The organism is Streptomyces tanashiensis, from assembly GCF_014648895.1.
GTDB classification, from domain to species: Bacteria; Actinomycetota; Actinomycetes; order Streptomycetales; family Streptomycetaceae; genus Streptomyces; species Streptomyces tanashiensis.
In genome coordinates, this window is record NZ_BMRZ01000024.1 from 1 (window position 1) to 54426 (window position 54426).

The following is a 54426-nucleotide window of genomic DNA, read 5'->3' on the forward strand; positions in this document are numbered from 1 at the left end:
CCCCCGGGGGATGCAGTATCACGATGCCGGCTGCGGCGCTGGTCGCCGCGCTGAGCTACCACGTGGTGCAGCTGATCTTCGGCTGAGTGCTTCCGTACGGAAATGGGCCCGGCTCCCCTGTGGGGGAGCCGGGCCCTTCGTCGTGCGGTGGCACCGCCATGCAGCACCGCAGGACGCCACGCGGCGGAGCCGCATGGTCTGAGGGGCTATCCGAAGCGGCCGGAGATGTAGTCCTCGGTCGCCTGGACGCTCGGGTTGGAGAAGATGCGCTCGGTGTCGTCCAGCTCGATCAGCTTGCCGGGCTGGCCGACGGCCGCCAGGTTGAAGAAGGCCGTACGGTCCGAGACGCGGGCGGCCTGCTGCATGTTGTGCGTCACGATGACGATCGTGAAGCGCTCCTTCAGCTCGCCGATGAGGTCCTCGATGGCGAGGGTGGAGATCGGGTCGAGGGCCGAGCAGGGCTCGTCCATCAGCAGGACATCGGGCTCGACCGCGATGGCGCGGGCGATGCAGAGACGCTGCTGCTGACCGCCGGAGAGGCCGGAGCCCGGCTTGTTGAGGCGGTCCTTGACCTCGTTCCAGAGGTTGGCGCCCTTGAGGGACCGCTCGACGATGTCGCTGAGCTGGGACTTCTTGTAGCTGCCGTTGAGGCGCAGGCCCGCCGCCACGTTGTCGAAGATCGACATGGTGGGGAAGGGGTTCGGGCGCTGGAAGACCATGCCGACCGTGCGGCGCACGGCGACCGGGTCGACGTTCGTGCCGTACAGGTTCTCGTCGTCGAGCATCACCTTGCCCTCGACGCGGCCGCCGGGGGTGACCTCGTGCATCCGGTTCAGGGTGCGCAGGAAGGTGGACTTGCCGCAGCCGGAGGGGCCGATGAAAGCCGTCACGGAGCGGGGCTCGACGGTCATCGAGATGTCGTCGATCGCCTTGTGGGCGCCGTAGTAGGCCGAGAGGCCGCTGACGTCGATTCGCTTGGCCATGTGAATCACTTCCAATTTACCGCCGCTCGGCGGAGCCGAAAATTCGATGCCTTAGCGGCTGGTCTTGGGGGCCTTCCAGCGGGCGATGCCGCGGGCCACCAGGTTGAGGATCATGACGAAGGCGATCAGGACGAGCGCGGCGGCCCAGGCGCGGGCCACGGCGGCGTCGGTGCCGACCGCGTACTGCTCGTACACGTAGAGCGGCAGGGAGGACTGGGCGCCTTCGAAGGGGTTCGGGTTGATGAGCTTCGTACCGAACACGAGGAGCAGGACCGGGGCCGTCTCACCGGTGATGCGGGCGACCGCGAGCATGACGCCCGTGGTGATGCCGCCGATCGCGGTGGGCAGGACCACCTTCAGGATGGTGCGCCACTTGGGGATGCCGAGGGCGAGGGAGGCCTCGCGGAGCTCGTTCGGGACGAGCTTGAGCATCTCCTCGGTGGAGCGGACCACGACCGGCATCATCAGGATGGCGAGGGCCATCGCGCCGGCGAAACCGGAGGGGCCGAAGCCCAGCATCAGGTTCCAGGTGGCGAGGATGAAGAGGCCGGCGACGATCGACGGGATGCCCGTCATGACGTCGACGAAGAAGGTGACGGCCTGGGCGAGCTTCCCGCCGCCGTACTCGACGAGGTAGACGGCGGTGAGGAGGCCGATCGGCGCGGCGATCAGGGTCGCGATGCCGACCTGCTCGATGGTGCCGAGCAGCGCGTGGTAGACGCCGCCGCCGGCCTCGGCGTCGAGGACGCCGTTCATCGAGTGGGTCAGGAAGTAGCCGTCGAGGACGTCCATGCCCTTGCTGATCGTGACCCAGGCGAGGGAGAGCAGCGGGACGACGGCGAGGACGAAGGAGACCCAGATGAGGCTGGTGGCGACGCGGTCCTTGGCCTGGCGGCTGCCCTCGACCTTGGTGGTCACGGCGAAGGTGACGAGGACGAAGAGCAGGGCGGCGATCAGGCCCCACTGGACCTTGCTGTGCCAGCCGGCGGCGAGGCCGATGCCGATGCCTCCGGCGACGGAGCCGGCGGCGATGGCGGCCGGGGTCCAGCGGGGGAGCCGGGCGTGGGAGAGGGACCCGCGGCGCGGGGCCACCGAGACCGGACGATCCTGTATGGCGTGGCTCATGCCGCGGCCCCCGAGTACTCCTTGCGGCGGCCGATGATCCAGCGGGCGGCGCCGTTGACCAGCAGGGTGATGACGAAGAGGACGAGGCCCGAGGCGATCAGGGCGTCGCGGCCGAACTCGTTGGCCTCGTTGAACTTCGCGGCGATGTTCTGCGCGAAGGTGCCGCCGCCCGGGTCGAGCAGGTGGCCCGAGAGGACGAAGCTGGGGGAGAGGACGACGGCGACGGCCATCGTCTCGCCGAGTGCGCGGCCGAGGCCCAGCATGGAGGCGGAGATGATGCCGGAGCGGCCGAAGGGCAGCACCGACATGCGGATGACCTCCCAGCGCGTGGCGCCGAGGGCGAGGGCGGCTTCCTCGTGCATCTTCGGGACCTGGAGGAAGACCTCGCGGGTCACGTTGGTGATGATCGGAAGGATCATGATCGCCAGGAGGATGCCCACGGTGAAGAGGTTGCGGGCGACGCCGTCCTGGGCCTTGTCGAAGATGTACGTCCAGCCGAAGTACTCGTCGAGCCACTGGTTGAGGCCGTCCAGGTACGGGACGAGGAAGATCGCGCCCCAGAGGCCGTAGATGATGCTGGGCACGGCGGCGAGCAGGTCGACGACGTACGCGAGCGGCTTGGCCAGCCTGCGCGGGGCGTAGTGCGAGATGAAGAGGGCGATCCCGATCGCGACGGGCACGGCGATGAGCATCGCGATGACCGAGGAGACGACCGTGCCGAAGGCGAGGACGGCGATGCCGAAGACCGGCGGGTTGGCGGCCGGGTTCCACTCGAAGGTGGTGAAGAAGTTGGTGCTGTCCTTCGAGATGGCGAGGACGGCACGGTAGGTCAGGAAGACCGCGATCGCGGCCATGATCACGAGGAGGGTGATGCCGGAGCCTCGGGACAGACCGCTGAAGATGCGGTCCCCGGGGCGGGACGCGCTCTTGGCGCGCCGGCTCCTCTGTATGTCTGGTGTGGTGGTAGCCATCTGCTTCTCCGGTCTGCGGGGCCCGTACGGCGTGTGCGGGCTCCTGGCGGCGGTGCACCGGATGCCGGGTCCGGCCCCTTCACGGGAGGAGAGGGGGCCGGACCCGGCCGGGGGTCAGGACAGGGTGGGGACGATCGCGCGGACCTTGGCCGCGATCTCGGCCGGGAGCGGGGCGTAGCCGGCGTCGGAGAGGACCTTCTGGCCCTCCTCGCTGGCGGTGTAGGTGAGGAACGCCTTCAGGGTCGGCAGGGTCTCCGCCTTGTTGCCCTTGTCGCAGGCGATCTCGTACGTGACCAGGGTGATCGGGTAGGCGCCCTCGGCCTTGGTCGTGTAGTCGAGGGAGAGGGCCAGGTCGTTGCCCGTGCCCTTGACCTTGGCGGCCGCGATGGCCTTCGAGGCGTTCTCCGTGCTGGCGGCGACCGGGGCGGCGGCACCGGTGTTGATGCTGACCGTGGAGATCTTGTTGGCCGTGGCGTAGGAGAGCTCGAAGTAGCCGATGGAGCCCTCGGCGTCCTTGACCGCGGTGGCGACACCGGAGGAGCCGTTTGCGGCCTGGCCGCCCGGGGCGGGCCACGACTTCGTCTTCGGGTCGTACTTCCAGTCGGCCTTCGCGGTGGCCGAGAGGTACTTGCCCAGGTTCTGCGTGGTGCCCGACTCGTCCGAGCGGTGGAAGGCCTGGATGGTGGTGTCGGGGAGCTTCGCGCCCGGGTTCAGCTTGGCGATCGCCGGGTCGTTCCACTTGGTGATCTTCGTGTCGAAGATCTTGGCGAGGGTGGGGGCGTCCAGGACCAGGTTGTCCACGCCGTCCAGCTTGTAGCCGATGGCGATGGGGCCGCCGACCATCGGCAGGTTGACGCCCTTGCCGCCCTTGCAGATCTTCTGCGACTCGGTGACCTCTTCGTCCTTGAGGGCGGAGTCGGAGCCGGCGAAGGTCACCTGGCCCTGGTTGAACTTGGTGATGCCGCCGCCGGAGCCGATGGCCTGGTAGTTGACCTCGACGCCGGAGCACGCGGCCTGGAAGTTCTTGACCCACAGGTCCATCGCGTTCTTCTGCGCGCTGGAGCCGGCGGCGAGGAGCTGGCCCTTGGCACCGTCACACGCGATGTTCGACGCGGCGGCGGACGTCTTGGTGCCGCCGTCCTTGGTCGGGGTCTCCGTGTTGTTGTCCGAGCCACACGCCGAGAGGACGAGCGCACCGGAGACGACGAGGGCACCGATCGCGGAGGCGCGAAGCCCGTTCTTGCGCGAAAGCTTCACTTTCGGGTGTTCCTTCCAGAAGCCGCCTTGTCGCGGACCGTGTGTCCTGAACGTTCTACGGCGGCGTGTGTCGGTTGGTGGGTGCATTGCTGTGCTCCGTGCACCGTGTAAGGCCGAAATTAGGCAGATCAGGTGAAGCGGTCGGCGGGGGAGGGTGAACGGGAAGTGAACCGTGCCGGAAGCCCGGGGGTGGGGCGGCGTTGTGGGCTGCGCCCGCCCGTTGTGGGCAACTGTTCCGCTGGGGCGATGGGGGTCCCCCTGCTCGAGCGAAGCCGAGAGCTTGGGGGAGGGTGGGCACAACGGACGGCGCCCCTTGCCGGGCCTAGGCTCCCGCGCCCTGACCCGCACCCCTGTGCACGGCGCCCGTGGTGCGGGTTCAGGCGCGGAACGCGGAGGCGCCGCTAGGGGCGCCGTCCCGTGTGCCCACCCGTCCCGCCCTGCGGGACGATTGCCCACACGCGGCGGGCTCAGTGGGTCGTCGTCGTGAGGGCCGCGGTCAGGAGTTCGCGGTCTCTCGGTTGGGTCAGGCGGGCGTGGGCCGACGGGGGCGGGAGCCAGAGGAGGGCGTCGACCTCTCGCGTGGGGACGAAGCCGCCGTCCAGGGCCCGGGCCGACCAGTACACGACCTCCTTGGGGCGGCCGTCGACCCAGTAGTGGACCGTGGGCAGGCGGGCGCCGAGCTCGCAGCGCCGGCCCGTCTCCTCCAGGACCTCGCGGAGCGCGCACGCCTCCGCCGTCTCGCCGCGCTTCCGCTTGCCCTTCGGGTGCGACCAGTCGTCCCACTTCGGCCGGTGGACGAGGGCGATCTCGATGCCGTGGCCGGAAATCGCCGGGCGCCACAGGACGCAGCCTGCCGCCAGGATCGGGGTGGTCATGGGACCGGGGCCGTCGTTCTGCGCCAGGCGCGCTGGAAGGCGAAGCGCGCGGCCTCGACCTCGTGGCGCTGGTCGGCGTGGAGGACACCGAGGGCGTAGGCCGTGGCCGGGGCGATCCGCGGGGTGCGGGCCGCCGTGGCCGCCGCGGTCGCGGCCTCGGCGGCGTCGCGGTGCCGGTCCAGGGCCCTGGCCGCCTCGTACAGGACGGAGTCGGGTTCGCCGCCGGTGTGCAGGGCCTCGGTGGCGTACCGGTGCAGGCGCAGCAGGGCCCGGGTGTGGTGCCAGGGCGCGTCCTGGGTCTCGCCCGTGGCGAGTTCGAGGGCGTCCGCGTTGTACGGGTGGGCCGCCCGCGTGAGGGGGAGCGCCGCCACCGCGTCGAGGAGGCGCCGTTCGGCGAGCTCGGCGGGGGCGTCGATGACCTCGACGGCCGGGGCGGCGCCCGCGGGGCCGAGCGGGACCTCGGAGGCGAGGAGGGCGACGGCGTCGGCGATCGCGTGGAAGCGGGCGGAGCCCAGTGCCTGGAGGGAGGCCGAGTGGGCGCGCGTACGGGCCAGGGTCAGCTGGCGTTCGAGGAGCGCGCCCGCCCGGGCGGCTCCGACCGTGAGCCCCGTGCTGTCCGTGCCCCGGGCGGCCGGCACCGGCCCGCTGCCGTTCGACAGGCGGGACAGTGCGTCCACCAGGCGGACGAGCCGCGAGGTGCAGGCCTGCTCCAGGGCCAGGGTGCCGGAGAGCCAGGCGAGCTCGGTGCGCAGCTGGTCGGCCCAGGCCGCGTCGAGCAGCGGCCGGAAGGTGTGGAGGGTGCCGCTGATCCGGCGGGCCGCGCCCCGCAGCGTACGGGCGGCCTCCTCCGCCCCGGCCGTGTCGGAGCCGCTCTCGCCGTGCAGGCGCAGGCCGCGGAGGAAGTCCGCGGCCCGCGCGTGCAGGTAGGGGGCCAGGACCTCGCCCGCCGTGACGTCCTGCGAGTGGTCAGGGTTGTGCACGCCGGCGCCTCCGCGCGTCGATGAGCATCTCCTGGACGTGCCGCAGCGGCCGTCCTTCGGGGTCGGTCGCGTGCCGCGTCCAGTTCCCGTCGGGGCCGAGGTGCCAGGAGGAGGTGGTGTCGGACATCCCGGTCTCCAGGAGCCGGGTGAGTGCCGCCCGGTGCGCCGGGTCGGAGACCCGTACGAGGGCCTCGATCCGGCGGTCCAGGTTGCGGTGCATCATGTCGGCGCTGCCGAGCCAGACCTCGGGTTCGCCGCCGTTGCCGAAGGCGAAGACCCGGGAGTGCTCCAGGAAGCGGCCGAGGATCGAGCGGACCCGGATGTTCTCCGAGAGGCCGGTGACCCCGGGGCGTACGGCGCAGATGCCGCGGACCCAGATGTCGACGGGGACGCCGGCCCGCGAGGCCTGGTAGCAGGCGTCGATGATCGCTTCGTCGACCATCGAGTTGACCTTGATCCGTACGTACGCGGGCCGCCCGGCGCGGTGGTGCGCGATCTCCTTGGTGATCCGGGAGACCAGTCCGTCGCGCAGCGACTTGGGGGCGGTGAGCAGGCGCCGGTAGGTCTCGCGGCGGGAGTAGCCGGAGAGCCGGTTGAACAGGTCGGAGAGGTCAGCGCCGACCTGCGGGTCTGCGGTGAGCAGGCCGAGGTCCTCGTAGAGCCGGGCCGTCTTCGGGTGGTAGTTGCCGGTGCCGACGTGCGAGTAGCGGCGGAGGAGCTCGCCCTCCTGCCGTACGACGAGCGACAGCTTGCAGTGGGTCTTCAGGCCGACGAGGCCGTAGACGACGTGGCAGCCGGCCTCTTCCAGCTTCCGCGCCCACTTGATGTTGGCCTGCTCGTCGAAGCGGGCCTTGATCTCGACGAGGACGAGGACCTGCTTGCCGGACTCGGCGGCGTCGATGAGGGCGTCGACTATCGGGGAGTCGCCGGAGGTCCGGTAGAGCGTCTGCTTGATCGCGAGGACGTCCGGGTCGGCCGCCGCCTGCTCCAGGAAGGCCTGCACGGAGGTGGAGAAGGAGTCGTACGGGTGGTGCAGGAGCACGTCCCGCTCGCGCAGCGCGGCGAAGATGTCCGGCGCGGACGCCGACTCGACCTCGGCGAGGTCCCGGTGGGTGCCGGCGACGAACTTCGGGTACTTCAGCTCGGGCCGGTCCTGCCCGGCGATGCCGAAGAGGCCGGTGAGGTCGAGCGGGCCGGGCAGCGGGTACACCTCGGCGTCGGAGATCTTCAGCTCGCGCACGAGCAGGTCGAGGACGTACGGGTCGATGGACTCCTCGACCTCCAGGCGCACCGGGGGCCCGAAGCGGCGCCGCATGAGCTCCTTCTCCAGGGCCTGGAGCAGGTTCTCCGCGTCGTCCTCCTCGACCTCCAGGTCCTCGTTCCTGGTCACCCGGAACATGTGGTGCGCCAGCACCTCCATGCCGGGGAACAGCTCCTCCAGGTGTGCCGCGATCACGTCCTCCAGGGGCACGTACCGCTGCGGGGAGGCCTCCAGGAAGCGGGAGAGCAGCGGCGGCACCTTCACGCGCGCGAAGTGGCGGTGGCCGCTGACCGGGTTGCGTACGACCACGGCGAGGTTGAGCGAGAGTCCCGAGATGTACGGGAAGGGGTGCGCCGGGTCCACGGCCAGCGGGGTGAGGACCGGGAAGATCTGCTGCCGGAAGAGGGTGAAGAGCCGGGCCTGCTCCTTCTCCGTGAGCTCGGGCCAGCGGATCAGGTGGATGCCCTCGTCGGCGAGCGCGGGGGCGACGTCCTGCTGGTAGCAGGCGGCGTGCCGGGCCATGAGTTCGCGCGAGCGGGTCCAGATCAGGTCGAGGACCTCGCGCGGCTGGAGGCCGGAGGCGGACCGGGTGGCGACACCGGTGGCGATGCGGCGCTTCAGGCCGGCGACCCGGACCATGAAGAACTCGTCCAGGTTCGAGGCGAAGATCGCGAGGAAGTTCGCCCGCTCGAGGAGGGGGGTCGTGGGGTCCTCGGCGAGTTCGAGGACGCGCTCGTTGAACGCGAGCCAGCTGCGCTCCCGGTCGAGGAAGCGCCCCTGCGGCAGATCGTCGCCGAGCTCGCCGTCGTCCTTGTACGTGTCGGGATCCGCGTCCAGCTCGGCATCGAGACCGGTCACGACGGCCCCGTTCGCCACGTGCGCGCGGCGTGCGGTGGCGGAACCGAAGGACGATGATCCCGTGGACGGGACGGACGGCGTGGCGGAGGACTGGACCGGGACCTCGGCGGGCTGCTGGCTCATGGCCCCATTCTTCCGCGCGAAGGGGTGGTCGGGCGCGTCGGAGCGGGCCGTGGGGGAGGGAAGTCTCCCCTTGGGGAGGGCGGACACGGAGCGCTTCATTGCGTGAGCGTCGCAAGCGCGTCTGAATGGCCGGTAACGACGACATGTCGTACGGGAATCGGGGGCGGGGCCCTTGTCAGGGCCCCGTCCCCCTGGGTTTCCCCTTGGTTCCTACGGGTGACGGGCGCGCAGGACGCGGAAGGCGGCGAAGGCGGCGAGGGCGGCGAGGGCGAGGAGGATGCCGCTCTCGATGAGCTGGGTGGGCCAGAAATGGGACTCGGGGTGGTAGTCGACGTACTGGGTGGTCACACCGTGCCGTGCCTGGCACTGCGCCTCCACCTTGCCCCACAGGCCCTCGGTGGCGTCCGTGCCCGGGGTCCGGGCCGCCTCCTCCCAGCAGATGAGCCGGTCGAAGTGGGCGCCGGAGGAGGTGAGCAGCCCCGTTTCCATCGTCAGGCCGTTCTCCGGGGTCCAGAGCGTGGGGCCGGCCGGGGCGGTGGCCGTCTTCACCGCCAGGAAGGACCAGCGGAAGGTGCCGAGGACCAGCACGACGACGCCCATGACGAGGCCCGTGGCGGCCATGGCGACGAGGGTGCGGCGGATCAGCTGGCCGACGAGGGCGCCGACGGCGACGGCCGCGAGGACGTACGCGAAGAGGACGATGCCGGTGGCCTCGTACGATCCGCGGTCGGCCCAGCCGAGGCCGTAGGTGCCGGAGACGCGGCTCCAGCCGATGCGGAAGACGCCGATGAGGGCGAGGGTGGTGAGGAGGGCGACGGCGGTCGCGGTGAGGAGCTTCGAGCGGAGCCAGTCCGCCGGGCTCACCGACTGGGTGAGGGAGAGCTTGTACGTCCCCGACTCGAATTCGCGGGCGACGAGCGGGCCCGCGACGAAGGCGCCGACGAGCAGCGGCAGGAACAGAAGCCAGGCGCTGCCGTATTCGAGGGCAAGGCGCAGGGTCTCGTAGGCGCGGGTGTCGTCGGTGGGGATCCGGTAGCCGTCCTCCAGTTGGATTTCGGGGGTCTGGGCGTCCCAGATCCGCAGTCCGCCGATCACCGCGAGGGAGACGGCCACGGCCGCGACGGCGAGCCACAGCGTCCGCCGGTACTGGCGGACCGTCACCCAGTAGGGGCCCTTCAAGGCGAGGGTGCTCATGCCGGGGCTCCTTCGGTGGTGCGGAGGTGGGCGAGGAGGAGGTCCTCCAGGGAGGGTTCCGCGGTGTCCCAGGGGCCTTCGACGGGACCCTCGTGCCGCACCAGGGCGGTGAGCTGACGGCCCGTCGTGCGGGATTCGACGACCGTGTGCGGGGCGAGGTCGGCGATCGGGCCGGTGAGCAGGGTGTGGGCGGCGAGGAGTTCCTCGACGGAGCCGTCGAGGCGGACCTTGCCGTCGTGGAGCAGGAGGAGGTGGTCGCAGGCGCCCTCCAGCTCGGTGAGGATGTGCGAGGACATGACGACGGTGGTGCCGTGTTCGGCGGCGTCGGCCATGAGCAGGCCCATCAGCTGGTGGCGGGCGAGCGGGTCGAGGTCGGCCATCGGCTCGTCCAGGAGCAGCAGTTCGGGCCGCTTGCCGAGGGCGAGCGCGAGGGCGACGCGGGTGCGCTGGCCGCCGGAGAGTTCGCGCACGAGGGTGTCGGAGGAGAAGCCGCCGCCTTCGGTGATCCGCCGGGCGACGGTGTCGTCCCAGCGGCCCGGGTTGAGCTCGCGTCCCATGCGCAGGGTGTCGGCGACGCTGAGCCGGGGGTGGAGCGGCTTGTCCTGGGCGACGTAGGCCAGGTGTTCGCGGGCCGGGGCGTGGATCGTGCCCTCGGTGGGGCGGAGCAGGCCGGCGGCGAGGGCGAGGAGCGTGGACTTGCCGGCGCCGTTGGGGCCGACGAGGGCGCAGATCCGGCCGGCGGGGAGCGCGAAGTCGCACTCCCGCAGGGCCCAGCCCCGTGTCCTTCCTCCGTATCGCTTGCCCAGGAGGCGGGCCTCCAGGGCGGTGTCCTTCGTCATCGGTCGTCTTCCCCCTCGAAGTGTTCCTTCAGTACGGATGTGAAGAGCGCGGCCACGTCCTCCCGGTCGAGGCCGGCGGCGCGTGCCCGGCGGGCCCAGTCGGCGAGTTCGCCGCGCAGCGGCGAGTCGGCGGGGCCGGTGCCGAGGGTGGCGCGGACGAAGGTGCCGAGGCCGCGGCGGGCTTCGACGAGACCTTCGCGTTCGAGCTCCCGGTAGGCCTTGAGGACCGTGTTGGGGTTGATGGCCGTCGCTTCGACGACCTCGCGTGCGGTGGGCAGTCGGTCGCCCGGTTCCAGGAGGCCCATCCGGAGGGCCTGTTTCGTCTGCTGGACGATCTGGAGATAGGTGGCGACGCCACTGCGCCGGTCGATGCGGTACTCGACCACGATCCCTTCCACCACCCTTTCACTAATCAAGTAGTGAAAGGGTGGTGCAAAGAAGGGGGCGGTGTCAACCGCCCCCTGTCACTTGCGTGTTCGCCCCGAAGGGACCTACGACTCCGTGCGGTACATCAGGTCCACCTCGTGCGTCGTGAACCCGATCCGCTCGTACACCGTCACCGCCGCCGTGTTGTCCGCGTCCACGTAGAGCATCGCCGTCGGCAGCCCCTGCGCCGCCAGGTGCCGCAGGCCGATCGCGGTCAGCGCCTTGCCGAGGCCGCCGCCCTGGGCGTCCGGCAGGATGCCCACCACGTACACCTCCCCGAGCTGCTCCTCGGCGTGCGTCTTCGTCCAGTGGAAGCCGATCAGGCGCCCGTCCTTCTCCGCGAGGAAGAAGCCCTTCGGGTCGAACCACGGCTCGGCCATCCGGTCGTCCAGGTCCCGCTGCGTCAGCGAGCCCTGCTCCGGGTGGTGCGCGAAGGCGGCGGCATTGACGGCGAGCCAGGCCGCGTCGTCCGCGCCGGGCGTGAAGGTCCGCACGGTGACGCCCTCGGGCAGCGCCGGCTCCGGGATGTCGAGCGGCACCAGCGAGCGGCGCAGCTGGCGCAGCTCGCGGAAGAGCGTCAGGCCGAGGACCTGCGCGAGGTGCCGGGCCGCCGACTTGCCGCCGTGCGCCCAGACGCGCAGCCGCTTGCCGGAGGCGTTGAGCAGGGCGGTGCCGAGCGCCCGGCCGTGGCCGCGGCCCCGGTGGGAGGGGTGGACGACCAGCTCGGCGGCCGGGGCCTCGATGGGGTCGGTGTCCTCCAGCTGGGCGTAGCCGTAGAGGTGGGAGCCGACGGTGAGGAGGAAGTGACGCACGCCCTCGCGCCTGCCGTGCCGCAGGTAGAGCCGCCCCTGTTCGGACACGGCGTGCAGGCCGTCGGCGTGGTCGGCGGCCTCGAGCAGCTCCAGTACGTCCTGGATCTGCTCGGGCGTGAGCTCGTCATACGTGTGGATCTGCCGTCCCGGTTCGAGGGCCGGTGCCGTGTCGGAAGTCATGGTGACGAGCCTACGGCGACACTTCGTCAGCCATCGGCAACTGTCTTGTAACCAGCCACCCCCTGTTGCGCTACGCGCGTTGACTCTAGGCTGCACGCGCAACGGGGGAGTAGATCAAGGCCGCGAAACGGGGCAAGGGGACTAGGGGAGAGATGGCAGCGACAGCGAGGAAGAACAAGACGGCACGGCGAATTCTCGCCGCCGGTGCGGGGCTTGCGACCGTCGGGGCGCTCGTCGCCGCGATGCCGTCGGCCGGGGCGGCCGGTGACGACGTCGCCGCCGGGTACGGCAACGGCAAGGGGTGGGGGCGGATGGTCGACGTCCAGCTGCTCTCCTTCAACGACCTGCACGGCAACCTGGAGCCGCCGGCCGGTTCGTCCGGGCAGGTGACCCGGACCAAGGAGGACGGCACCACCGAGAAGATCGACGCCGGTGGTGTCGAGTACCTGGCGACGCACCTGCGCCAGGCGCGTGAGGGGAACCGTTACTCCATCACGGCCGCGGCCGGCGACCTGATCGGTGCCTCGCCGCTGCTGTCCGGGCTCTTCCACGACGAGCCGACCATCGGGGCCCTGAACAAGCTGGACCTGGACGTCACCTCGGTCGGCAACCACGAGTTCGACGAGGGCGCGCGCGAGCTGGCCCGGATGCAGAACGGCGGCTGTCACCCGACCGCCGGCTGTTTCGTCGAGGGCAAGAGGTTCAGGGGCGCCGACTTCCCGTACCTCGCGGCCAACGTGACGAACGAGAAGACCGGCAGGCCGCTGCTCGACCCGTACTTCGTCTGGGAGAAGAACGGGGTGAAGATCGGCTTCATCGGCGTGACCCTGGAGGGCACCCCGAACGTCGTCACCGCCGAGGGCGTCAAGGGCCTCAAGTTCGGCGACGAGGTCGAGACGATCAACAAGTACACGAAGATCCTGGAGCGCAAGGGCGTCAAGTCCATCGTCGCCTTGGTGCACGAGGGCGGCATGCCGGCCTCGGCCTCGTACAACTACAACTGCGACGGTGACGGCGACGGTGACGGCGAGGGCGTCTCCGGCGCGATCGTCGACATCGCCAAGAACGTCTCCCCGCAGGTCGACGCGCTGGTCACGGGCCACACGCACCAGGCGTACGTGTGCAGCATCCCGGACCCGTCGGGCAAGCCGCGCCTGGTCACCTCGGCGTCCTCGTTCGGCAAGCTGTACACCGACACCACGCTGACCTACGACCGCCGCACCAAGGACATCGTCCGCACCGCGGTCGCCTCGGCCAACCACGTCGTCTCGCGTGACGTCCCGAAGGCCGCGGACATGACGAAGCTGATCGAGGACTGGCGCACGCTCGCCGCCCCGGTCGCGAACCGCCCGCAGGGCTTCATCGCCGCCGACATCAACGGCCGCGGCTCCACGGCGTACGAGAAGCCGCTCGGCGACCTGATCGCCGACGCGCAGCTGGAGGGCCTGGCCCCGGCGGACAAGGGCGGCGCGCAGCTGGCCCTGATGAACCCGGGCGGCATCCGCTCCGACCTCGTCTTCAAGGCGTCCGGCGCCGAGGGAGACGGTGTGGTGACGTACGGCGAGTCCTTCACCGTGCAGCCCTTCACCAACATGATGAACGTGGTCGACCTGTCCGGCGCGAACCTGATCACCGCGCTGAAGCAGCAGGTCAGCGGCTCGAACCTGAACTCGATCAAGATCCTTCAGGTGTCGAAGGGCCTGACCTACACGCTCGACATGACGAAGACGGGCGCGGACCGCGTCGTCGACGGCACGATCAAGCTGAACGGTGAGGCGATCGACCCGGCGAAGACCTACCGCGTCGCGATGAACGAGTTCCTCGCGGGCGGCGGCGACGGCTTCGCGGCCCTGGCCACCGGCACGAACAAGCTGGTCGGCGCCTCGGACCTCGACGTCTTCAACGCCTACCTGGCGGCCCACTCCTCGGCGGCCGCCCCGCTGCCGGTCCCGGCCGCGGACCGCATCACGGTCGTGAAGTAGTCCTCGCGGACCCCTGAGGGGGCGGCGAACCGTTCCGACGGATCGCCGCCCCCTTTCCGCTCCCGCCCCTTTCCGTGCCCGCCGCGCCCTGGTGAGGTTGTTGTGGACCTGTCATAGTGCGGGTTCATGGACCGACGACGATTCCTCGTGGGGGCCGCGGCCGCCGGAACCGCTCTGCTCGTGGGAGCCCCCGCCGCATCGGCCGTGGACGCGCGCGCGTGGATGGGGGCGCACGGGGACGGGACCGATCTCCGGCGGCTCACCATTCCAGGGACGCACGACTCCGGAGCCCGGTACGGAGGCGCCTGGAGCGAGTGCCAGAACACGACCATCGCCCAGCAGCTGGACAGCGGTGTCCGGTTCCTGGACGTGCGCTGCCGGGTCACCGGCGGGTCGTTCGCCATCCACCACGGCGCCTCCTACCAGAACATGATGTTCGGCGACGTGCTCGTCGCCTGCCGCGACTTCCTCGCCGCGCACCCCTCCGAGACCGTCCTCATGAGGGTCAAGCAGGAGTACTCCGAGGAGTCCGACGCCGTCTTCCGCTCCGTCTTCGACGACTACCTCGACCGCCGCGGATGGCGGTCCCTCTTCCGGATCGGGGACACGCTGCCCCCGCTCGGCGAGGCGCGCGGACGGGTCGTCCTCCTCGCCGACAACGGCGGGCTCCCCGGACTGCGGTGGGGAGACCCCGCCGTCTTCGCCGTCCAGGACGACTGGAACGCGCTGCCCGACGCCAAGTACCCCAAGATCCAGGCCCACTTCCGCGCCGCCGTCGCCCAGCCCGGCCGGCTCTACGTGAACTTCGTCAGCACCTCCGCCTACCTCCCGCCCCGCTGGAACTCCGACCGGCTCAACCCCTGGGTCCACGGCTTCCTGGACAGCGCCGAACTGTCGGGCAGGACCGGGCTCGGCATCGTGCCCCTGGACTTCCCCGGCACCCGGACCGGTCTCGTCGAGGCCCTTCTCCGGCACAACTGAGGCGTCGGCCGGCGGGAGGTCCTCCGGCCCTCACAGCTCCGGCGGCGGTGTCGGGGCGCCCGGGAGGCGCAGGGTCGCCACCGTGCCGCCGCCCTCCGCCGGGGCGAGCGACACCGTGCCGCCCGCCTGCTGCACCGTACGCGCCACGATCGAAAGGCCCAGGCCCGAGCCCGGCAGGCTGCGGGCCGACGGGGAGCGCCAGAAGCGGTCGAAGACGTGCGGGAGCTCGTCCGGGGCGATGCCGGGACCCTCGTCGCGGACGGTCAGTTCGCCCCGCATCAGGGTCACCTCGACCGTGCCCCGGGGCGGCGAGAACTTCACCGCGTTGTCCAGGACGTTCACCAGGGCCCGTTCGAGGGCCGGCGTCTCCGCCCGCACGTACCAGGGCGCGAGGTCCGTCACGAAGGTGAGCTCGGGGCCGCGCAGCCGTGCCCGGTCCAGGGCCGTCCGCAGGATCGTGTGCAGCGGGACGACCTCCAGGGGGCCGGGCGGCGCCGTGTCCGGGCGGGCCAGCTCCTGGAGGTCGCCGATCAGCGACGCCAGCTCCGTCATCTGCGCCTTCACCGAGGCCATCAGCGCCCGTCGGTCGTCCGGCGGGATCGCCCGGCCGGTCTCGTCGCTGCGCGCGAGCAGCTCGACGTTGGTCCGGAGGGAGGTGAGGGGCGTGCGGAGTTCATGGCCCGCGTCCGCGATGAGCTGCGCCTGCCGGTCCCGGGAGCTCGCGAGCGCCGCCGTCATCGTGTTGAACGAGCGGGACAGGCGGGCGATCTCGTCCTCTCCCTCCACCGGGATGCGGACGGTCAGGTCCTCGGTCGCGGCGATGTGCTCGACCGCGCCGGTCAGCCGGTTCACCGGTTCGAGGCCGGTCCGCGCGACCCACAGACCGGCCGCGCCCGCGCCGACGACGCCGATCCCGGAGACCAGGAGCAGCACCCAGCGGAGCGTGGACATCGAGTTGTCGATCTCGGAGAGCGGCCGGGCGACGGAGACCGCGAGCCCGACGGGGCCCTCCTGCGGGTAGGTGTAGACCCGCATCTCGCGGTCGGCCTCGTCCTTCACCGTGTGCAGGACGTACTCCAGCTGCCCGCGCGCCACCGCGAGGTCGCTGGTCCCCGCGGGGATCGCGGCCTTCCCCGAGGTGCACACGCTGCCGTTGGCGAGGACGACCTGCACCGTGTACGAGCCCGCCACCGGAGGCGGTGTCGTGCCCTGGCGGCACATCGCGAGCAGGCTCTGCACCCCGTTCGGGTCCAGGCGGGTGCTGCGCAGCGAGGAGTCCATCTCGGCCTCCAGCTGCGCCCGCGTCACGAACCAGCAGGCCAGCGACGCGGCCGCGACGGCGACCGCCACCGCGACGGCGGTGAGCAGCGCGAGCCGCGAGCGCAGCGGCCGCGAGCGGAACCAGTTCCTCAGGGGGACCGTCACTCCCCGCCTCCTCCGCGCAGCGCGTAGCCCACGCCCCGTACGGTGTGGACGAGACGCGGCTCGCCGCCGGCCTCGGTCTTGCGCCGCAGATACATCACGTACACGTCCAGCGAGTTCGAACTGGGCTCGAAGTCGAAGCCCCACACGGTCTTCAGGATCTGCTCGCGGGTCAGGACCTGCCGCGGGTGCGCGAGGAACATCTCCAGGAGCGTGAACTCGGTCCGGGTCAGCTCCACGGTCCGCCCGCCCCGGGTCACCTCGCGCGTGGCCAGGTTCATCCGCAGGTCCTCGAAGGCCAGGACGTCGTCCTCGACCGGGGCGGCGGCGGAGGCCGAGGCGTAGGAGCTGCGGCGGAGCAGGGCCCGGATGCGGGCGAACAGCTCGTCCAGCTCGAAGGGCTTCACCAGGTAGTCGTCCGCGCCGGCGTCGAGGCCGGTGACCCGGTCGCCGACCGTGTCGCGGGCGGTGAGCATGAGGATCGGCACGGTCGAGCCGGCGGCCCGGATCCGGCGGGCCGCCGTCAGCCCGTCCATGCGGGGCATCTGCACGTCGAGGACGACGAGGTCGGGCGCGTACGACTCCATCGCGGCGAGCGCGTCGAGGCCGTCGACGGCGTCCCGCGTCGCGTACCCCTCGAAGGCGAGGCTGCGGCGCAGGGCCTCCCGCACGGCGGGCTCGTCGTCGACGATGAGGATGCGCTCGGCTTCGTTCTGCTGTCCGGTCATGGGCTGTCCCGTCATGGGCTCAGCGTCGCATGCCGCCCGTGCGGCGTTCAGCTGCCGCCGCCCGAGCGGAGGCCGTCCAGGTCGGCCTTCACCGTGTCGACCGGGATCGCGAATCCGAGGCCGACGCTTCCCGCGGTGGAGCCGCTCGAAGAACTGGGCGAATACATGGCCGAATTGATTCCGATGATCTCGCCGTTCATATTGATCAACGCGCCGCCGGAATTCCCGGGATTGAGCGAGGCATCGGTCTGGATCGCCTTGTACGTGGTCTTCGAGGAGCCGGTGTCGCCGTTGAACTGCTGTCCGCCGAACTCGAACGGCCAGCCCTGCCGCGGGTCCCACTGCTGCTGACCCTGCTGCTGCTCCTGGCCGTCGTCGTCCTTGGCGACGGTCACGTCCCGGTCGAGCGCGGAGACGATGCCGCTCGTGACGGTGCCGGTCAGACCCTCGGGGGAGCCGATCGCGACGACCTCGTCGCCGACCCGCACCTTCGAGGAGTCGCCGAGCGTGGCGGCCTTGAGCCCGGAGGCGCCCTGGAGCTTGATCAGCGCGAGGTCCTTGTCGGGGTCCGTGCCGACGACCTCGGCCTGGTACGTCTTGCCGTCGCTCAGCTGCACGGTGACGGAGGACGCGCCGGAGATCACGTGGTTGTTGGTGACGATCTCGCCGTCGGAGGTGATGATCACGCCCGAGCCGGTGGACTTGCCGGCGTTCGAGGTCGCGGAGATCTCCACGATGGAGGGGGAGACCGCCTCCGCGACCCCGGCGACGGTGCCCCGGCTGCTCGCCGAGACGTTGGTGCCGCTCACGGTCGAGGAGGAGGCGGTGGTGGCCGGGTCGGAAGAGAGCTGCTGCACCAGCGTCGCCGTGCCGCCGCCGACCGCCGCGGCCGCGATGGCCACGGCCGCCATGAGCCCGACCCCGCGCCTGGCGCGGCGGCGCGGCGAGGGGACGGGAGCGGGGACGGTGGCGACGAGGGGCGGGTCCACCGGCGGCGGCACGTGACCACCCGAGGGCCAGATGGTCGTGCCCGCCTCGGTGGTGATCGGCTGCGTCGGCTCGTACGGCGGCCTCGGCGGGTGCGGTGGGTAGTACGGCTGCTGCGGCTGCTGCTCCTGGAAGTCCGTCATGGGTATGACTCTCGGAGCCGTACATGAGAGCCGTCTGAGGAGCGGCTGAGAAGCCCGACAGAAGCCTGTATGCCCGATATAAAGACTCCTGCGGGGTCGCTCGGTCGGCCGGACTCCTGTGGGACCCGCTCGGTCAGCCGGGTTCCGTGGGGCCGCTCTGCCGGCCGGACTCCTCCGGGACCCGCCCGCTCGGCCCGGGCCGGTCAGCCGCCGTCGCAGCCGCAGGAGCTGCGGACGACCAGAGCCGACGGGAAGAGCTTCACCCGCTCGCGGCGCGAGCCCGAGACGCGGACCGAGTCGTCGAGGACCAGGTCCACGGCCGCCCGGGCCATGGCGGGGCGGTCCGAGGAGATCGTGGTCAGCGGCGGATCGGTGAGCGCCGCCTCCTTCACGTCGTCGAAGCCCGCCACCGCCAGCTCCGACGGCACCTCGATGCGCAGCTCACGGGCGGCCCGGAGGACACCGAAGGCCTGGTCGTCGGTGGAGCAGAAGATGGCCGGCGGCCTGTCGGGGCCGGACAGCAGCTTCAGCGCGACCTGGTAGGCGTCGTAGCGGTTGTACGGGGCCTGGAAGAGACGGCCCTCGATCGAGAGGCCCGCCTCCAGCATGGCCCGCCGCCAGCCCTCCTCGTGGTCGGCGACCGGGTCGCCGACGGCCGGGGTGTTCGGGATGCCGCCCATGCAGGCCACGTACGGGTGGCCGTGCTCCAGGAGGTGCCGGGTGGCGAGCTGGGCGCCGCCGATGTCGTCGGTGACGACGGCGACGTCGTCGATCGCCTCGGGCCGCTCGTGCAGCAGCACCACGCGGGCGTCCCAGGCCTCGATCTCGCTCGCGGCCTGCTCGCTCATGCCCTGGCTGACCAGGATCAGTCCGGAGACCCGCATGCCGAGGAAGGCGCGCAGGTAGTGGATCTCGCGCTCGGTGCGGTAGTCGGAGTTGCCGACGAGGACCATCTTCCCGCGCTCGGCGGCGGCCTGCTCGACCGCGTGCGCCATCTCGGCGAAGAACGGCTGCCGCGCGTCCGGGACGATCATGCCTATGAGGTCGGTGCGCCGCGAGGCCATCGCCTGGGCCACCCGGTCGGGCCGGTACCCCAGCTCCTTGATGGCGGCGAGGACACGCTCGCGCGTGGCCGGGGCGACCGGCCTGGGTCCGTTGTTGATGACGTAGCTCACGACCGCGGTAGAAGTACCTGCAAGTCGAGCTACGTCATCCCGCGTCACCTTGGCCACGCGCGGCAGTCTACGCGGGGGGACCTACCTACCGGCAGGTCGCACTGTGGCATCCGCCACGTTCCTGTCCTCCGCGAGGGTGACGTCCTCCGTGGCTCCCTTGACGCGGGCGCTCGCGCGGGCCTCCTCCTTGGCACGGGCCTCCTCCGCCGCCCGCTCGACCTTCTCGGGGGTGACGAAGCGGTAGCCGACGTTCCGGACGGTGCCGATGAGCGACTCGTGCTCGGGGCCGAGCTTGGCCCGCAGACGCCGTACGTGGACGTCGACCGTACGGGTGCCGCCGAAGTAGTCGTACCCCCACACCTCCTGGAGGAGTTGCGCGCGCGTGAAGACCCGGCCCGGATGCTGCGCCAGGTACTTGAGCAGCTCGAACTCCTTGAAGGTCAGGTCCAGCACCCGGCCCTTGAGCTTCGCGCTGTACGTGGCCTCGTCCACCGACAGGTCGCCGTTGCGGATCTCCATGGGGGAGTCGTCGGAGACGATCTGCTGGCGGCCCATCGCGAGCCGCAGCCGCGCCTCGACCTCGGCGGGGCCCGCCGTGTCGAGGAGGACGTCGTCGATGCCCCAGTCGGCGGTGACGGCCGCGAGACCGCCCTCCGTGACGACGAGGATCAGCGGACAGCCGGGCCCGGTGGAGCGGAGCAGCTGGCAGAGCGACCGCACCTGGGGGAGGTCGCGCCGGCCGTCGACGAGGATCACGTCCGCGCCGGGGGTGTCCACGAGGGCGGGGCCCTCGGCCGGGGCGACCCGGACGTTGTGCAGCAGCAGGCCGAGTGCGGGGAGCACCTCGGTCGACGGCTGGAGGGCGTTCGTCAGGAGCAGCAGAGAACTCATCGCGCCGCTCCTGCCTCGGTCGTCGGTCCGTCGGTCGTAGGTCCGTCGTGCGTCGTCGTTCGCTCGTCCATGACGTCGGTTCCTCCTCGGTCCCTGCGAGGACGTCTATGTGTGCTCACGTGTGGCTCTCGCGCCCTGAGAGCTTTTGTTCATCCATCCGTAACAACGGTCGGAAAACACAAAAGGACCCGGGGGCTGCGTTGCCCGGATCCTCTGGCAAGCAGAATAGCCCACATGAGTTCCGAGGCAGAGGGTCGATTTCACATCCTGGATGTTTCCTCGCTCACTTCCGTCCACCGCCCTATGACCCGGCGCGCAATGCTGCGTACCGATGACGGTGTCCGGATCGAGGCGGTTTACGAACCCTCACGGGCAAGTGTCACCGATACGGCGGTCGTCCTCGCCCACGGCTTCACCGGGTCGGCCGACCGGCCCGCCGTCCGGCGCGCCGCCCGCGTCCTCGCGGAGCGCGGCGCGGCCGTCGTCACCTTCTCCTTCCGCGGGCACGGCCGCTCCGGCGGCCGCTCCACCGTCGGCGACCGCGAGGTCCTCGACCTGTCCGCCGCCGTCCGCTGGGCCCGTGAGCTCGGCCACGCGCGCGTGGCGACGCTCGGCTTCTCCATGGGCGGCTCCGTGGTCCTGCGCCAGGCGGCGCTGGAGCATGGGACGGCCGGCCGCGCCGACGCGGTCGCCGCCGTGTCCGCGCCCGCCCGCTGGTACTACCGGGGTACGGCCCCGATGCGCCGCGTCCACTGGGTGGTCACCCGGCCGGCGGGCCGCCTCGTCGGGCGGTACGGCTTCGGCACCCGGATCGACAGCAGGGCCTGGGACCCCGTGCCGCTGTCCCCCGTGGAGGCGGTCCCGCTGATCGCGCCGACCCCGCTGCTGATCGTGCACGGCGACCGGGACGCGTACTTCCCCCTCGACCACCCGCGCATGCTGGCCGCCGCGGGCGACGCGGAGCTCTGGCTGGAGCGGGGCATGGGCCACGCCGAGAACGCCGCCGACGAGCAGCTGCTCGCCCGGCTCGGGGACTGGCTCACGCGCGCATAGCCCATGATGGGGGGCGGCGCGCACACGAACGAAGGGAGCGCCGCTATGGCAGCGGGAACCATCCGCTACTGGGCCGCGGCCAAGGCCGCCGCCGGTGTCGCCGAGGAGCCGTACACCGCCGGGACCCTGGCCGAGGCCCTCGACGCCGTCCGGGCGAAGCACCCGGGCGAGCTCGTCCAGGTCCTCAAGCGGTGCTCGTTCCTGGTCGACGGCGACCCCGTCGGGACCCGGAGCCATGAGACGGTACGGCTTGCCGAGGGCGGCACGGTCGAGGTGCTCCCCCCGTTCGCAGGAGGGTGAACCCCACAGCATGAGCAACGACCAGTACTACGGCGGGCAGCAGTACGACCCGTACGCGAACGGGCAGCAGAATCCCGCCGACGTCACACAGACGTGGGAGGGCCAGACCTGGGACACCCAGTACCAGCCGGCCGTCTCGTACGACCAGATCCAGGCCGCGCAGGCAGCCCAGGCCGCGCAGCCCCAGCCCCAGGCTCCCGTGGGCCACGGGAGCCAGGCGGACGCCTACCCGCAGCCGTACGAGCAGCAGTACGCGTCGCACGGCGGGCCCGCCGCGTACTACGCGGAGCCCGTGGCCGAACCCGTCGCCGAGCCGGCAGCCGCCCCCGCGGCCCCGCCCGCCCCCGCGGCCGACGCCGGGCCCGCCTACTCCTCGCCCACCACCTCCGGGAACACCCGCGTCACCGACGCCCAGCGCGCCCGTGCCGAGGGCCGCTCGCCGATCATCGACCCCGGCATGCAGCCCGCCGTCCTCACCGCCCTCCTCGGCCTGCTGCTCGCCGGCGGCGCCTCCCTCGGCTCGTACGGGCTCCTCCTCCCGCTCGTCCTGCTCCAGGGCCTCACCGCCGCCGGCTGGTTCCGGCTCAACGGCATGTGGCCCGCCCGGCAGGGCATCGCCCTCGCCTTCCTCGGCGGCCTCGTGGCCGACGCCGCCCTCCTCGCCACCGGCCGGGAGCACGCGGCCGCCGCGATCCTGGGCACGCTCGGCGTCTGGGTGCTGCTCTGCCTCGTCCTCCAGCTGCGCAGCCACGCCGACCCCGACGAGCGGATGTACGGCCTGATGGCCACCATCGCCTCCGCCGCCCTGACCGTCGTCGCCACCGGGCACCTCGGCGCCGCCCCGGACGCGGTGGTCGTCGGCGGGATCGCGGTCGCCGCCGCCGTCCTCGCCCGGGCGCTGCCGCTGCCCGGACCGGTCTCCCTGGTCGCCGCCCTGCTCGCCTCGGCGGGCGCCGGGATCGCCGCCGGCGGCTTCACCGACCTCGGCACCTCCGGCGCGCTCCTCGGCCTCGGCGCCGGCGTCTGCGCGCTCGTCGGCCTGCGGGTGGCCGCCTACGACTACCCGTCGCGCTTCGTCCACATGACCGCCGGCGTCGCGCTGCCGCTCACCGCCGCCGCGCCCGCCGTCTACCTGCTGGGCCGCGCGCTGGCCTGACCCGCGGTCCTTCCCGCCCGGGGAACCAACCGGCCCTCCGACACGTCGATCTTCGTGTCGGGGGGCCGGAACTGTTACAGGAACCAAAACGGGGGGACGCTCAGCCCATGCGAGCACTGCGGATTCTTCTGATCGTGGCCGTCGTGCTGGGCGGGGCCCTCGTCGGGATCGACCGGCTGGCCGTGTCGTACGCCGAGTCGGAGGCGTCGAGCCGGGTGAAGCTCTCGGCCACGAAGAGCGACTCCATCGAGGTCGACATCAAGGGCTTCCCCTTCCTCACCCAGGTCGCGGACAAGCGGTTCGACGAGGTCGACGTGAAGGCGACCGGCGTCACGGCGACGGCGGGCGACAAGGACATCCGGGTCGGCGAGCTGACCGTGGCCCTGCGGGACGTGGCCGTGACCGGCGACTGGGCGGGCGCGAAGGCCGGATCCGCCAGCGGCACCGCCCTCATCTCGTACGCGGACCTCACCGCCGCCTCCGACCGCGAGGCCACCGTCGCCTACGGCGGTGACGGCAAGGTCAAGGTCACCGGCGGCGTGAAGATCATGGGCCGCACGCTGACCCGTTCGGTGCTCTCCACGGTCACCGTCGTGAACGGCGACACCATCAAGGTCCGCGCCGACGAGGTGCCGGGCGCCGGCATCCCGGGCGTGGAGGAGCTGGTCCGTGAGCGGACCGACTTCGAGCGTCCGATCGGCATGATCGCCGGCATGAAGGTGGAGAAGGTCGAGCCGCGCCCGGAGGGCCTGGCGGTCATCGTGACCGGCAAGAACGTCGTCCTGGCGGGCTGACGGGCCCCTCGGAGGCCGTGTTTTTCACATGCTGAGACACGGCCGTCCGATCCGCAGATGGCGAAGCGGACACCTGGGTGCGGAGGCGTCCGGAGCCGACGCGCACCGTGATCGCGTCTCGCATCTCGGACGATCGCGTCTCAAAATACGACACACCGGTGACACGGCCGCCTGTCCGTCCCTACGATCGAGGGCATGAAGCGACAGGCGGATCTCACGAAGCGGCGGGCAGTAGACCTGTGCCGCGTCGCCGCCATGCTCTGTCGCTCAGTCTGAGCGGGACGCCAACTCCCGTATTCCTCAGGCCCGTTGAACTCTTTCGGGCCACCCAGTGCAGCCGTACGCACGTCCGATGTCCGTACGCACGCGACGACGCGTACCGCACCGCACACCCGCACCACCGCAGCACACCCCCGCACACTGCCCCGGAGGAGAACAGCATGGCTCGCAGCGACGTACTGGTCGACGCGGACTGGGTCGAGGCCAACCTCGACAACCCGCAGGTCGCGATCGTCGAGGTCGACGAGGACACCTCGGCCTACGAGAAGAACCACATCCGCAACGCCATCCGTATCGACTGGACGAAGGACCTGCAGGACCCGGTCCGCCGCGACTTCATCGACCAGGAGGGCTTCGAGAAGCTCCTCTCGGCCAAGGGCATCGCGAACGACACCACGGTCGTCCTCTACGGCGGCAACAACAACTGGTTCGCCTCCTACGCCTACTGGTACTTCAAGCTCTACGGTCACCAGGACGTCAAGCTCCTCGACGGCGGCCGCAAGAAGTGGGAGCTCGACTCCCGCGACCTCGTCGCCGAGGTCCCGGCCCGCCCGGCCACCGAGTACAAGGCCAAGGCCCAGGACGCCTCGATCCGCGCCTTCCGCGACGACGTCGTGGCCGCGATCGGCGCCCAGAACCTGGTCGACGTCCGCTCGCCCGACGAGTTCTCCGGCAAGCTGCTCGCCCCGGCGCACCTCCCGCAGGAGCAGTCGCAGCGCCCCGGCCACGTGCCGAGCGCCCGCAACATCCCGTGGTCGAAGAACGCCAACGACGACGGCACGTTCAAGTCGGACGACGAGCTCAAGGCCCTCTACGAGGACGAGCAGGTCGACCTGGCGAAGGACACCATCGCCTACTGCCGCATCGGCGAGCGCTCCGCGCTGACCTGGTTCGTCCTGCACGAGCTGCTCGAGGTCCCGAACGTCAAGAACTACGACGGCTCCTGGACCGAGTACGGCTCCCTCGTCGGCGTGCCGATCGAGCTCGGCGCCAACAAGTAACCCCGGACCTCCCTCCTCCGGACCCCTCGACCGTAAGGACAGAACGACATGTGTGGAGCGCAGCCCGGCGGCCCCGACGCCTCGACGATCAAGCCCGGTGAGACCACCATCCAGGGCTTCGTGACCAAGGACGGCGAGCCCGTCACCGGTTACGTCCGCCTCCTGGACTCGACCGGCGAGTTCACGGCCGAGGTCCCGACCTCCGCCACCGGCCAGTTCCGCTTCTACGCGGCCGAGGGCACCTGGACCGTCCGCGCCCTGGTCCCCGGCGGCACCGCCGACCGCCAGGTCGTGGCCCAGAAGGGCGGCCTGGCCGAGGTCGCCATCGCGGTCTGACCGCCTGACGCGTCCCCCGCGCCACTCGGCGCCGGGGACGCCCACCGAACGGCCGGAGGGCCGTGCCTCCTGGGGGGTTGGACGCCCTTTTTCACCCAGGCAATCGAGGCACGGCCCTTCGTGCCATGTGCGCGTGATGACGAATCGGCCGAATGTGTGACCTTCGTGCATCCGGCTCGTTGAGATATTCGACGAGCACGTGATCGGAGGTGGGGCATGGCCGAGCGTTCGGCATCCGGGCTGCGGGTACTGGCACCGCCGCGCCTGGTCGCGCCGACCGGAGCGCTGTCCGTGCGCACCAGGCTGCGCCTGTCCGGCCGCGACGCCGTGGTCCTCCGAGAACTGGCCGAGTATCTGTCAGGGCTGGCGGCGCGCGATCTTGCCGAGCGGGTGGCGCTGGGAACCCGTCACACGGCAGCCGATTTCGCCCGGCGCAAACGCGAGTTGAGTGCTCTCACCTCCTCGCGGTGGGCGGGCACGATCACACGTGGTTCGAACGAGCAGTGGCAGCTCGCCCGGCGGGCGCAGGCGGCGCATCTCGCGTCCCTCACGACCGAGATCGAGTCGATCGAGCGGCGTCTGGCCATTCCGACAGGCGGTCGGGACGCGGAATCGCGGGTCAAGGGATATGCGACGCGGCGGGTGCGGGCGGCCAAGCAGCAGCGACTCCACGGGCTTCGCGCCCGTACCGCCCGGGTTGCCGCGGATGCGGCGGCCGGCTGGGTGCACGTGGTCCGCGGAGGCAAGGACCTCCTGCGTCAGCGGCTGCACCTGGACCGTTCAGGGCGGTCTCTGCAGGACTGGCAGGACCGCTGGTGGGAAGCGCGGAACCGGATCGAGGCGGACGGAGAGGCCGGGAAGACGTACGGGAACCAGACCCTGCGGGTCGGACCCGACGGCGTCGTCGTGGTCAAACTCCCCGCGGTGATCGCGGAGCGCCATCGGGAGCAGTGCGACCGCTTCGGTCGCTACACCTTGGACGCGCGCTGCCGATTCGCGTATCGGGACGCCGAGTGGCGCTTGCAGGTCGAGGCGCATCGGGCGGTGGGCTACACGATTCGCTTCGATGCCGGTCGGTGCCATCTGACTGCCTCCTTCACCCGGGTGATCGCCCCTTTACCGGTGGGCGGGGACGATGACGCGAGGCTGGTCGCGGCCCTGGCCGGCGGAGTGCTGGGTATCGATCAGAACGTGGACCACCTGGCGTTCTGGCGCCTGGACCCTCATGGAAATCCCGTGGGCCGGCCAGGCCGGGTCGACATGAATGCCGAGGGGGCGACCTCCCGTCGTGACGCCCTGGTACGGCATGCCTGCAGCACCCTGATTCGCGCGGCTAGGAGCTGCGGCGCGACTGCCCTGGTCGTCGAGGACCTGGGATTCGTCACCGGTCGTGAGCAGTGCGGGTGGTCTGGGCGGTCGGGCAGGAGGTTCCGGGCGCAGGTGGCCGGTCTGCCGCATGCGCGGTTCACGTCCCGACTGGTGGTGATGGCACATCGCGCCGGGCTGGCGGTGATCGTGGTGGATCCCGCGTACACCAGCCGCTGGGGTGCCGAGCACTGGCAGAGAAGTACAAGCACCAGGCGTGTGAAGACGTCCCGGCACGAGGCTTCGGCCGTCGTGATCGGGAGGCGCGGCCAGGGACTGGGCGCGCGGCGCAGGGCAGAGAAGTCCGTACCCCGCAGGCAGACGGAAGAGGTCGGGCGGTCGCGCGTAGAGCTGCGCCGCCCGGCTGGTACGGAGACCCATCGCGCGGCCGCGTGGCGCTTTGATTCCGGTTCCGGCCGCGCACTGAGGATCGCCGATGGTCCGGAGGACGGCGTACGGGATGCGTCGGGCCGACGGACGGTGACAGCGGTCCAGGTCGCTCAGGACCGTTCGGGGCGACCCGCCGACGACCCTTCGGGCGGCGGTGTGAAGGGACGGTTGGACGCCTTATCCAGCTCTGTCCGCATCCGGGGTGCGGTCGTACGCTGAAGGTGTGTACGCGCGACGTCGCCACGTCTATTTCTGGATGATGGGCGCCTGCCTGGTCCTGTTCGTGGGCGCCTGGGCCGTCGTGCGGCTCTTCTCGATGCCGGTCGCCATCGGCATGTGCGTCGTCGCCATGGTCATCCCCCCGGTCGCCGCGATGGTCGCGAACCGCAGGGGCCCGGAGGATCGCTGGTGGGACGATCCCTCGGGTGATCCGCAGTCGGACGAGTGGTGGGACGAGCTCGACGGCAAGAAGCGCCGGGAGCGCTGAGGGTGCGGGGGTGCCCCGGAGTCGTCGGACGGAGTCCGGCGCAGCGGGGCGAAGCCTGGGAGGCCCCCTGGGGCCGAGCAGTGCGAGTGGCGCGTGGGGGATGGGGCCGCTGGTGGGACGATCCCTCGGGTGATCCGCAGTCGGACGAGTGGTGGGACGAGCTCGACGGCAAGAAGCGCCGGGAGCGCTGAGGGTGCGGGGGTGCCCCGGAGTCGTCGGACGGAGTCCGGCGCAGCGGGGCGAAGCCTGGGAGGCCCCCTGGGGCCGAGCAGTGCGAGTGGCGCGTCGAGAAGGTCAGTAGACGAGGGCCTGGGTCTCGTCGGTCATCGCTTCCTGGACGAAGAGCTGGGCGCCGGCGATGCGGATGCCGTCCAGGACGTCCTTCTCCGTGATCTCGCGGCGGGCCGCGCACTGCGTGCAGAGCGTGATGCGGCCGGCCGCCAGGATCGAGTCGATCAGGTCCGGCAGCGGCGCGGCGTGAGGGAGTTCGAACTCCGCCGCTCGGCCGGGGAGGGCGAACCAGGAGGACTCGCCGGTCAGCCAGAGCGAGACCTCGACGCCGCTGGCGACGGCGACGGCGGCCACCGTGAAGGCCTGGGAGCAGCGTTCGGGGGCGTCGGCCCCTGCGGTCACCTTGATCACGAGCTTCTTCGCCATATGCCGAACTGTAATGCGCGGCCATGCAACCTCATGCGCCCCTTGCGTGTCAGCTGTGTGCGCGGGTGAGGGAATCCGCGATTCAGGTCTCGTGGGGGGACTCTTGAGTATCGAAGAAAGTATCCAAAATACGGATACAGCATCACCGTCCGAGCCGGAGACGGTCGCGGAAACCGCGCCTCCGGTCCGGCCGCCGCGCCGCCGTGCCCTCCGTACCGTCGGGCTGATCGCCGTCGCCGCCGTCATCGGCCTCGTCGGCGGCACCGCCGTCGGCTACGGCATCCAGGCCGACCGCGAGCCGACCGCTCTCCCGCCGCTGAACCAGCAGGGCCTCGCGTACCCGGCGAAGGCGCTCCCGAAGGGGCAGACGCCGGAGCCGCTGCCGGCGAAGGACGACCGCCAGGCGAAGGCGCAGGGCGATCTGCGGAAGCTGCTGCTGCCGAAGCCCGCGGGGGCGAAGAAGAGCGAGTTCGGCCCCAGCGACGGCTGGATGCCGGTGTACGAGTTCGCCTCGCAGTTCAAGAAGCCGGGCAACGCCCTCGACTACCAGCTGGGCCTCGGTGTCCGCCGGGTCGCGGCCGCGGCCTGGACGGTCGGCGAGTACAGGTCGACGGAGATCCGGCTGATCCAGTACCGCGCGAACGACACCCTCGGCGCGCAGGAGTACGTCGAGGACCAGCAGGCCTACATGCCGGAGGAGGACTTCGCCCGCAGCGAGGGCAAGGAGCTCAAGGGCTCGTCCGACGGCCGCTACTACCTCTTCCCGGTGGAGCGGAAGGCCGGCTACCTGGACTACTACGAGGCCAGGGCCTATTTCCACCGCGGTGACATCGCGGTGGAGATCTTCGTCGGGGACACCGAGAAGATCTCCGAGAAGGACATCCGTTCGCTGGCCGAGCGACAGCTGGGGCGCCTGTGAGTGAGGACCGGAACGACGTGACCGAGCCCGTGGTGGCCGAGGAGCCGGCGGTGCAGAAGCGGGGTGTCCGGCGGGTCCTGCTCGGCGTCGTCCTGCCGTCCGTGGTCGTCCTCGGCCTGGTCGGCGGCGGCGTCACCTACACCGCCGTCACCGTCTCCTCCGCCGACCGCACCGCGCCGACGCAGCTGTGGGGAGCCGAGGAGAAGGCCGAGGAGGGCAAGGACCCGGCCACCGCCCTGGCGCGCGGCAAGGCCGGCACGCCGCTGAGCAAGCTGCTGCTGCCGCTGCCGGAGGGGTACGAGTTCGGCCCCGACGAGGAGCTGTACGGGAACGACGGCGAGCTCGGCGCCGCCGAGGCGACCGCGCTGATGAAGCAGACGGGCGAGGGGCTCTCCGGGAAGAAGCGGCGCGCCTTCGAGAAGGAGGTCGACAAGCTCGGCATCCAGGGCATCGGGGTCCGCTCCTTCGCCGATCTGAACAGCGGCGTCGTCGTCACCTTCGAGGTCGCGAGCATGAAGGACAAGAAGGCGATCAAGAACAGCTTCCGGATCCACAGGGAGGTCATGGACGCCCTGGAGGCCCGGAAGGGACCCAAGGTGAAGGACCACCGGAACGCCGTCTGCTACCTGGCCCCCGAGGACGACTCGCTGGACAAGAAGGAGCGGGCCGCGGCGCTGGAGGAGATGATCTGCCTCGCGTACGACTCCGAGGTCCTCGTCACGATGAAGGCGGCGGGCGCCAAGCCCTTCGACAAGGCGGCCGTGGCGAAGCTGCTGACGCAGCAGCTGGACCACATCGCATCCCCGGGGGAGTACGTATGACCGAGCAGATCCTGACCGAGCCCGTCGAGACCGGGACGTCGGTCCCGGCGGAGACGGCGGAGACGGCGCAGTCCGCCGGGCCGAGGAAGTCCCGGAAGCCGCTGCTGTGGGGCATCGTCCGCTGGACCGCCGCCGTGCTCGTCTGCGGCGGGATCGGGGCCGGTACGGCCATGGGGATCACCGCCATGGAGCGCACCGACGTGCCGGGGCTGGCGACCGAGTCCGACGGGCGCTGGGAGTACCCGAGGCTCGCGCTTCCGGCGCTGCCGGAGGGGGCCCTCCGGCCGTACAGCGACGGCAACGACGGCGAGATCCACCACGCCGACCTGCGGAAGCTCCTGCTGCCCGCCCCGGCGGGCGCCACCGTCGACCCGAAGCTGAAGGGCGGCTGGGCCGGGACCGACTCCTACCTGGCGCTGCTGAAGGAGAGCGACCGGGGCACGGTGAAGGAGTACCTGGCCGACTCGGCGCTCCGGCACGTCGCCGCCCGCGGCTGGACCACGCCGGACGGCACGACCACCCGGATCCACCTGCTGCGGTTCTCGTCGGTGGCGTTCGCGGAGGACTTCAAGGACGAGGTCACGCGCGAGGTCTCCAAGAGCAGCCGGCTGCCGCTCGGGGTCGAGGCGGTGAAGATCGACATGTCCGTCCAGGACGTCGCCGTGCCGGACCTCTCGGTCTACGCCTACCAGGAGGAGAAGCCGTACGGCCCCGAGCAGACCCGCTGGGCCTACATCCAGGCGGGGGACACCTTCGGTGTGGTCACCCAGACCCGGAAGGGCGGGACGCTCACGGTGCCGTTCCAGCAGACGGTCGCGCTGCAGTCGCAGCTGCTCGGCTGATCATCCGCGAGACCCACCTCACCGAGTGGGCCGGACCCCCGCCCACTAAGCTGGGGTCCGGCCCGTTCCGCCTTCACCGCTCAGTCGAGGAGCACCCCGTGATCGTTTTCTTCGAAACTCTCCTGGTCCTGGTCGCCGTCGGCGTGATCGCCTTCGCCGGTCTGACCGTGAAGAAGCTGTACCAGGGCCAGCGGTAACCACTTCTAGAGAACGCCAGAGCTGCTCATGATCGAGATCCCGTCCGACCTCAACCCGGACCTCGTCCCCCTCGCGTTCCTGCTCGGTACGTGGGAGGGCGCGGGCGTCTCCGACTTCCCCGGCGCCGAGAAGTGCAACTTCGGCCAGTCCGTGACGTTCAGCCACGACGGCCGTGACTTCCTCGAGTACCACTCGCACTCCTGGGTCCTGGACAACGAGGGCAACAAGGTCCGTCCGCTGGAGAGCGAGAGCGGCTACTGGCGGATCGACAAGGACCGCAAGGTCGAGATCGTCATGGTCCGTGACCAGGGCATCGTCGAGATCTGGTACGGCGAGCTCGCCGACCAGAAGCCGCAGATCGACCTCGCGACGGACGCCGTCGCCCGGACCGCGGCCTCGGGCGAGTACAGCGGTGGCAAGCGGCTCTACGGCTACGTGAAGAGCGACCTCATGTGGGTCGGCGAGAAGGCGACCCCGGAGGTCCCGCTCCGCCCCTACATGTCGGCGCACCTGAAGAAGGTCGTGACGCCGGAGGAGGTCGCGGAGATGGCCCGCAACCTGCCCGACATGCCGGACGACGGCATCGCCTTCTTCCGCTAGACGACTGGGGGTGGCACGCCGCGCCCTCCTACACTGGAGGGCGTGGTGAGCACCGACTGGAAGAGTGACCTGCGGCAGCGCGGCTATCGGCTGACGCCGCAGCGCCAGCTCGTGCTGGAAGCCGTGGACAAGCTGGAGCACGCGACTCCGGACGACATCCTCGTGGAGGTCCGCAGGACGGCCTCCGGGGTGAACATCTCCACGGTGTACCGGACCCTGGAGCTCCTGGAGGAGCTCGGGCTGGTCAGCCACGCGCATCTGGGGCACGGGGCCCCGACCTATCACCTCGCCGACCGGCACCACCATCTGCACCTGGTCTGCCGGGACTGCTCCGAGGTGATCGAGGCGGACGTCGAGGTGGCCGCCGAGTTCACCGGGAAGCTCCGTGAGACCTTCGGGTTCGAGACGGACATGAAGCACTTCGCGATCTTCGGCCGCTGCCGGGACTGCTCGAACAAGGACGCGGCCGCCGGGTCGTAGGCTCTTCTGTATGAAGAGCCCTCTGTTGTCCCTGCCCGGCGCCGTCCCCGCCGAAGGCCGCGACGAAGGTGTCGCCGCGCACTACGGCGACCTGTTCCGCGAGCAGCGCGCCCTCTCCGAAGGCAACGGCTTCGTCGACCTCTCGCACCGGGGCGTCGTCGCCGTCTCCGGTGACGACCGGCTGAGCTGGCTGCACCTGCTCGTCACCCAGTACATGACCGAGCTGCCGCCGGGGCAGGCCACCGAGGCGCTCATCCTCTCCGCGAACGGGCACATCGAGCACGCCCTGTACCTCGTCGACGACGGCGAGACGGTGTGGGCGCACGTCGAGCCGGGGACGCGCGAGGAGCTCGTCGCGTACCTGGAGTCGATGAAGTTCTTCTACCGGGTGGAGGTCGCGGACCGCACCGAGGACCTCGCGGTGGTGCACCTGCCGGCCGGGTCCATCGCGGAGGTGCCCGAGGGCGTCGTCGTACGGGAGACCCCGCACGGGCGCGATCTGTTCCTGCCCCGCGCCGATCTGGAGTCCTTCGCGGCCTCGCACGGGCCGGCCGCCGGGATCCTCGCGTACGAGGCGCTGCGGGTCGAGGCGCACCGGCCGCGGCTCGGTTTCGAGACCGACCACCGGACGATCCCGCACGAGGTCGGCCTGATCGGGAGCGCCGTCCATCTCCAGAAGGGCTGCTACCGGGGCCAGGAGACCGTCGCCCGGGTGCAGAACCTGGGGAAGCCGCCGCGCCGTCTGGTCTTCCTGCACCTGGACGGCAGCGAGGTGCTGCTGCCCGGTCACGGCACCCCGCTCCGGCTCGCGGCCGACGGCGAGGAGGGCCGCCAGCTCGGCTTCGTGACGACCGCCGTCCGGCACCACGAGCTCGGGCCGATCGCCCTGGCGCTGGTGAAGCGGAACGTCCCCGTGGACGCCCCGCTGATCGCCGGCACGACGGCGGCCGCGCAGGAGACCGTCGTCGAGCCGTAGGACTACACGTCCAGAAGCACCGTGAACGGGCCGTGGTTCGTGAGCGAGACGCGCATGTCCGCTCCGAAACGGCCCGTCTCCACGTGGGCGCCCAGGTGGCGGAGCTGGGCGACGACCTCGTCGACGAGGGGTTCGGCGACCGGGCCGGGGGCGGCGGCGTTCCAGGTGGGGCGGCGGCCCTTGCGGGCGTCTCCGTAGAGGGTGAACTGGGAGATGACGAGCAGCGGCGCGTTCACGTCGGAGCACGACTTCTCGCCGTCCAGCACTCGGACGGACCAGAGCTTTCTGGCCAATTGGGCGGCCTTCTCCGGGGTGTCGTCGTGGGTCACCCCGACCAGCACACACAGCCCTTCGCCGGTGATCTCACCGACGGTCTCCCCTGCGACGACGACGCTCGCGCCGTCGACCCTCTGCACCACTGCTCGCATGCGCACCAACCTACCGAGCGGGCCGCGGGCCGAAGGACGAGGGGCCGAACGGGTGCAGAGCGCCTGCACGCGCGCGTGCAGGAGTGGCACCATGCGTGTCAGGCGGTGCGGTTCCGCACCGGTCGAGGGGACGATTCTCATGAGTGCACCTGGCACCGGACCGACGCCGTCCGGTCCCGTACCGCTGATCCGCTCCGGAACCAGGGGCGGAGGACCGGGCGGAGGACCCGTGACGCGCCCACCCGTGCAGCGGACCGCCGAGCCGGCGGACCGGACGCAGCCCGACCTCGGCACGCTGCGGCTGCCCGAGCTGCGCGCCCTGCGCCGGGACGCGCAGAGCGACGAGGCCGATCTGAGCTATGTGCGCCGGATGCTCCAGGGCCGGATCGACATCCTGCGGGCCGAGCTGGCGCGGCGGACCGATCCGGAGGCCCCGGTCCTCGACCGGCTCTCCGAGATCCTCGCCGACGTGCCCTCGCGGCACCGCAGCTCCGCCCGGCACGTGACGCTGTCGACGCCGCGCGGCGAGGAGTACCGGCGGCTCGCGGCCGAGATGCTGTCGGAGGTCGAGCTGTCGGACCTGACGGCCCGCACGGACGACGAGCTGCACGCGGCGATGGGGCGGCTCGCGGGGTACGAGCAGCAGATCTCGCGGCGCCGGCAGCATCTCCAGCGGACCGCCGACGACTGCAGCGCGGAGATCGCCCGCCGCTACCGGGAGGGTGAGGCGCAGGTCGACGACCTGCTGGCCTGAGCCTCCCGGGGGCGGGGGAAAGTCGCGTGCGGCGGTGGCCGGGGCGTGCGTAGGGTCGGGGGATGAGTGTCGACGTACGCGCGGTGACGGAGTCCGAGTTCCACGACTGGCAGCGGGCGCTGCGCACCGGGTTCCTCAGGACGCCGGTCGTCTCCGACGCGGAGGTCGCCGACCGGCTCGCCCACGCGGACCTCGCGCGGACGCTCGGCGCCTTCGACCGGGACCGGATCGTCGCCACCTTCCGGTCGTTCCGGCAGGAGGTCAGCACGGTCGGCGGCGGCAGTCTCGCCGCCGACGCGATCACCCAGGTCACGGTCTCGCCGACGCACCGCAGGCGCGGGCTGCTCAGCCGGATGATGTCGGCCGACCTCGCGGCCGCGAAGGAGCGGGGCGACGCGATCGCGACGCTGATCGCCGCCGAGTACCCGATCTACGGACGGTTCGGCTTCGGCGCGGCCAGCTGGGCCGCCGAGTGGAGCGTGGACGTGCGCCGGGCCGGTCTCGACCCGCGGCGCTCGGGCCGCCCGGAGGACGGTGGCCGGATCGATCTGACGGACGGCGACGAGATCCGCAAGACGGGCCCCGAGGTGCACCGGCGGCTCGCCGGCCTTCGCGCGGGGGTCACCCACCGCGACACGCGCAACTGGGAGCAGGGCACCGGGCTCGGCCACCAGAGCGATCCGTGGCGGGAGCCGTTCTACGCGGTGTACCGGTCGGCGTCCGGCGAGGTCGAGGGCTATGTCGCGTACACCGCCGACGACAAGTGGGACGACGCGAAGCAGCCGGTGAACACGGCGACCGTACGGGACCTCATCGCCGTCACCCCGGCCGCCGAGCGCGCCCTCTGGCACTACCTCTGCTCCATCGACTGGATCGCCACGGTCCGCTCCGGCTACCGGGCGCCCGACGACCTGCTGCCGCTGCTCCTGCCCGACCCGCGCGCGGCCAGGATGCTGACGTACGTGGACATGCTGTGGGTCCGGGTCCTGGACGTGGTCCGGGTACTGGAGAGCCGGACGTATCCGGTGGAGGGGAGTCTCGTCCTGGAGGTGCGGGACGCCGACGGCCTGGCCGGCGGGCGTTTCCGGCTCGACGCCTCCCCGGCGGGCGCGTCCTGTGTCCGTACCTCCGCGTCGCCGGATCTCGCCTTCGACGTCGCCGAGGCGGGGACGCTCGCGTTCGGTGACGAGTCGGCGGTGCGGCTCTCCCGGCTGGGCCGGGTCGAGGAGCTGACGCCCGGCGCGGCGGCCCGTGCCGACCTGCTGTTCCGCACCCCGCTGCGGCCGTTCTCGCCGGACATCTTCTGAGTCCTTCCGTCACTAGGATGGACGTCTTTCGAAGGAGTTGTTCCGTGGAGAGCGAGCACCCGACCGGACTGCGCGAGCTGAAGAAGGCGCGCACCCGGCAGGCCCTGTCGGACGCCGCCATCGCGCTCTTCCTGGAGAAGGGCTTCGACGGGGTGTCCGTCGCGGAGGTGGCCGCCGCCGCCGAGGTCTCGAAGCCGACGCTCTTCCGGTACTTCGCCGCCAAGGAGGACCTGGTCCTCCATCGCTTCGCCGACCACCAGGGCGAGTCCGCGCGCGTGGTGGAGGCCGGGCGGGCCTCCGGCACGCCGCCGCTGGACGCGCTGTACGCGCACCTCCTCGACGGGCTCGAACGGCGCGATCCGGTCACCGGGCTCTGCGACGCGCCGGCGGTCCTCGCCTTCCACCGGCTGCTGTACGGGACGCCGGCCCTGCTCGCCCGTGTCCACGGGTTCCAGCGGGACTCCGAGGCCGCTCTCGCGGAGGCGCTCGGCGGTGATCCGCTGCGGGCGCGGCTGGCGGCCGGGCAGATCGTGTCCGTGCTCCGGATCCTCGCGGACGACAACGTGGCGCGGCTCGCGGCCGGCGATCCGGTCGCGGAGGTGGCGGCGGACGCGGTGGTGGCGGCGGCGGAGGCGTTCCGGTCGCTGCGCGAGGGGCTGCCGTACTGAGGATCCCGGACCTCGTCGCAACTCAAGTAAAAAATGTAACCCAGTAACGTTTCCGCTAGGCTTGTCGGAATGACGTCACTGGACCTTGAGCTCGCCCGCGAACGCTCCCACCACGACGCCTGCCGCGCCGCCCTGGCCCGTATGACCGAGGACGTGGCCGAGCAGGTCGTCACCGGCGAGGACGTCGCCGCCTCCGGCGCCGACGCCGAAGCACTCGGCTACCACCTGCGCAGCCGCGCCAAGGAGATGGGCGAACAGCCGCCCGGGCCGCTGTTCTTCGGACGCCTCGACCGCGAGGACGGCCAGATCCACCACATCGGCCGCCGCCGCGTCGCCGAGCACCCGGCCGCCCCGCCGCTCGTCGTCGACTGGCGCGCGCCCGTCTCCCGCGCCTACTACCAGGCCGGCGCGCACGACCCGCAGGGCGTCCTCCGGCGCCGCCGCTTCGGCTGGGCCCCCCACAGCCGGGGAGCGACCGAGGACCTGACCGCCCTGGAGGACGAGCGCCTCACGGACGGCCCGACGGGGACGGTGAGCGCCCTCGTCACCGGGGAGATCGAACGCCCCCGGGTCGGCCCCATGCGGGACATCGCCGCCACCATCCAGCCCGAACAGGACGACCTCGTACGCTCCGAGCCGGCCGCCTCCCTGTGCGTGCAGGGCGCGCCCGGCACCGGCAAGACCGCGGTGGGCCTGCACCGGGCCGCGTACCTGCTCTACACGCATCCGCAGCGGATCCGCCGCTCCGGCCTCCTCGTCCTCGGCCCCCACCGGGCCTTCCTCTCGTACATCGCCGAAGTGCTGCCCTCGCTCGGCGAGACCGGGATCCGGCAGGCCACCCTCGACGAGGAGATCGCCCGTCACCCGGTCCGGGCCGAGGACGGCGAGGCGGCGGCCCGGATCAAGCACGACGCCCGGATGGCGGGGGTGCTGCACCGCGCGCTGTACGGCAGGGTCGACCCCGCCCCGGCGGAGGACCTGGCCGTCCCCGACGGCTCGTACCACTGGCGCCTCCCGGCGGCGGAGCTCGCCGCGATCGTCTCGGCGGTACGGGACGAGGCGCCGCCCTACGCGACCGGCCGCGAGCGGGTCCGCGCCCGGGTCGTCCGGGCCCTCCAGCTCCGGGCCGAACGCCGGTCGGGGCCGATGGGCGCGGCCTGGGCGCGGCGGATCGAGCGGGCGCGGGCGGTGACGGCGTTCCTCGACGCGTGCTGGCCGAGGACGACCCCGGAGGAGGTCCTCGCGGACGTCCTGACGAACCCGGCCGCCTTCGGGGCCGCGGGCTCGGGGGCTTCCGATTCCGGGACTTCCGATTCCGGGACTTCCGGCTCGGGGGCGTTCGCGTCCGGGGCCTCCGCGTCCGGGGCCTCCGGCTTCGGGCCCTCCGCCTCCCGGACCTCCGGCTCCGTCCCGGCCGGCCCGGTCGGTCCCGCGGATTCCCCGTTCACCGCGGCCGAGCTCGCGGCGATCCGCTGGGCGCGGCCGCCGCGCTCGTACCGTTCGGCTCGCTGGACCGCCGCCGACCTCGTCCTCCTCGACGAGCTCGCCGGCCTCGTCGAGCGCCCCGAGAGCTACGGGCACGTCGTCGTCGACGAGGCCCAGGACCTCTCCCCGATGCAGTGCCGGGCCATCGCCCGCCGCACCGCGTTCGGTTCGCTCACCGTCCTCGGGGACCTCGCCCAGGGCACCACCCCGTGGGCCGCCCGCGACTGGGAAGAGCAGCTGGCCCACCTGGGCAAGCCCGGGACGCCCGTCGTGCCGCTGACCCTCGGCTACCGGGTCCCGGCGGCGATCGTCGACCTCGCCAACCGGCTCCTGCCGCGGCTCGGTGCCGACGTCCCCGCCGGGCGGTCGGTGCGCCGGGACGGCGAGGTGACGGTCCATCCGACGAAGGACCTGGCCGACGGGGTCCGCGCGGCCGTGCGGACCGCGCTCGCGGCGGAGGGCTCGGTGGGGGTCATCACCGCCGACGGGCTCGTCGGTGCCGTGGCGGAGGCGGTCCGCGACTGCGGGGCCGGTGAACGCGTGACCGTCCTGCCCGCGACCGTGGTCAAGGGCCTGGAGTTCGACCACGTCGTGGTCGTCGAACCCGCCGCGATCATGGCGGCCGAGGCGCGCGGTGCCAACCGGCTCTACGTGGTGCTCACCCGGGCCGTGTCGCGCCTCTCGCTGGTGCACGAGGGGGAGCTGCCGGAGTTCCTGGACCCGGCCCCCCGTACAGGGCGGTGAGTTCGGCGCCGATCCGGGCGAGGGCGGTACGCGCCTCGGGCGGGTCGAGGAGCTCCACGCGGGCGCCGAGGCCGGCCAGCTGGGCGGCGATCACCTCGGGGGAGGGGCCGTCGGCCTCGATGGGCGTCCAGCCGTCCGGGCCGCGCTCCCCGTACCGGATCCGGCCGCCGAGCAGGCCCTCCAGGACGGTCTCGGTGCCGGGGGCGGCCCGGCCCCGGACCGTCGCGGCGACCATCCGGTCCTCCATGCGGGCGGCGAGCGCGCGCCAGGCCGTGGCGAGGTCGAAGCCCTCGGGGCGCCCGGCGGGGGCGCCGGTCTCGGTGACCGAGGTGACGCGGCCGACGCGGAAGGTGCGCAGTCCGTCCGCCGTGTCCGCGAGGAGGTAGCGGACGCCGGACTTCGCGGCGATCCCGAGCGGCTGGACGGTCCGCTCGCGGGGCTCGCGCCCCGGGCGGGCGTATCCGATGCGCAGCTCGCGTTCCTCGACCACGGCCCGCTGGAGCGCGGCCAGGTGGGCCGCCTCCTCGGTCTCCGCTCCCGTCCAGTCGGTGCCGTCGGCGATCCCGGCGCGGGCGGCGGCCTCGGCGCCCGCGCGGAGGGGCGCGGGGAGGGCCCGTACGAGCTTGCGGAGGGCGGTCCGGGTGTGGGGGCCGGCCCCCGTGTCCGGCCCCGTCAGGAGGAACAGTTCGCGGATCTCGGGGGCCGTCAGGCCGGTCAGGTCGGTGCGGGCACCGCCGACGAGCGACCAGCCGCCGCCCTGCCCGGCCTGGGAGTACACCGGTATCCCGGCGCTCGCGAGCGCTTCGAGATCGCGTCGGGCCGTGCGCTCGGACACGCCCAGTTCGAGGGCGAGTTCGGCGGCGGTGACCCGCCGCCGGGTCTGGAGGAAGAGCAGGGCGGCGACGAGTCGGTCGGCTCTCATGCCGCCATTGTCATCTGCCGGGTCTTCGTGGCCGCGGCCGGGCGCAGGACGGTGAGGGCGACGGCCAGGGCGACGAGGAGGAGACCGGCGCCGACGCCGAAGGCGAGGTGGTAGCCGCCCGTCAGCGCCTCGGGGGTGGGCCTTCCGGCCGCCGTGAGGGTCTCGGTGCGGGCGGCGGCCAGGGTGGAGAGGACCGCGACGCCGAGGGCCATGCCGATCTGCTGGGTGGTGTTGAAGAGCCCGGAGGCCAGGCCCGCGTCCGCCTCCTCCGCGCCGGACATGGCGAGCGCCGTGAGCGCGGGGAGCGCGAGGCCGAAGCCGGCGGCGAGCAGCATCACCGGGAGCAGGTCGGTGGCGTACGAGGCGTGGACGGGGACGCGGGTCAGCAGGCCGAGGACGCCGGTGAGCAGGACGAGGCCGGTGAGCAGGACGTTCCGCTCGCCGAAGCGGGCGATGAGGGGTGCCGAGACGCCGAGCGAGACGGCGCCGATGACGAGCGCGGCGGGCAGCATCGCGAAGCCGGTCTCGGCCGCCGAGTACCCGAGGACCTTCTGCAGGTAGAGGGCGACGAGGACCTGGAAGGAGAAGAGCGCGGCGACCATGAGCATCTGGACGGCGTTCGCGCCGGCGACACTGCGGGAGCGGAGGATCCGCAGCGGCATGAGGGGGTGCGCGGCCTTCGCCTGGCGGAGCAGGAAGCCGGCCAGGAGGGCGATGGCGAGGGCCCCGAAGCCGAGGGTGTGCGCCGAACCTGCCCCGTACTCCTCGATCTTGACGACGGCGTAGATCCCGGACATGAGGCCGGCGGTCACGAGCAGGGCGCCGGTGACGTCGGCTCCGGCCCGCAGGTCCGGGCTCCGGTCGGCGGGGAGGGCGCGGAGGGCGACGAGGAGGGTGGCCACGCCGATGGGCAGGTTGATGAAGAAGATCCAGTTCCAGGCGAGGGCGTCGGTGAGGACACCGCCGAGGACCTGGCCGAGGGAGGCTCCGGCGGCGCCGGTGAAGCTGAACACGGCGATGGCGCGGGCGCGTTCGCGCGGTTCGGTGAAGAGGGTGATCAGGATGCCGAGCCCGACGGCGGAGGCCATCGCGCTGCCGACGCCCTGGAGGAAGCGGGCGGCGATGAGGACGGCGGGGGAGGCGGCGACGCCGGCGAGGAGGGAGGCGGCGGTGAAGATCCCGGTGCCCGCGAGGAACATCCGCCGGCGGCCGACGAGGTCGCCGAGCCGGCCGGAGAGGAGGAGGAGCGAGCCGAAGGCGATCAGGTAGGCGTTGACGACCCAGCTGAGGCCGGCGGGGGTGAAGCCGAGGTCGCCCTGGATGGCGGGCATCGCGACGGTGACGATGCTGCCGTCGAGGACCGTCATCAGCATGCCGGTGGCGAGGACGCCGAGGGCGAGGCGGGGGCTGGTGGGCGCGGGCATGGAAATCACTCCTGTTCGTCGGAGGCGACAGGAGAGACGCTAGCAGAAGGTTTTGTTGCAGACTATTTTTTACGGAACGACTTTCGGGTCCTATCCGCGCTGACGGGCCCGGCGGGCGGGCGTCGGGCTCTCGACGGGGGCCTCCAGATGGCCGGTGGCCAGCCGGTTCAGGGCGCGCAGCAGGACCTCCCGCTCGTCGTCGGGGAGGGAGGCGAGGGCGCTCTCGTGCACGCCGTCGACGATCTCCTGGCTCCGGTGGGCGACCTCGGCCCCCGCCTCGGTCACCGCGATGATCCGCGCCCGGCGGTCGGTGGCGGACGGCCTGCGCTCGGCCAGGCCGGCCTTCTCCAGGGCGTCGACGGTCACCACCATCGTGGTCTTGTCCATGTCCCCGATCTCGGCGAGCTGCGCCTGCGTCCGCTCCTCCTCCAGGGCGTGCACCAGGACGCAGTGCATGCGCGCGGTGAGCCCGATCTCCCCGAGCGCGGCGGCCATACGCGTCCGCAGGGCGTGACTGGTGTGGTCGAGGAGGTAGGAGAGGTCGGGCTCGGTGCGGGTGGGGGCCATGGATGTCATGCCTGCCAGCGTAGCGAGGATCGATCCGTCGCGGATCGTCACGAAGCGGACGACCGCGTGCCTCGGCTACAGGCCGCGCGTGCCGTCGATGCGCTCCCGGAGGAGGTCCGCGTGGCCGTTGTGGCGGGCGTACTCCTCGATCATGTGGATGAGCACCCAGCGCAGCGACACCGTCCCGCGCCAGGCGTCGTCGCCCGAGACGTCGAGGTGCGGCGCCTCGGCGGCGAAGCGGTCGGAGAAGTCCACCGCCGCCCGCCAGGCCTCCCAGGCCGCCGTGACGGCCGCCGGGTCGGCCACGGCCTCGTCGAAGTCCCCGTCCGGGGAGTCCGGGGAGGAGAAGAGGGGGCCCGCGTCCTCCTGCCCGGCGAGCACCCGGCGGAACCAGTGGCGCTCCATGTCGGCGAGGTGCCGGACCAGGCCGAGCAGGGACAGCGTGGACGGTGCGGCGGAGCGCACGGCCAGTTCCCCTTCCAGGCCCGCGCACTTCAGGACCAGGGTCGTCCGCTGGTCCGCCAGGAACTCGGCGAGCATCCGCCGCTCGTCCCCGGTGGCGGGGCGGGTGAAGCGGGCCGGCCCCGGAGCCGCCCCCTCGTCGAGGACGTCCGCGCGCCGCCGGGGCGCCGCCGTGTCGTCCCGTTCGTCAACTGTCATGGTGTCCCTCCCTGTTGAGCCTCGGACACATGCTGGCACGGCGGTGCCCCCTGCCCGTGGACGGGGAGGGGGCACGCCCGGACCGGAGGGGTGGAAGGCGGGGGTCAGGCCTTCGGCTGGGCGAAGCGGATCATGTTGCCGGCGGGGTCGCGGAAGGCGCAGTCGCGGACGCCGTAGTGCTGGTCCACCGGCTCCTGGAGCACCTCGCCGCCGGCCGCCCGGACCCGTTCGAAGGTGGCGTCGACGTCCCCGGTGGAGAAGATCACGCCGCGGAGGAGGCCCTTGGCGAGGAGGTCCTTGACCGCCTGGCGGTCGGTCTCCGAGGCGCCGGGGTCGGGGAGCGGGGTCTCCAGCACGACGGCGACCTCGGGCTGCGCGGGCGAGCCGAGGGTCACCCAGCGCATCCCCTCGTAGCCGACGTCGTTGCGGACCTCCAGGCCGAGGGCGTCGCGGTAGAAGCCGAGCGCCGCGTCGGCGTCGTCGACGGTGATGAAGCACTGCGAGAGCTTGATGTCGTCCATGCCGTCGACGCTACGGCGAGGCGCTCGTTCCCGCTTCTCCGATCCTGACCGGTTCGGCGGGGCCGCCGTTCCTCACCGGCCGGGTGAGCACCTTGGCGACGCACGCCGGCATCGCGGCGCCCTCCTCGTGGCCGCGGGCCCGGTAGGCGCTCGGCGTCTCGCCGACCAGTTCGGTGAAGCGCGAGCTGAACGACCCGAGCGACGTACAGCCCACCTCGAAGCAGACCTCGGTCACGCTCAGGTCCCCCCGCCGCAGCAGCGCCTTCGCGCGCTCGACGCGGCGGGTCATCAGATAGCTGTACGGCGTCTCGCCGAAGGCGGTGCGGAAGCTGCGGGCGAAGTGCCCCGTCGACATCAGGGCGACCCGGGCCAGGGCCGGGACGTCCAGGGGCGAGGCGTAGTCGCGGTCCATCGTGTCCCGCGCGCGGCGCAGTCGTTTCAGGTCCTCCAGATCCACGCCCCCCAGCATGGCACGGCCGGCGCCGCTCCGGGGGCGACTTTTGCAAGCGGGTGCTTGCAAAAGTTAGCAGCGGCTGGCATGGTCGGGGCATGGCATCGCTCAACGTCGGCAATCTCGGCGAGTACCTCCGCGAGCAGCGGCGGACCGCGCAGCTCTCCCTGCGGCAGCTCGCCGACGCCGCCGGGGTGTCGAACCCGTACCTCAGCCAGATCGAGCGCGGGCTGCGCAAGCCCAGCGCCGAGGTCCTCCAGCAGGTCGCGAAGGCGCTGCGGATCTCCGCCGAGACGCTCTACGTACGGGCCGGGATCCTCGACGAGACGGAGCGGGAGGAGCTGGAGACGCGCGCCGTCATCCTGGCCGATCCCTCGATCAACGAGCGGCAGAAGCAGGTGCTGCTCCAGATCTACGACTCCTTCCGCAAGGAGAACGCCGCCGACGCCGCCGCGGCAGCCGCCGACGCGGATGCCACACCGCCTTCGAGCTAGTACGTCTCCGAGTCAGTACGTCACATCCGGGAGGAACACCAGCATGGCCATCATCGACGAACTGCGTACCCCTCTCTACTTCGCCGCCGGCACCGCCGACCTCGCCGTCCAGCAGGCCAAGAAGGTTCCCGGCCTGATCGAGCAGCTCGCCGCCGAGGCGCCCGCGCGCATCGACGCCGTACGGAAGACCGACCCGAAGGCCGTGCAGGAGAAGGTGACCGCGCAGGCCAAGGAGGCCCAGGCCACCGTGCAGTCGAAGTTCGCCGAGGTCGTCGGCGGCCTCGACACCGACCTCAAGAAGCTCGGCGAGACCGCCCAGGACCTGGCCCTGCGCGGGGTCGGCGTCGCCGCCGAGTACGCGGTCAAGGCGCGCGAGAAGTACGAGGAGGTCGCCGCCCACGGCGAGGAGGCCGTCAAGGCCTGGCGCGGCGAGGTCGCCGAGGAGATCACCGAGATCGCCGTCGTCGTCGAGCCGGAGCCGGAGACCGCGTCGGACGAGGCCCCGGCGGCCGAGGCCGGAAGCGCCGACCCCGAGGCCAGGAAGGCTCCCGCGCGGAAGACCACCGCCCGCAAGGCCCCCGCCAGGAAGGCGGCCGTCGCCGCCGAGAAGGAGTAGGGCCGGGCACCAATTCGGGTACCCGGTGCGTTGTACCGGGTACCTTGACCGCGAGGCGCTCTCTCTTCATCCCCATAGGCGGTGCTCAGCATGTTGCGCGCGGGATTCGACTCCCTTCTCTCCCTGGTGATCTTCCTGGTCTTCACCGGCTTCGCCGTCGCCGCGCTCGTCTTCGCCGCCATGGCGCGCGAGGACGCGTACCGCGCAGCCGACAAGCAGACGAAGAAGTTCTGGCTGATCATCCTGGGCATCAACCTCGCCCTGAACCTGCTGCTGCCGATGCTGTTCCTGCAGATCGCCGGGCTGGTCGCCGCCATCGTCTTCATGGTGGACGTGCGCCCCGCGCTCGCGCAGGTCTCCGGCGGAGGCCGGGGCGGCCGCCGGGGCGGCGGCTCCAGCAGCGACGGACCGTACGGTCCCTACAACGGCGGCCGGTAGCGGCCGTCCGAGCGGTGCGACGACAGGACCCGGGACCTACCCCCGGGTCCTGTCCCTTTCCAGGGCCAGGACGGCGACGTCGTCCGTGAGCTCGCCGCCGTTCAGCGACCGGACCTCCGTCACGGCCGCCTCCAGGAGGTCCTCGCCCCGCAGGCCCGAGGACAACTGGCGGTTGATCATCCCGACCATCCCGTCCTGGCCGAGCCGGGGCGAGCCGGGGCCCGCCGAGCGGCCCTCGATGAGCCCGTCCGTGTACATGAGCAGGCTCCAGGCCCCGCCCAGCTCGACCTGGCGGCGCGGCCAGCGGGCGCGCGGCAGCAGTCCGAGGGCCGGGCCGCCGTCCTCGTACGGAAGAAGGCGTGCCGCCCGTCCCTGCCGGGCGATCAGCGGCGAGGGGTGCCCGGCCAGGCAGAGGCCGGCACGGCGCCCGTCCGGCGCGATGTCGACGGTGCAGAGCGTCGCGAAGATCTCGTCGCTCTCCCGCTCGTGCTCCAGGACCTGCTGCATCGTCGAGAGCAGCTCGTCCCCGCAGAGGCCCGCGAAGGTCAGCGCCCGCCAGGCGATCCGCAGCTCGACGCCGAGCGCGGCCTCGTCGGGGCCGTGCCCGCAGACGTCGCCGATCATGGCGTGGACGGTGCCGTCGGGCGTGCGCACGACGTCGTAGAAGTCGCCGCCGAGCAGCGCGCGGGACCGGCCGGGCCGGTAGTGGGCGGCGAACCGCAGGTCGGAGCCCTCCAGGAGCGGCGTGGGCAGGAGGCCGCGCTCCAGACGGGCGTTCTCCTGGGCGCGCAGCCGGGACTCGGCGAGCTTCACCTGGACGGCGTCGGCCCGCTTGCGTTCGACGGCGTACCGGATGGCCCGGCTGAGCAGCCGCCCGTCGAGCTCCTCGCGGAAGAGGTGGTCCTGGGCCCCGACGCGTACCGCCTCGGCCGCCAGCTCGGCGTCGGCGGAGGCCGCGAGCGCGAGGACGGCGTGGCGGGGGGCGAGGCGCAGGATGTGCCGCAGCGGGGCGAGCGGGTCGTCACCGGCGGCCGCCCGGGGGCCGGGCAGGGAGAGGTCGACGAGGACGCAGTGGACGTCGTCGGTGAGGAGCCGCTCGGCCTCGGTGAGGTTCCGGGCGGTACGGATGCGGACCCGGGTGCCGGAGGCGTCCGCCGCGTCGAGCAGTTCGGGTACGGCGAGGGCACCCGCCGGGTCGTCCTCGACGACCAGGAGAGTGAGATCGGTGCGGTCGGTGCCTGTGACTGTGCCTGTCATGGGAGTGGCGTCCATTGGGGTGGCGTCGCCGGGTCCCGCAGCGGCAGAGACGTTTCTCTGGCGCGGTACGGATACGGGCATCGGTCCGGGTTTCCTTCCCTCCCCCCGAGGGTGCGCAGGGCGCCGGGTGGCGTCCCGCCCGTCCCGGACCATAGCGGTAGGGGGGTGCGCAGCGGAATGGTGATCAGCCTGTGAGAGCGCGCGCCGGGCTTGGCATATGCCGCGGAAGGGGAGGTACTTGCCCCCGAGCGGTCCGCTCGGGGGCGCCGGGCCCATGAGAAACGTCACGCGGCGGGGGTGGCGCCGGTCACGCGCTTCTCGCCGGCGAAGGTGGCTCGTGTCACGAAGGGCGGGCCACGCGGGGCGCGTCACGAAGGGCGGGCCCCACGCGGGGTCACGTCATGAGGCGCGGACCGGGGGACCGCGCCGCTCGCGTCACGAAGGGCGGACCACGCCCAGGATCTCCATCGAGCCCGCGCCCGCGAGGGTCACGTTCCGCCCCGGACGCGGGGCGTGCACGATCGCCCCGTTCCCGACGTACATCCCGATGTGGCTCGCGTCCTTGAAGTAGACGATCAGGTCGCCGGGCCGCATGTCCTTGATGTCCACGTGCGGCAGCAGCCGCCACTGCTCCTGCGAGGTGCGCGGGATCCCCCGGCCGGCCGCGCCCCAGGCGCGCTGGGTCAGCCCGGAGCAGTCGTACGAGCCCGGTCCCTCCGCCCCCCAGACGTACGGCTTGCCGATCTGGGCCGTCGCGAACTCGACCGCCTTCTTGCCCTCCGCGGTCGCGTCCTTCGACAGGCCGTCGAGGACGCCCGTGCCGAGCCAGGTCGTCTGGGCCCGGAGCTGGGCCTGCTCCTCCAGGCGGCGCAGCCGCTCGCGCTCCTCGGCGGCGAGCTCGGACTCCAGCTTCTTGGCGGCGGCGATCCGGTCGTTGATCTCCTTCTTCGCCTTGGCCTGCTTGACGCGGTTGGCCTCCAGCTTGGTCCAGTTGGTGCCGGCGTCCTTGGCGTACGTGTCCAACTCGGCCTGGGAGCGGTTCATCTCGCCCAGCAGGTCGGTGGTGGCCTTGGCCCCGGCCTTGAGCCGTCCGGCGGCGTCGAGGAAGAGCTGCGGGTCGTTCGTGAGGACGAGCTGCGCGCCGTCCGGGAGCCCGCCGTTGCGGTACTGGGCGCGGGCGGCGGCGCCGGCCCTGGCCTTGAGGTCCTCGATCTTCTCGCGGCCTTCGACGATCATCCGGGCGAGCCGGACGATCTCGGCGGACTGCTCCTTGGTCTTCTCCTCGGCGAGGTTGTACGCGTCGGTGGCGACGGCGGCCTTGCGGTACAGGTCGTCGATCTCCTTGCGCACCTCCTCCAGGCTCTTCTTCGGCGGAGGGGGCGGGAGCGGTGCGGCGGCGGCCTGGAGGGTCAGTGCGGGAGAGGCCAGCACGGTCAGGGCGCAGATCACGGTGATCGCGGCGGTGGCGTGGCGGCGTCGGTTCACGAGCTCCCCCTCGAGTGACCCAAAATCTGATTTACCGTCAGTAACTTGATGGTGACCTGGCGATAGTGCCATGCGAAACCTGAAAGCAACAGGGGAAACCGGGGCCTGTCGGCCGCTTCCCCCCACGGGGGACGATTGATGTGCGTGTGGCGTTCCCCGCGTACGGGAAATTCAGCGGGAGTTGGCGAAAAAGAAGGACGGACGCCCCGTCACCCGAAGGGAAGCCGCACCGGACGCCCCGTCACCCGCCCGCCGCCACGGTCGTGGGCGCTGCTGCCCACCGCCGCGCCCCTGCCGCCCACGCGGCCCTGCCGTTCAGGCGGCCCTGCCGCCCACGCGCCCGTGCCGCCCACGCGGCCCCGTCGTCCCCCGGCGAGCCGTCAGGTCCTCGGTGCCAGCGCCTCCCACCGCACCGTCACCTCGCCCTGGCGCCACCGGCGCGGGCCGTCCGCCAGCGGCCAGTCCGCCGCCAGGTCGCGGACGGAGCGGATCCACCGCTGCCGCGCGCCCAGCGAGGCGTACGGGGCGGCCGCCGCCCACGCCCGGTCGAAGTCCCGCAGGAAGGCGTGCACCGGCTCGCCCGGAACGTTCCGGTGGATCAGGGCCTTCGGGAGCCGTTCCGCGAGATCCGAGGGGCGGTCGAGCGAGCCGAGCCGGGTCGCGAAGGTCACCGTGCGCGGCCCGGCCGCGTCCAGCGCCACCCACACGTGCCGGCGCCCGATCTCGTCGCAGGTCCCCTCCACGAGCAGGCCGCCGGGCGCGAGCCGCCCGCAGAGCCGCGTCCAGACGGCCGCGACCTGGTCCTCGTCGTACTGGCGCAGCACGTTCGCCGCCCGGATCAGGGCGACCCGGCCGGGCACCGGCACCTCGAAGCCGCCGTGCAGGAAGGAGAGGCCCTCCTCCTCGTACGGCTTCGCGGCCTCGACGCGGGCCGGTTCGATCTCGATGCCGTAGAGCCGGGTGCGGGGCTCGGCGGTCCGCAGCCGGGCCAGGAGCTCCACGGCGGTCCAGGGGGCGGCCCCGTATCCGAGGTCCACGGCGAGCGGGGGCTCGGGGGAGCGGCGCAGGGCGGGGCCGTGGACGGCGGCGATCCAGCGGTCCATGCGGCGCAGCCGGTTCGGGTTGGTGGTCCCGCGGGTCGGTGTGCCGACGGGGCGGGTGGTGCGCGGGGCCATGCCATGAGCGTAAGGGGTACGGGGGAGGGCCCACGGCGGCCGGCCCCGGGGCCCCGGGCGCCGGGCGCCTCGGGTGCCGGGGCCGGCTCCGGAGGGCCTCCGGGCGCCCTCCCGGGGCCTTCCGGCCGCCCCCTCCCGGCAACGAATTGGCAAAACGCGCCCACCTGCGGAAATGAAAGGGGTCATTCCGGTGTTGTCGCCGCTGGAGGACGCACCGCGCCCTCCACCTGCCATGCCCGACACAGCTCAGCCCGAAGGCTCCGGCCCGAGGCCACCGAGAGGCCCCAGAGGCCCCCCGAGCGGAAGGACCGCCGACGTGAGCCAGTACGTGTCCCGGTTCGCCGGAACCCGGCACCGGCATCCGGCCCCGGCCAGGCTCCGGCTCCCCGGCCGGCACCGCACCCCGCGGCGCGTGGCCATGCTCAGCGTCCACACCTCGCCGCTGCACCAGCCCGGCACGGGCGACGCGGGCGGCATGAACGTCTACATCGTGGAGCTGGCCAAGCGCCTCGCGGCCATCGACATCGAGGTGGAGATCTTCACCCGGGCCACCACCGGCGGCCTCCCCCCGGTGGTCGAGCTGACCCCGGGCGTGCTCGTCCGGCACGTGGACGCCGGCCCGTACGAGGGTCTGGCCAAGGAGGAGCTGCCGGCGCAGCTCTGCGCCTTCACGCACGGCGTGATGCAGGCGTGGGCGGGCCACCGCCCCGGCCACTACGACCTGGTCCACTCGCACTACTGGCTCTCCGGCCATGTCGGCTGGCTCGCCGCCGAACGCTGGGGCGTCCCGCTCGTGCACGCCATGCACACCATGGCGAAGGTCAAGAACGCGGCGCTCGCCGAGGGCGACACGCCCGAGCCCGCGGCCCGGGTGATCGGCGAGACGCAGATCGTCGCCGCCGCCGACCGGCTGATCGCCAACACGGCCGAGGAGGCCGACGAGCTCGCCCGCTTCTACGAGGCGGACCCCGGCAAGATCGCGGTCGTGCACCCGGGCGTCAACCTCGACCACTTCCGCCCCGCCGACGGCCGCGCCGCGGCCCGCGCCCGGCTGGGGCTCCCGCAGGACGCGTTCATCCCCGTCTTCGCCGGCCGGATACAGCCGCTGAAGGCCCCGGACATCCTGCTCCGTGCCGCGGCCCGGCTCCTGGACGAGGACCCCTCGCTCCGCAGCCGCATGGTCGTCCCGGTGGTCGGCGGCCCGAGCGGCAGCGGCCTGGCCAAGCCGGAGCAGCTGCAGAAGCTGGCCGCCCGGCTCGGCATCGCGGACATCGTGCGCTTCCACCCGCCGGTGGGGCAGGACCGGCTGGCCGACTGGTTCCGCGCGGCGAGCGTGCTCGTCATGCCCTCGTACAGCGAGTCCTTCGGCCTGGTCGCGATCGAGGCTCAGGCGGCCGGGACCCCGGTCGTCGCGGCGGCGGTCGGCGGTCTGCCCGTGGCCGTGCGGGACGACGTGACCGGTTTCCTCGTCCAGGGGCACGACCCGGCGGACTACGCCCGCGCGCTCGGTCGCTTCGTGGCGGACCCGTCGCTCTCGGCCCGGATGGGCGACGCGGCGGCGCTGCACGCCGGTTCCTTCGGCTGGGACACGGCGGCCTCGGGCACGGCCGACGTGTACACGGCCGCCATGCACGACCACCGGCTGCGGGAGAACCGCCGTCGCGTACGCTCGCACCATGGCTGAGGACGTTCGGCGGATCATCGAGGACACGTTCAACGACGCGGAGCTGGATTGGGAGTCCCCGGAGCCCGGCTCGTACGTCGTGAAGCTCCCGGGCACGCGCAAGCTGTTCACCACGCTGTCGCTCCGGGCGGGTCGCCACTCCCTCTCCCTCAACGCCTTCGTCATCCGCCACCCGGACGAGAACGAGGCGGGTGTCCACCGCTGGCTCCTGGAGCGCAACCTCAGGCTGTACGGGGTGGGTTACGCCGTCGACGGCCTGGGCGACGTCTACCTCGCCGGCAAGCTGCCGCTCTCCGCCGTCACGCCCGAGGAGCTGGACCGGCTGCTCGGCTCGGTCCTGGAGGCGGCGGACGGCGACTTCAACACGCTCCTGGAGCTGGGCTTCGCGTCGGCGATCCGGCGGGAGTACGAGTGGCGGGTCTCGCGGGGCGAGTCGACGCGGAACCTCGACGCGTTCAAGAACCTGACCCAGAAGCCGACCCAGAAGTCGGCTCCGTAGCCGATTCGGAAGTCGGCTCAGCGGCCGACCCGACCAGACCGACGTCCCCGACTTCACCGGCGGGTTCCACGCGCGCGTGGAGGCGTACGGCAGCCCGGACACGGTCCGCCCCGGAACCTGTACGAGGCACAGCGGGCGCTCAGCCAGGAGTGACGGTGGCGTCCCGGTAGCGCCCCGGCGTCGTGCCGAACTCCCTGCGGAAGGCGTGGGAGAGAGCGTATGGGGAGGCGTAGCCGACGTGGCGGGCGACCGTGGCCAGGGGGGCTTCGGTGCTGCGGAGCAGGGCGGCGGCGCGGGTCAGCCGCCACCAGGTGAGGTACGCCATCGGCGGGCGGCCCACCAGGGTGGTGAAGCGGCGGGCCAGGGTGGGGCGGGAGACGCCCGCCTCGGCCGCGAGCCGGTCGATGGTCCAGGGCGCGGCCGGGTCGGAGTGCAGCGCGCGCAGCGCGGCGGCCGTCGCCGGGTCGCCCAGGGCCGCCGGCCACGTCCCGGTCGTGCTCTCGGCCGTCCAGGATCGGATCATGTAGACGAACAGCAGGTCGAGCAGGCTGGGGAGCGCGAGGGAGGCGCCGGGGCGCCGTTCGTCGAGCTCGCCCTCCAGGAGGCCGATGGCGGCCCGGAGCTCGGGATGGGCGCCGTCGCGGGCCGGCAGGTGGACGAGTGGCGGGAGCTCGGCGAGCAGGGGGTGCGTGTGGCGGCGGTCGAGACGGTACTTGCCGCACAGCATCTCGACTTCGCGCGCGGTCCCGGCCTCGCGCGCGGTCTCGGCGTCACGCGCGCGTGGGGCCGGTCGGGGTGGGCGCGGGAGGCTTCCGTCGGCCCAGCGGGCGAAGGGCACCGCCCTCGCCACCGTCTCCGCGTCGGCGGGTGCGTCGGCGATGACGTGCCCGGTGCCGTGCGGGAGCAGCACCGCGTCGCCCGCGCCGAGCGCGACCGGTTCGCCGCCGTCGGGCAGCAGCCAGCAGTCGCCCCTGAGGACGATGTGGAAGCCGGCCCCTTCGTACGGGGCGAGCCGTGCGCACCAGCGTCCGCCGACCCGAACCCGGTCGGAGGACGGCCGCCCGACGCGTACGGCCGAGATCGCGTCGCTCACCACGTCCATGGCCGGGAGCGTACCGCCGCCGTGAGCCGCTCGCGTATTCGACAGAGCAGATCAGGCATTGAGAGGCTCGACTCCCCCTCCCTACTGTCGATCGCATGACGAACGAGAGCGCGCGGAGCATCGTCCTGGGGGACGTCGAGATCATCCGGGTCGTCGAGTTGCAGGGGCCGTTCGGGCCCGCCCGCACCATCGTCCCGGACGCCGGGGCCGAGGTGTGGAAGGACAACGAGGAGTGGCTGGCGCCGGACCACTGGGCGCCGGAGAGCGACAGCGCGGTGATGGCGCTGCAGACCTGGGTGCTGCGCAGCGGCGGGCGGACCGTCCTGGTCGACACCGGGGTGGGCGACGGGCGGGAGCGGCCCCACTCGCCGCAGTTCCACCGCCGGCGGGACGGTCTCCTCGGCCGGCTGGAGCGGGCCGGCGTACGGCCCGAGGACGTCGACGTCGTCGTGAACACGCATCTGCACGCCGACCACGTCGGCTGGAACACGCGCTCCTCGGAAGGGGCGGGGGAGTGGGTGCCGACCTTCCCGAACGCCCGGTACCTCCTCCCGGCCGCCGACGACTTCCACTTCGGCCCGCAGAACGCGTACGGCGGCGGCCTCCGGGAGGAGGACCGGCTGATCTACGAGGACAGCGTGGCGCCCGTGCACCGCGCGGGGCTCGTCACCCTCTGGGACGGCTCCCACCGCATCGACGAGAACCTCGTCCTGGAGTCCGCGCCCGGCCACACGCCCGGCTCCGCCGTGCTGCGGCTCGCCTCCGGGAGCGACCGGGCGGTCTTCGTCGGCGACCTCCTCCACAGCCCCGTGCAGATCCTCGACCCGGCGCGCGCGAGCTGCTTCTGCCTGGACGCGGCCGGGGCGGCGGCCAGCCGCCGCCGGATCCTGGAACGGGCCGCGGACGCGCGGGAACTGGTCGTCCCCGCGCACTTCGGTGGGGCGGGCGCCGCCGAGGTGCGCAGGGAGGGGACGGGGTTCGCGGTGGCCGCGTGGGCGGCCTACGGGAGGGGGTGAGTCACGCGCCGACGGGGGAGGACTCGGCGTCCTTGGCCTCGGCGGCGACGGGAGCGGAAGCGGTCCCGACGGGAGCGGCCTGAGCGGCGGTGGCGACGGGAGTGGCGGCTGCGGTCTCGGCGGGCTCGTCCGCCAGGGCCTTCCGCAGGCGGGTGTAGTACCCGGCGGCGGCGACCACGCCGATCGCGGCCGTCGCCGCCCACAGGACGTCGGGGCCGGGGCCGCCGACGATCGCGCCGGCTCCGATCGGGGCGACGAAACCGGCGACGGCCCAGGACATGCCCATCACGCCCTGGTAGCGGCCCCGGGCGTGCTCGGGGGCGAGGCGGGCGGTGGCGGCGGCGTTCGTCGGGACGTGGATCATCTCGCCGACCGTCCAGACGACCACGGTCGCGGCGAAGGCGACGGGGGAGCCGGCGAGGGCGGTGGCGCCGGTGCCGACGGCGAAGAGGAGGGCGGAGAGGGTCAGCAGGAGGACCGGGGAGCGCTTGTCGGTCAGCTTGTTGACGAGCAGCTGGAAGCCGACGATCACGATGCCGTTGATGGCGATGACGACGCCGTACGAGGAGGGCGAGAGGCCCTGGTTCGCCATGGTGAGCGGCAGGCCGATCCACGGGGCGGTGAAGACGAGGCAGACCAGGAGGTTGAGGAGGACGAGCGTCCGGAAGGGCGCGTCGCGCAGCACGGTGAGCATGCTGACCTTCTCCTCGACGACCGGCTCGCCCGCCGTGTCGGTGCGGCTCTCGGGACGGGTCTCGGGGAGCCGGAGGAAGACGATGACGGCGCAGAGGGTGGTGGCGACGGCGTCGACGACGAAGAGGGTGCGGTAGCCGAGGAAGGCCGCGGCGCCGCCGCCGATGGAGGCGATGGCGAAGCCGAGGTTGAGGGCCCAGTAGTTGAGGGCGTACGCCCGGCGCACGTCGTGGGCGGGGACCATGTCGGCGATGGTCGCGTTGATGGAGGGGCGGACGGCCTGCATGGCGACGCCCATGAGGAGGACGGCCGTGGCGATCGCCCAGGCGCTGGTGACGACGGCGAGGGCGGCGGCGCAGGCGGCGGCCGCGAGGTGCATCGTGACCATGGTGGGGCGCCGGCCCCAGCGGTCGGTGAGCAGACCGCCGAGCGGGGATCCCGCCACACCGCCGAGGCCGTGGAGGGCGACGACGAGTCCGGCGAACCAGGCGGAGTGCCCGAGCTCCACGGTCAGGTAGAGCGAGAGGAAGGTGAGGACGAAAGCCCCGGTCCGGTTGACCAGGGTCGACAGCCAGAGCCACCAGAAGCCCTGCGGGAGGCCGGAGACCGTCTCGCGGGCTGATCGTCTGAGCGAATCGATGGACATGTGTGGCGGCCCCCTGCTGTACGTAAGCCCTGCTTCCGGCTCCCGTAACTTACGCATCTCATACGTCGGACGCCAGCGAATTGACGACGCGCGTCAATCGTCAGCGGTCTATTAGGCTCGTACGCATGGCCGACGCACCGTACAAGCTGATCCTCCTCCGCCACGGCGAGAGCGAGTGGAACGAGAAGAACCTGTTCACCGGATGGGTGGACGTGAACCTGACCGCCAAGGGCGAGAAGGAGGCGACGCGCGGCGGCGAGCTGATCAAGGACGCCGGCCTGCTGCCCGACGTTCTGCACACCTCCCTCCAGAAGCGCGCCATCCGCACGGCGCAGCTCGCCCTCGAGTCCGCCGACCGCCACTGGATCCCGGTGAACCGCTCGTGGCGCCTCAACGAGCGCCACTACGGTGCCCTCCAGGGCAAGGACAAGGCCCAGACGCTCGCCGAGTTCGGCGAGGAGCAGTTCATGCTGTGGCGCCGCTCGTACGACACCCCGCCGCCGGCGCTGTCCGACGACAGCGAGTACTCGCAGGCCCACGACG

57 protein-coding genes and 1 pseudogene (1 of these 58 only partly in view) are annotated in these 54426 nt (G+C 72.2%); 29 read left to right on the forward strand and 29 right to left on the reverse strand.

Features of this window, described 5'->3' with window-relative positions; all coding sequences use genetic code 11:
• Positions 1-206 precede the first annotated feature (206 nt).
• The 11 genes from pstB to mshD all read right to left on the reverse strand — a co-directional run bounded on the left by pstB (position 207) and on the right by mshD (position 11884).
• Positions 207-983, reverse strand: a complete 777-nt coding sequence (pstB, locus tag IE237_RS37820) for a phosphate ABC transporter ATP-binding protein PstB (RefSeq protein ID WP_189806743.1) — start codon at positions 981-983, stop codon at positions 207-209.
• A gap of 51 nt (positions 984-1034) precedes the next feature.
• Positions 1035-2108, reverse strand: coding sequence for a phosphate ABC transporter permease PstA (gene pstA, locus IE237_RS37825; RefSeq protein WP_189806744.1), 1074 nt, complete (start codon positions 2106-2108; stop codon positions 1035-1037).
• Positions 2105-3079, reverse strand: a complete 975-nt coding sequence (gene pstC / locus IE237_RS37830) for a phosphate ABC transporter permease subunit PstC (RefSeq protein ID WP_189806745.1) — start codon at positions 3077-3079, stop codon at positions 2105-2107. Before pstC ends, pstA begins: the two co-directional genes overlap by 4 nt.
• Before the next feature lie 114 nt (positions 3080-3193).
• Complete coding sequence (gene pstS / locus IE237_RS37835) at positions 3194-4336, reverse strand: phosphate ABC transporter substrate-binding protein PstS (protein WP_189806746.1); 1143 nt, start codon at positions 4334-4336, stop codon at positions 3194-3196.
• Positions 4337-4803: 467 nt separating this feature from the next.
• Entirely contained in the window at positions 4804-5211 is a 408-nt protein-coding gene (locus IE237_RS37840) for an NUDIX hydrolase (RefSeq protein WP_189806747.1), read from the reverse strand.
• Positions 5208-6191 carry a CHAD domain-containing protein gene (locus tag IE237_RS37845; protein ID WP_189806748.1) on the reverse strand — a complete coding sequence of 328 codons (984 nt, stop codon included), beginning with the start codon at positions 6189-6191 and terminating at the stop codon, positions 5208-5210. Before IE237_RS37845 ends, IE237_RS37840 begins: the two co-directional genes overlap by 4 nt.
• The gene (locus IE237_RS37850) at positions 6178-8433 is read right to left on the reverse strand and encodes an RNA degradosome polyphosphate kinase (protein ID WP_189806749.1); all 2256 of its coding nucleotides are present in this window, start codon (positions 8431-8433) and stop codon (positions 6178-6180) included. The genes IE237_RS37845 and IE237_RS37850 overlap by 14 nt, the downstream gene beginning before the upstream one ends.
• A 210-nt stretch (positions 8434-8643) precedes the next feature.
• On the reverse strand, positions 8644-9627 hold the full coding sequence (locus tag IE237_RS37855; protein ID WP_189806750.1) for an ABC transporter permease: 984 nt from the start codon (positions 9625-9627) through the stop codon (positions 8644-8646).
• A complete protein-coding gene (locus IE237_RS37860) occupies positions 9624-10466 on the reverse strand; it encodes an ABC transporter ATP-binding protein (RefSeq protein ID WP_189806751.1) in 843 nt (280 codons plus the stop codon). The genes IE237_RS37855 and IE237_RS37860 overlap by 4 nt, the downstream gene beginning before the upstream one ends.
• A complete protein-coding gene (locus IE237_RS37865; protein ID WP_189806752.1) occupies positions 10463-10852 on the reverse strand; it encodes a GntR family transcriptional regulator in 390 nt (129 codons plus the stop codon). The genes IE237_RS37860 and IE237_RS37865 overlap by 4 nt, the downstream gene beginning before the upstream one ends.
• A 105-nt stretch (positions 10853-10957) precedes the next feature.
• Positions 10958-11884: a mycothiol synthase gene (gene mshD, locus IE237_RS37870; RefSeq protein ID WP_189806753.1), complete on the reverse strand. Its 927-nt coding sequence runs from the start codon at positions 11882-11884 to the stop codon at positions 10958-10960.
• Between the two features lie 152 nt (positions 11885-12036).
• Here mshD and IE237_RS37875 point away from each other — a divergent pair, with 152 nt between their 5' ends.
• Positions 12037-13866, forward strand: coding sequence for a bifunctional metallophosphatase/5'-nucleotidase (locus IE237_RS37875; protein ID WP_189806754.1), 1830 nt, complete (start codon positions 12037-12039; stop codon positions 13864-13866).
• Between the two features lie 126 nt (positions 13867-13992).
• Positions 13993-14847, forward strand: a complete 855-nt coding sequence (locus tag IE237_RS37880) for a phosphatidylinositol-specific phospholipase C (RefSeq protein ID WP_189806755.1) — start codon at positions 13993-13995, stop codon at positions 14845-14847.
• 30 nt (positions 14848-14877) lie between these two features.
• Here IE237_RS37880 and IE237_RS37885 read toward each other — a convergent pair whose 3' ends face one another.
• From IE237_RS37885 to IE237_RS37905, 5 genes are all read right to left on the reverse strand, one after another.
• Positions 14878-16272 carry a sensor histidine kinase gene (locus IE237_RS37885; RefSeq protein WP_189806756.1) on the reverse strand — a complete coding sequence of 465 codons (1395 nt, stop codon included), beginning with the start codon at positions 16270-16272 and terminating at the stop codon, positions 14878-14880.
• On the reverse strand, positions 16269-16997 hold the full coding sequence (locus tag IE237_RS37890) for a response regulator transcription factor (RefSeq protein WP_189806826.1): 729 nt from the start codon (positions 16995-16997) through the stop codon (positions 16269-16271). Before IE237_RS37890 ends, IE237_RS37885 begins: the two co-directional genes overlap by 4 nt.
• A 47-nt stretch (positions 16998-17044) precedes the next feature.
• Positions 17045-18127, reverse strand: a complete 1083-nt coding sequence (locus IE237_RS37895; protein WP_189806757.1) for a S1C family serine protease — start codon at positions 18125-18127, stop codon at positions 17045-17047.
• Between the two features lie 203 nt (positions 18128-18330).
• The gene (locus IE237_RS37900) at positions 18331-19359 is read right to left on the reverse strand and encodes a LacI family DNA-binding transcriptional regulator (RefSeq protein ID WP_189806758.1); all 1029 of its coding nucleotides are present in this window, start codon (positions 19357-19359) and stop codon (positions 18331-18333) included.
• A 24-nt stretch (positions 19360-19383) separates the two neighbouring features.
• Complete coding sequence (locus IE237_RS37905; protein ID WP_189806759.1) at positions 19384-20193, reverse strand: response regulator transcription factor; 810 nt, start codon at positions 20191-20193, stop codon at positions 19384-19386.
• Positions 20194-20427: 234 nt separating this feature from the next.
• Between IE237_RS37905 and IE237_RS37910 the strand changes: the two genes are divergently transcribed.
• The 10 genes and pseudogenes from IE237_RS37910 to IE237_RS37950 form a co-directional block, all read left to right on the forward strand.
• Positions 20428-21246, forward strand: a complete 819-nt coding sequence (locus tag IE237_RS37910) for an alpha/beta hydrolase (RefSeq protein WP_189806760.1) — start codon at positions 20428-20430, stop codon at positions 21244-21246.
• A 6-nt stretch (positions 21247-21252) separates the two neighbouring features.
• The gene (locus IE237_RS37915) at positions 21253-21546 is read left to right on the forward strand and encodes a MoaD/ThiS family protein (RefSeq protein WP_502267029.1); all 294 of its coding nucleotides are present in this window, start codon (positions 21253-21255) and stop codon (positions 21544-21546) included.
• Positions 21547-21556: 10 nt separating this feature from the next.
• Complete coding sequence (locus IE237_RS37920; RefSeq protein WP_189806761.1) at positions 21557-22702, forward strand: hypothetical protein; 1146 nt, start codon at positions 21557-21559, stop codon at positions 22700-22702.
• Positions 22703-22809: 107 nt separating this feature from the next.
• Positions 22810-23496 carry an LmeA family phospholipid-binding protein gene (locus IE237_RS37925; protein ID WP_189806762.1) on the forward strand — a complete coding sequence of 229 codons (687 nt, stop codon included), beginning with the start codon at positions 22810-22812 and terminating at the stop codon, positions 23494-23496.
• 195 nt (positions 23497-23691) lie between these two features.
• Positions 23692-23772, forward strand: a complete 81-nt coding sequence (locus tag IE237_RS41675; protein ID WP_350497993.1) for a putative leader peptide — start codon at positions 23692-23694, stop codon at positions 23770-23772.
• A 164-nt stretch (positions 23773-23936) separates the two neighbouring features.
• Complete coding sequence (locus tag IE237_RS37930) at positions 23937-24776, forward strand: sulfurtransferase (RefSeq protein ID WP_189806763.1); 840 nt, start codon at positions 23937-23939, stop codon at positions 24774-24776.
• 48 nt (positions 24777-24824) lie between these two features.
• Positions 24825-25112: a DUF1416 domain-containing protein gene (locus IE237_RS37935; RefSeq protein WP_017242395.1), complete on the forward strand. Its 288-nt coding sequence runs from the start codon at positions 24825-24827 to the stop codon at positions 25110-25112.
• Positions 25113-25328: 216 nt separating this feature from the next.
• Complete coding sequence (locus IE237_RS37940; RefSeq protein ID WP_189806764.1) at positions 25329-27086, forward strand: transposase; 1758 nt, start codon at positions 25329-25331, stop codon at positions 27084-27086.
• 4 nt (positions 27087-27090) lie between these two features.
• Positions 27091-27354, forward strand: coding sequence for a DUF3099 domain-containing protein (locus IE237_RS37945; protein WP_189806765.1), 264 nt, complete (start codon positions 27091-27093; stop codon positions 27352-27354).
• A gap of 92 nt (positions 27355-27446) precedes the next feature.
• Positions 27447-27545, forward strand: a pseudogene (locus tag IE237_RS37950) (DUF3099 domain-containing protein); the annotation flags it as partial.
• A 103-nt stretch (positions 27546-27648) separates the two neighbouring features.
• Here the strand turns inward: IE237_RS37950 and IE237_RS37955 are convergent.
• Positions 27649-28011, reverse strand: coding sequence for a DsrE family protein (locus tag IE237_RS37955; RefSeq protein WP_189806766.1), 363 nt, complete (start codon positions 28009-28011; stop codon positions 27649-27651).
• A gap of 103 nt (positions 28012-28114) precedes the next feature.
• On the opposite strand from IE237_RS37955, the gene IE237_RS37960 reads away from it, so the two are divergent.
• The 6 genes from IE237_RS37960 to ygfZ all read left to right on the forward strand — a co-directional run bounded on the left by IE237_RS37960 (position 28115) and on the right by ygfZ (position 32847).
• Positions 28115-28930: a hypothetical protein gene (locus IE237_RS37960; protein ID WP_229843972.1), complete on the forward strand. Its 816-nt coding sequence runs from the start codon at positions 28115-28117 to the stop codon at positions 28928-28930.
• Positions 28931-28947: 17 nt separating this feature from the next.
• On the forward strand, positions 28948-29751 hold the full coding sequence (locus tag IE237_RS37965; RefSeq protein ID WP_229843974.1) for a hypothetical protein: 804 nt from the start codon (positions 28948-28950) through the stop codon (positions 29749-29751).
• Positions 29748-30593, forward strand: coding sequence for a hypothetical protein (locus tag IE237_RS37970; protein WP_189806768.1), 846 nt, complete (start codon positions 29748-29750; stop codon positions 30591-30593). The genes IE237_RS37965 and IE237_RS37970 overlap by 4 nt, the downstream gene beginning before the upstream one ends.
• Positions 30594-30818: 225 nt before the next feature.
• On the forward strand, positions 30819-31391 hold the full coding sequence (locus tag IE237_RS37975) for a heme-binding beta-barrel domain-containing protein (protein WP_189806769.1): 573 nt from the start codon (positions 30819-30821) through the stop codon (positions 31389-31391).
• Between the two features lie 42 nt (positions 31392-31433).
• Positions 31434-31871, forward strand: a complete 438-nt coding sequence (locus tag IE237_RS37980; protein WP_189806770.1) for a Fur family transcriptional regulator — start codon at positions 31434-31436, stop codon at positions 31869-31871.
• Positions 31872-31881: 10 nt separating this feature from the next.
• Positions 31882-32847: a CAF17-like 4Fe-4S cluster assembly/insertion protein YgfZ gene (gene ygfZ, locus IE237_RS37985; protein WP_189806771.1), complete on the forward strand. Its 966-nt coding sequence runs from the start codon at positions 31882-31884 to the stop codon at positions 32845-32847.
• Positions 32848-32849: 2 nt separating this feature from the next.
• Here ygfZ and dtd read toward each other — a convergent pair whose 3' ends face one another.
• Positions 32850-33275 (reverse strand): D-aminoacyl-tRNA deacylase, encoded by a 426-nt coding sequence (dtd, locus tag IE237_RS37990; protein WP_189806772.1) that lies wholly within the window; start codon positions 33273-33275, stop codon positions 32850-32852.
• A gap of 139 nt (positions 33276-33414) precedes the next feature.
• Between dtd and IE237_RS37995 the strand changes: the two genes are divergently transcribed.
• From IE237_RS37995 to IE237_RS41150, 4 genes are all read left to right on the forward strand, one after another.
• Positions 33415-34029 carry an RsiG family protein gene (locus IE237_RS37995; protein WP_189806773.1) on the forward strand — a complete coding sequence of 205 codons (615 nt, stop codon included), beginning with the start codon at positions 33415-33417 and terminating at the stop codon, positions 34027-34029.
• Positions 34030-34091: 62 nt separating this feature from the next.
• The gene (locus tag IE237_RS38000; protein ID WP_189806774.1) at positions 34092-35336 is read left to right on the forward strand and encodes a GNAT family N-acetyltransferase; all 1245 of its coding nucleotides are present in this window, start codon (positions 34092-34094) and stop codon (positions 35334-35336) included.
• A gap of 17 nt (positions 35337-35353) precedes the next feature.
• A complete protein-coding gene (locus IE237_RS38005) occupies positions 35354-36004 on the forward strand; it encodes a TetR/AcrR family transcriptional regulator (RefSeq protein WP_189806775.1) in 651 nt (216 codons plus the stop codon).
• Between the two features lie 69 nt (positions 36005-36073).
• Positions 36074-38233 (forward strand): HelD family protein, encoded by a 2160-nt coding sequence (locus IE237_RS41150; protein WP_229843979.1) that lies wholly within the window; start codon positions 36074-36076, stop codon positions 38231-38233.
• Here the strand turns inward: IE237_RS41150 and IE237_RS38020 are convergent.
• From IE237_RS38020 to IE237_RS38045, 6 genes are all read right to left on the reverse strand, one after another.
• Positions 38148-39155 (reverse strand): helix-turn-helix transcriptional regulator, encoded by a 1008-nt coding sequence (locus tag IE237_RS38020; RefSeq protein WP_189806776.1) that lies wholly within the window; start codon positions 39153-39155, stop codon positions 38148-38150. The genes IE237_RS41150 and IE237_RS38020 overlap by 86 nt on opposite strands.
• A complete protein-coding gene (locus tag IE237_RS38025; RefSeq protein WP_229843981.1) occupies positions 39152-40579 on the reverse strand; it encodes an MFS transporter in 1428 nt (475 codons plus the stop codon). Before IE237_RS38025 ends, IE237_RS38020 begins: the two co-directional genes overlap by 4 nt.
• A 90-nt stretch (positions 40580-40669) precedes the next feature.
• Entirely contained in the window at positions 40670-41155 is a 486-nt protein-coding gene (locus IE237_RS38030; protein WP_189806777.1) for a MarR family winged helix-turn-helix transcriptional regulator, read from the reverse strand.
• Positions 41156-41221: 66 nt separating this feature from the next.
• Entirely contained in the window at positions 41222-41806 is a 585-nt protein-coding gene (locus IE237_RS38035) for a DinB family protein (protein WP_189806778.1), read from the reverse strand.
• A gap of 104 nt (positions 41807-41910) precedes the next feature.
• Positions 41911-42327 (reverse strand): VOC family protein, encoded by a 417-nt coding sequence (locus tag IE237_RS38040; protein WP_189806779.1) that lies wholly within the window; start codon positions 42325-42327, stop codon positions 41911-41913.
• Between the two features lie 10 nt (positions 42328-42337).
• Positions 42338-42796 carry a helix-turn-helix domain-containing protein gene (locus tag IE237_RS38045; protein ID WP_189806780.1) on the reverse strand — a complete coding sequence of 153 codons (459 nt, stop codon included), beginning with the start codon at positions 42794-42796 and terminating at the stop codon, positions 42338-42340.
• An 80-nt stretch (positions 42797-42876) separates the two neighbouring features.
• On the opposite strand from IE237_RS38045, the gene IE237_RS38050 reads away from it, so the two are divergent.
• From IE237_RS38050 to IE237_RS38060, 3 genes are all read left to right on the forward strand, one after another.
• Complete coding sequence (locus IE237_RS38050; protein WP_189806781.1) at positions 42877-43272, forward strand: helix-turn-helix domain-containing protein; 396 nt, start codon at positions 42877-42879, stop codon at positions 43270-43272.
• Positions 43273-43315: 43 nt separating this feature from the next.
• Positions 43316-43888, forward strand: a complete 573-nt coding sequence (locus tag IE237_RS38055) for a hypothetical protein (protein WP_189806782.1) — start codon at positions 43316-43318, stop codon at positions 43886-43888.
• Positions 43889-43978: 90 nt separating this feature from the next.
• A complete protein-coding gene (locus tag IE237_RS38060) occupies positions 43979-44326 on the forward strand; it encodes a DUF2516 family protein (RefSeq protein WP_189806783.1) in 348 nt (115 codons plus the stop codon).
• 36 nt (positions 44327-44362) lie between these two features.
• On the opposite strand, the gene IE237_RS38065 is transcribed toward IE237_RS38060, so the two are convergent.
• From IE237_RS38065 to IE237_RS38075, 3 genes are all read right to left on the reverse strand, one after another.
• Positions 44363-45664, reverse strand: coding sequence for a PP2C family protein-serine/threonine phosphatase (locus IE237_RS38065; RefSeq protein WP_370468344.1), 1302 nt, complete (start codon positions 45662-45664; stop codon positions 44363-44365).
• Positions 45665-46018: 354 nt separating this feature from the next.
• Entirely contained in the window at positions 46019-47068 is a 1050-nt protein-coding gene (locus IE237_RS38070) for a C40 family peptidase (protein WP_189806785.1), read from the reverse strand.
• A 380-nt stretch (positions 47069-47448) separates the two neighbouring features.
• Positions 47449-48243 carry a class I SAM-dependent methyltransferase gene (locus tag IE237_RS38075; RefSeq protein ID WP_189806786.1) on the reverse strand — a complete coding sequence of 265 codons (795 nt, stop codon included), beginning with the start codon at positions 48241-48243 and terminating at the stop codon, positions 47449-47451.
• A gap of 316 nt (positions 48244-48559) precedes the next feature.
• Between IE237_RS38075 and mshA the strand changes: the two genes are divergently transcribed.
• Both mshA and IE237_RS38085 read left to right on the forward strand, forming a co-directional pair.
• Complete coding sequence (mshA, locus tag IE237_RS38080) at positions 48560-49927, forward strand: D-inositol-3-phosphate glycosyltransferase (RefSeq protein ID WP_189806787.1); 1368 nt, start codon at positions 48560-48562, stop codon at positions 49925-49927.
• Positions 49920-50426 (forward strand): type III secretion system chaperone family protein, encoded by a 507-nt coding sequence (locus IE237_RS38085; RefSeq protein WP_189806788.1) that lies wholly within the window; start codon positions 49920-49922, stop codon positions 50424-50426. Before mshA ends, IE237_RS38085 begins: the two co-directional genes overlap by 8 nt.
• A gap of 139 nt (positions 50427-50565) precedes the next feature.
• On the opposite strand, the gene IE237_RS38090 is transcribed toward IE237_RS38085, so the two are convergent.
• On the reverse strand, positions 50566-51528 hold the full coding sequence (locus IE237_RS38090) for an AraC family transcriptional regulator (protein ID WP_189806789.1): 963 nt from the start codon (positions 51526-51528) through the stop codon (positions 50566-50568).
• Positions 51529-51623: 95 nt separating this feature from the next.
• On the opposite strand from IE237_RS38090, the gene IE237_RS38095 reads away from it, so the two are divergent.
• The gene (locus IE237_RS38095) at positions 51624-52544 is read left to right on the forward strand and encodes an MBL fold metallo-hydrolase (RefSeq protein WP_189806790.1); all 921 of its coding nucleotides are present in this window, start codon (positions 51624-51626) and stop codon (positions 52542-52544) included.
• A gap of 1 nt (position 52545) precedes the next feature.
• Here IE237_RS38095 and IE237_RS38100 read toward each other — a convergent pair whose 3' ends face one another.
• Positions 52546-53883 carry an MDR family MFS transporter gene (locus IE237_RS38100; protein ID WP_229843988.1) on the reverse strand — a complete coding sequence of 446 codons (1338 nt, stop codon included), beginning with the start codon at positions 53881-53883 and terminating at the stop codon, positions 52546-52548.
• 125 nt (positions 53884-54008) lie between these two features.
• Here IE237_RS38100 and IE237_RS38105 point away from each other — a divergent pair, with 125 nt between their 5' ends.
• Positions 54009-54426: the 5' portion of a phosphoglyceromutase gene (locus tag IE237_RS38105; RefSeq protein WP_189806791.1), read on the forward strand. It continues 344 nt past the right edge of the window; 418 of the gene's 762 nt are visible here — the first part of the coding sequence; the start codon lies at positions 54009-54011; the stop codon falls past the right edge of the window.

What these genes read in the sequence shown, in the direction of transcription:
- pstB (WP_189806743.1), bottom strand. Translation starts at nt 983, where the DNA reads ATGGCCAAGCGAATCGACGTCAGCGGCCTCTCGGCCTACTACGGCGCC.
- pstA (WP_189806744.1), bottom strand. Translation starts at nt 2,108, where the DNA reads ATGAGCCACGCCATACAGGATCGTCCGGTCTCGGTGGCCCCGCGCCGC.
- pstC (WP_189806745.1), bottom strand. Translation starts at nt 3,079, where the DNA reads ATGGCTACCACCACACCAGACATACAGAGGAGCCGGCGCGCCAAGAGC.
- IE237_RS37840 (WP_189806747.1), bottom strand. Translation starts at nt 5,211, where the DNA reads ATGACCACCCCGATCCTGGCGGCAGGCTGCGTCCTGTGGCGCCCGGCG.
- IE237_RS37850 (WP_189806749.1), bottom strand. Translation starts at nt 8,433, where the DNA reads ATGAGCCAGCAGCCCGCCGAGGTCCCGGTCCAGTCCTCCGCCACGCCG.
- IE237_RS37855 (WP_189806750.1), bottom strand. Translation starts at nt 9,627, where the DNA reads ATGAGCACCCTCGCCTTGAAGGGCCCCTACTGGGTGACGGTCCGCCAG.
- IE237_RS37860 (WP_189806751.1), bottom strand. Translation starts at nt 10,466, where the DNA reads ATGACGAAGGACACCGCCCTGGAGGCCCGCCTCCTGGGCAAGCGATAC.
- mshD (WP_189806753.1), bottom strand. Translation starts at nt 11,884, where the DNA reads ATGACTTCCGACACGGCACCGGCCCTCGAACCGGGACGGCAGATCCAC.
- IE237_RS37875 (WP_189806754.1), top strand. Translation starts at nt 12,037, where the DNA reads ATGGCAGCGACAGCGAGGAAGAACAAGACGGCACGGCGAATTCTCGCC.
- IE237_RS37880 (WP_189806755.1), top strand. Translation starts at nt 13,993, where the DNA reads ATGGACCGACGACGATTCCTCGTGGGGGCCGCGGCCGCCGGAACCGCT.
- IE237_RS37890 (WP_189806826.1), bottom strand. Translation starts at nt 16,997, where the DNA reads ATGACCGGACAGCAGAACGAAGCCGAGCGCATCCTCATCGTCGACGAC.
- IE237_RS37895 (WP_189806757.1), bottom strand. Translation starts at nt 18,127, where the DNA reads ATGACGGACTTCCAGGAGCAGCAGCCGCAGCAGCCGTACTACCCACCG.
- IE237_RS37905 (WP_189806759.1), bottom strand. Translation starts at nt 20,193, where the DNA reads ATGAGTTCTCTGCTGCTCCTGACGAACGCCCTCCAGCCGTCGACCGAG.
- IE237_RS37910 (WP_189806760.1), top strand. Translation starts at nt 20,428, where the DNA reads ATGAGTTCCGAGGCAGAGGGTCGATTTCACATCCTGGATGTTTCCTCG.
- IE237_RS37915 (WP_502267029.1), top strand. Translation starts at nt 21,253, where the DNA reads ATGGGGGGCGGCGCGCACACGAACGAAGGGAGCGCCGCTATGGCAGCG.
- IE237_RS37920 (WP_189806761.1), top strand. Translation starts at nt 21,557, where the DNA reads ATGAGCAACGACCAGTACTACGGCGGGCAGCAGTACGACCCGTACGCG.
- IE237_RS37925 (WP_189806762.1), top strand. Translation starts at nt 22,810, where the DNA reads ATGCGAGCACTGCGGATTCTTCTGATCGTGGCCGTCGTGCTGGGCGGG.
- IE237_RS41675 (WP_350497993.1), top strand. Translation starts at nt 23,692, where the DNA reads ATGAAGCGACAGGCGGATCTCACGAAGCGGCGGGCAGTAGACCTGTGC.
- IE237_RS37930 (WP_189806763.1), top strand. Translation starts at nt 23,937, where the DNA reads ATGGCTCGCAGCGACGTACTGGTCGACGCGGACTGGGTCGAGGCCAAC.
- IE237_RS37935 (WP_017242395.1), top strand. Translation starts at nt 24,825, where the DNA reads ATGTGTGGAGCGCAGCCCGGCGGCCCCGACGCCTCGACGATCAAGCCC.
- IE237_RS37940 (WP_189806764.1), top strand. Translation starts at nt 25,329, where the DNA reads ATGGCCGAGCGTTCGGCATCCGGGCTGCGGGTACTGGCACCGCCGCGC.
- IE237_RS37955 (WP_189806766.1), bottom strand. Translation starts at nt 28,011, where the DNA reads ATGGCGAAGAAGCTCGTGATCAAGGTGACCGCAGGGGCCGACGCCCCC.
- IE237_RS37970 (WP_189806768.1), top strand. Translation starts at nt 29,748, where the DNA reads ATGACCGAGCAGATCCTGACCGAGCCCGTCGAGACCGGGACGTCGGTC.
- IE237_RS37975 (WP_189806769.1), top strand. Translation starts at nt 30,819, where the DNA reads ATGATCGAGATCCCGTCCGACCTCAACCCGGACCTCGTCCCCCTCGCG.
- ygfZ (WP_189806771.1), top strand. Translation starts at nt 31,882, where the DNA reads ATGAAGAGCCCTCTGTTGTCCCTGCCCGGCGCCGTCCCCGCCGAAGGC.
- dtd (WP_189806772.1), bottom strand. Translation starts at nt 33,275, where the DNA reads ATGCGAGCAGTGGTGCAGAGGGTCGACGGCGCGAGCGTCGTCGTCGCA.
- IE237_RS37995 (WP_189806773.1), top strand. Translation starts at nt 33,415, where the DNA reads ATGAGTGCACCTGGCACCGGACCGACGCCGTCCGGTCCCGTACCGCTG.
- IE237_RS38000 (WP_189806774.1), top strand. Translation starts at nt 34,092, where the DNA reads ATGAGTGTCGACGTACGCGCGGTGACGGAGTCCGAGTTCCACGACTGG.
- IE237_RS38005 (WP_189806775.1), top strand. Translation starts at nt 35,354, where the DNA reads ATGGACGTCTTTCGAAGGAGTTGTTCCGTGGAGAGCGAGCACCCGACC.
- IE237_RS41150 (WP_229843979.1), top strand. Translation starts at nt 36,074, where the DNA reads ATGACGTCACTGGACCTTGAGCTCGCCCGCGAACGCTCCCACCACGAC.
- IE237_RS38020 (WP_189806776.1), bottom strand. Translation starts at nt 39,155, where the DNA reads ATGAGAGCCGACCGACTCGTCGCCGCCCTGCTCTTCCTCCAGACCCGG.
- IE237_RS38025 (WP_229843981.1), bottom strand. Translation starts at nt 40,579, where the DNA reads ATGCCCGCGCCCACCAGCCCCCGCCTCGCCCTCGGCGTCCTCGCCACC.
- IE237_RS38030 (WP_189806777.1), bottom strand. Translation starts at nt 41,155, where the DNA reads ATGACATCCATGGCCCCCACCCGCACCGAGCCCGACCTCTCCTACCTC.
- IE237_RS38035 (WP_189806778.1), bottom strand. Translation starts at nt 41,806, where the DNA reads ATGACAGTTGACGAACGGGACGACACGGCGGCGCCCCGGCGGCGCGCG.
- IE237_RS38040 (WP_189806779.1), bottom strand. Translation starts at nt 42,327, where the DNA reads ATGGACGACATCAAGCTCTCGCAGTGCTTCATCACCGTCGACGACGCC.
- IE237_RS38045 (WP_189806780.1), bottom strand. Translation starts at nt 42,796, where the DNA reads ATGCTGGGGGGCGTGGATCTGGAGGACCTGAAACGACTGCGCCGCGCG.
- IE237_RS38050 (WP_189806781.1), top strand. Translation starts at nt 42,877, where the DNA reads ATGGCATCGCTCAACGTCGGCAATCTCGGCGAGTACCTCCGCGAGCAG.
- IE237_RS38055 (WP_189806782.1), top strand. Translation starts at nt 43,316, where the DNA reads ATGGCCATCATCGACGAACTGCGTACCCCTCTCTACTTCGCCGCCGGC.
- IE237_RS38060 (WP_189806783.1), top strand. Translation starts at nt 43,979, where the DNA reads ATGTTGCGCGCGGGATTCGACTCCCTTCTCTCCCTGGTGATCTTCCTG.
- IE237_RS38065 (WP_370468344.1), bottom strand. Translation starts at nt 45,664, where the DNA reads ATGCCCGTATCCGTACCGCGCCAGAGAAACGTCTCTGCCGCTGCGGGA.
- IE237_RS38075 (WP_189806786.1), bottom strand. Translation starts at nt 48,243, where the DNA reads ATGGCCCCGCGCACCACCCGCCCCGTCGGCACACCGACCCGCGGGACC.
- IE237_RS38085 (WP_189806788.1), top strand. Translation starts at nt 49,920, where the DNA reads ATGGCTGAGGACGTTCGGCGGATCATCGAGGACACGTTCAACGACGCG.
- IE237_RS38090 (WP_189806789.1), bottom strand. Translation starts at nt 51,528, where the DNA reads ATGGACGTGGTGAGCGACGCGATCTCGGCCGTACGCGTCGGGCGGCCG.
- IE237_RS38095 (WP_189806790.1), top strand. Translation starts at nt 51,624, where the DNA reads ATGACGAACGAGAGCGCGCGGAGCATCGTCCTGGGGGACGTCGAGATC.
- IE237_RS38100 (WP_229843988.1), bottom strand. Translation starts at nt 53,883, where the DNA reads ATGTCCATCGATTCGCTCAGACGATCAGCCCGCGAGACGGTCTCCGGC.